Raw genomic sequence first — 54,487 nt, forward strand, 5'->3', positions numbered from 1 at the left:
CGCGCGGGTACAAGGCCGGCGCCAGTCCGGCCCGTGGCAGATGGACCCACGGCCCCATCGCGCTAGAATCCGTCCACCACCGCCTACGCGTGCCCGGCAAGGATGTCCGCATGCAGTATCAGGTTTCTGAGGTCCCTGGCCGCGATGCCTCCCGTCTACGGGTGGCGGCATGAAGAACTCGCGCCATTTTTCCATCAGTGCATTGAAGCTGCCCAGGAGCCGTGGCGGTGAAGTCGTGCGTGCGCGGCGGCACCTGCAGCAACGTGGCTGGCCCCGTCTGCAGATGGCCTTGATCGTTGCGTTGACTGGAGCCGCCGGGTTCCTTGCCTCGCATCTGCTGCGGCTGGCTGGCGTCGACGCAATGCTGTTGCGCTACCCGATGGCGGTACTGCTGGCCTACGGCGTGTTCCTGCTGCTGATGTGGATCTGGATCCGTTGGCGCTGGGACGACGTGCTGGATGGCCTGTCGTCGGAGGTGGGTGGAGGCAGCCCATCGGCACACGGCGGCGTCGCCGAATCACCGTGGAGCAGCGTCGGTGGCCGTTCTGGAGGTGGCGGCGCGTCAGCTTCGTGGAATGAGTCGGCGCAGGCCGGCGGCGGCGATGCCGGTGAGCTGCCGTTGACCGGCCTGGCCGAAGACGAAGCGGGCCTGCCGTTGCTGGTGATCCTCGGCATCGTCGCGCTGGTGGCGACCGTCCTGCTGGCGAGCATGTGGGTGGTGTGGTCGGCGCCGGTGCTGATGGCCGAATTGCTGGTGGACGCGGCCATTGCCAGTGGCCTGTACCGGCGCATGCAGGGCATGCAGGAGCAGGGATGGTGGCGGGTATGCGTGACGCACACGATCTGGCCGCTGCACGGCCTGCTGCTGTTCTTTGCTGTTGTTGGATGGCTCGCACAGGAACTGGCACCCGGCGCAGTCAGTCTGGCCCAGGCGTTCCGGGCGCTGTAGCGGCGCAAGTGGATGGCCGAGCTCGGCTTTTCGTTCCTGACCTACCCTGCGCTATGATCCGCGCCAAGGCCAAGGCATGTGGCCGGCTGTCAACCACCACGAATGAGGAAGAGCGCATGGATGTCGCTGCACGCAGGAACAGGACGTTGTTTCGTTGGATCATGGTGACGCTGCTGGCAGTACTGATGCCGTTTGCAGCACTGGCGGAGCCCGCAGCCGGGCAGGCCGATACCGCCGAAGCCGCTACCGCCGCGGAGGAGGCGCAATGCCGCGCCTGCAGCTATGAGCGTATCGGGCACAAGGTCGATATCGGGCTGGTTGCACTGGTGTCGCTGCTGGTGGTGGGCCTGCTGATCGCGGCGTCGCGGGAATGGGGCACCACCTCGCAGCGCTGGACCTGCCGCACGCTGTCCCTGCTGCTGGTGGGTGTCGGTGCGGCGTTGCTGTGGTGGGCTGGCAGCGTCGTCTACCTGGGCTACAACCCGTGGCAGGAAATGGCCGCCCCCGTCGATGGCTCGCTCACCTCGACACTGCTCACTACCTCACCGAAGTGGCTGGCGGCGCTGGTGTTGATTGGTTTCGCGCCCTCCATCTGGAAGCGCAGCGAACGCCTGCCGGCCTGGCGTATCGGCTGAACCTGGAACGACGGCGCCGGCTCACACCCGGCGCCGCCCGCGGTAATCAGTCAAAGCGCCAGCGCACGCCCGCATAGACGCCACGGCCTTCGCCTGGCGTCGAGCGCGCGACATCCTTGCCGGCGTCGTCGTAGCCCGGCGTGACCGTGGCCGCGTAGTGGCGGTTGCCGAGGTTGCGCATCTCCGCCCACGCCTGCCAGCGGCCACCGGGTGCGTCGTAGCCGATGCGGCTGCCGAAGATCACGTGGCTGTCGGCCCAGTAGCTGTTGGCGTAGTCCACTGCGATACGCGAGGCGTATTCGGTGTTCAGCGCGGCGTACAGACCGGACGCGTGATCGAAGCGCAGCTCGGCCTGGTAGCAGTGGCGCGGCAGGCCGGGCAGGCGGTTGCTGCCGAAGCGCGCGTCGTGGCGGTAACGGAAATCGCTGAAGGTGTACGCCTGGCGCAACGACAGGCGCCCCGGCGCGGCCTGCCACAGCGTGCTGTCCAATCCGGCTTCGATGCCGCGGTGCATGGTGGGGCTGGCGTTGTTCTCTGCGATGAACAGGTTCGGTACCGGTTGCAGCTCCACGCTCAGCAGCTCGTGGTTGACGTGCGCGTAGTAGCCGGTCAGTTCCCAGCGGCCCAGCGCCGCGTCGCCGCGCGCACCCAGTTCCAGCGTGGTGGCGGTCTGGTTCTGCATCGGTACCGGCGCGCGCTGGCGGCCGGTGGACGGGCCATTGCCCGCCCCGAAGTACTGGTTCGAACCCCAGATCATCGACCACGGATGCGGCGCTTCCACCGAGCGGCTCAGGTTGCCGAACCACTGCGTCTGCGCGCTGTGCTGCCAGGTGAAGCCCAGCCGCGGTGCGTAGTCCCAGTCGTGGTCGCGCAGGCGGCCGCCGCTGCTCGGCCAGGTCACCTGCACATCGCGACGGGTGTTGATCAGTGCCAGCCCGGTCTGCATGAGCAGGCGGTCACTCAAGGTGAGGGTGTTGCTGACGTGCAGCGTGCTGTCGGTGCCGTGGTGGCGGAAGTCACGCGTGCGCGTACCGGCGGCATAGCCGTTGCTGGCAAAGCGCAGCGATTCGCGCACGTCGGCATCCAGGTCGTGGGTGACGCGCAGGCCGACCGTGGTTTCACTGTCCAGCCCGAACAGCCGGTGGCGGTGGCGATAGTCCAGCGTGGCGTTGAGGTTTGCGTAGTCCAGCTGCTGGCGGTACAGGCTTTCGTTCAAGTCCATCGGGTACGTGTGATAGACCAGCCCGGCCTGCAATGAGGAGTCCTCATCGATCTGCAGCGTAGTGACATTGCCCACCCAGGTGCTGCCGGGTTGCGGGCGGCGCGCATCGATGGCCAGGTTGGCTGGATTGGCCGCATGCGGATCGTTGCGGATCTGGTCGCGGGTCAGGCGCCCGGGCGTTTCGTGGTTGGTTTCGCGATAGCGCACGAAGAAGCGCGTCTGCAGGTCGGGCGTGATCTGCCAGCCGATGTTCGCCATCGCACCTTTACCGTCGCCACGCGCATGGCGCTGGTAGCCGTGGAATTCGGTATCGGTGTAGGCCAGGAAGTAATCGACGTCGCCGCTGACACCGCCCCAGCTGAGACCGCGCTTCTGGTAGCCACGGCTGCCGGCCTCGTAACGCAATTGCACGCCAGCCGAATCACGGCCGTTGCGGCTGACGTAATCGATGGCACCGCCGAGTGCCAGCGCGCCACGTTCGAAACCATTGGCCCCGCGCAGCACCTCCACGCGCGACAGCCACAGCGGTTCCAGCAGTTCGTAGGGCGTGCCGCCCGGTCCGGTCAGCGGCAGGCCGTCGATCGCCACGGCGATGCCCGAGGCATGCGCGCCCGGCCCGCGATTGATGCCCGAGCCACGGATCGAGATCTTGGTGCCCTCGTTGCCCGGCGACTGCGCGCTGATACCCGGTTGGTAGGCCAGTACATCGGCACTGCTGGACAGTCGACTGTCGGCCTTGGCCACGTCGATGACGTTGCTGGCGCCAGGCACGCGGTTCAGCGCCTCGCGCGCCTGGGCACTGGCATCGGCGGCAGCGGTGACCCGTACGGCATCAAGGGTGGTGGCCTGCGGTGCGGCGACGGCAGTGGAAGCCAGGCCGAGGGAAACTGCCAGGAACAGCAGGGACGGGGTGGGGCGGTGAGACGGGAGCGACATGCGGGAATGCTGTAAACCACGAAAGTGGCGCGCAAGTTAACAGGTCGCGGACGGTACGTCACCCATCACCGGCGTATGGGGGCGGGTGCGCCTGTAGAGCCGAGCCCATGCTCGGCTATCGCGCGCAGCGCGGGTTTCCTTCGCTCGAAACGAAGAGCAGCCGAGCATGGGCTCGGCTCTACAGAAAGTTACGGCGAGGGCTTGGCCAGCGCTTTGGCCTTTGCATACAGCCGATCAGCCGCTTCTCTTTCGCCCAATGCCGCATGGCACTCAGCCAGGCTGTCCCACGCGTTGGCCGAATCCGGATACAGCTCGGCGTTGAGCGCGAACACTTTCAGTGCTTTGCTGGCACCCAGACTCTCGCGGATGGCATAGCCACTGGCGTTGATCGCACGTTCCAGCTCGCTGCCCGTCACCCGATTGTCATCGCGCAACCAGCTGCGTATCGCCTGGGCACCGCCAGCGTCATCATCCAGCGCATACGCGATCAGCCGCTCGGACAGCACCGCATGCGGAAACTCCTCGGGCGCGACCACCGCCATCGTGCTTTCCACCAGCGTGCTCGACCACACATTGCGCGCACTGCCATTGGTCAGGTACACGAATACCCAGTAGCCATTCGCCAGCGTGCCCTTGTAGGCCAGCCGCGCACGCACTCGGGTGCCGCCATCATGGCCGACCTGGGTGTAGCCGTCGCTGCGGGTGGTGTCCCAGCCGGTGGAGAAGAAATTTCTGCCGCCGCCGGTCAGCTTCTGCGGCTGCCACAGCGTTTCCAGCGTGGCCGTGCGCAGCAGCTTGCCGGTGGCCAGTGCCTGCAGGAAAAGGTTCATGTCACCCACGGTGGTCTGCAGATCGGCATGGCCCCAGCCGTAGTCCGGCCAGGGATCTTCATTGGCCGTCTGTAGTTGGCCGTCCTTGCCAATGTAAGGAACTGCCGCGAGCTGGGCCGGTACGCTGGCCACGCCCCAGGAGGTGCTGGCCATCTTCAGCGGCTGCAGGATGCGCTCGCGCGCGATGGCCGGGAAGGGTTTGCGATAGTGCGCTTCCAGCAACGCCGTCAGCACCAGGTAGTTGGCCTGGGTGTACTGCACGCGGCTGCCGGTGGCGAACTGCATCGGCGCGGCCGCGGCGACCTTCAGGGCCGCCGCAAGATCCGGCGCGACGCCACTGTAGCCCTTGCTCACCCAGCGGTTGTCGACCCGGTCGTAGTACTCGCCGATGCCCGAACTGTGGTTGAGGAAATCGCGCACCGGGATCGTCTTCCATGCGGCCGGCAGGTCCGGTACATAACGGCTGGCCGGTGCCTCAAGATCCACCTTGCCCTGGTCCACCAACTGCATCACCAGCGTGCTGGTCAGCAGCTTGGCCATCGACTGCGCAGTGAAAATGGAATCGACGGTGGCCGGCGCGTGGGTGGCCGGATCACGATCGCCGCTGGCGCCCTGGTAGAGCACCTGACCGTTGTGGGCGACCAGCACCGACTGGCCGGCAATGCCGTAGCGCTCGCGATTGGTCTGTAGCTGCGCGTCCAGCTGCGCGGTGAGCCCCCCTGGAACGTCACGGGCCGAAGCGGGCAGGGCGATGGCCAGGGCACAGAGCAATAGGACAGCAAGCGTGCGGTACATCGCGGTGTTCCGTCAGCGGCGATGGCGCATCTTGGTCACGGTGGAAGAGCAGGTCAAGCAGGTAGAGCCGAGCCGATGCTCGGCTGACTTTGGGCCAGACGTCGTGCACTCGGAAAAAATCGAGCCGAGCATGGGCTCGGCTCTACAGGTAGTTCCGGTAGCGCCGGGCCATGCCCGGCGGCAGTCGTGCAGGGATGCGATCAGCCGAGGATTCCCGGCAGATCCAGTCCCTTTTCCTTCGCGCAGTCGATCGCGATCTCATAACCCGCATCGGCATGGCGCATCACGCCAGTGGCCGGGTCGTTCCACAGCACGCGGCCAATCCGCTTCGCCGCCGCTTCGGTGCCATCGCAGACGATGACCATGCCGGCATGCTGCGAGAAGCCCATGCCGACGCCGCCACCGTGGTGCAGCGACACCCAGGTCGCGCCGCTGGCGGTATTGAGCAGGGCGTTCAACAGCGGCCAGTCGGACACTGCATCGGAACCATCGGCCATCGCCTCGGTTTCGCGGTTCGGCGACGCCACGCTGCCGCTGTCCAGGTGGTCGCGGCCGATCACCACCGGTGCCTTCAGTTCACCGTTGGCCACCATCTCGTTGAAGGCCAGGCCCAGACGATCGCGATCACCAAGGCCGACCCAGCAGATGCGCGCCGGCAGGCCCTGGAACTTGATCTTCTCGGCGGCCATGTCCAGCCAGCGGTGCAGGTGCGGGTTGTCCGGAATGAGTTCCTTCACCTTGGCATCGGTCTTGGCGATGTCTTCCGGGTCGCCACTCAGCGCCGCCCAGCGGAATGGGCCGATGCCACGGCAGAACAGCGGGCGGATGTAGGCCGGCACGAAACCGGGGAAGTCGAAGGCATTGGCCACGCCTTCTTCCAGCGCCATCTGCCGCAGGTTGTTGCCGTAGTCCACGGTGGGTACGCCCAACGCGTGGAAACCGAGCATGGCGCGGATGTGGTTGGCCATCGACGCGCGCGCGGCCTTCTCCACTTCCTTGGGGGCGGACACGCGCTTGTCGTCCCACTGCTCGACGGTCCAGCCCTGCGGCAGGTAGCCGTTCACCGGGTCGTGCGCGGAGGTCTGGTCGGTCAGCAGGTCCGGCTTCACGCCGCGGTTGAGCAGTTCGGCCAGCACGTCGGCAACGTTGCCGAGCAGGCCCACCGACTTCGGCGTTCCGGCCTTGCACGACTCCTCGATCAGGCGCAGCGCTTCGTCAAGATTGTCGGTCCAAGTGTCCAGATAGCCGGTGCGCAGGCGCATGTCGATGCTGCTCTTGCGGCACTCGACGGCCAGGCAGGAGGCGCCGGCCATCACGGCAGCCAGCGGCTGTGCACCGCCCATGCCGCCCAGGCCACCGGTGAACAGCCACTTCCCGGTCAGGTCGCCACCGAAATGCTGGCGGCCCATTTCCACGAAAGTCTCGTAGGTGCCCTGCACGATGCCCTGCGCGCCGATGTAGATCCAGCTGCCGGCGGTCATCTGGCCGTACATGGCCAGGCCCTTCTTATCCAGCTCGTTGAAGTGGTCCCAGTTGGCCCAGCGCGGAACCAGGTTGGAGTTGGCGATCAGCACGCGCGGCGCATCGGCATGGGTGCGGAACACGCCCACCGGCTTGCCCGACTGCACCAGCAGGGTCTGGTCGTCGTCCAAGCGCTTGAGCGTTTCGACGATGGCGTCGAAGCTCTCCCAGTCACGCGCGGCGCGGCCGATGCCGCCGTACACCACCAGTTCCTGCGGCCGCTCGGCCACGTCCGGGTGCAGGTTGTTCATCAGCATGCGCAGCGGCGCTTCGGTCAGCCAGCTCTTGGCGTTCAGCGTGGTGCCGGTCGGCGCGGCGATGGTGCGGGACGGGTCGTTGCGGGTCATGCGGCGCTCCGGTTCGTAGCGAATTCAAGGCAGGCATTGAGCACCTGCGCCAGGGTATGGCGCAGCGGTGCGGCGTGGTCGGGGTCGAGCGGGGTGGGCCAGCTGTGTTCGTCCACCTGATCCGGCAGGGGTTCGTGCATGTAGCCACGGCAGGCCAGCTCCATCTGCAGGCTGTGCACGCCGCCGGCGATGTTGCTGTAGTGGCGGGTGATCCAGCCACCCTTGAAGCGGCCGTTGCGCACCTGGCTCATGCCACTGATCTTCAGCAGGTTCTCCACCACGTCGCTCAAGGCGTTGTCGCAGGACGTGTCAGGTGCGCCGGACGGGCCAGCGGTGCCCAGGTTGAACTGCGGCAGCTCCCCGTCGAACAGATGCGGGATGTGTGAGCGGATCGAGTGCGCGTCGTACACCACCACGGTGCCGTGGCGTTCACGCAGACGCGTGATCTGCGAAGCCAGCGCATCGTGGTAAGGCAGGAAATACGTGTCGCGGCGACGGGCGATTTCTGCGTCGTCCGGTTCGCGCCCGGCGTGGTACAGCGGCTGGTTGTCGAAGGTGGTCAGCGGGCACAAGCCGGTGGTGTTCTGGCCCGGGTACAGCGACACGCCGCTGGGATCGCGGTTGAGGTCGATCACCGAACGTGAGATCGCCGAGCGCACTGTGGTCGCGCCCATGCCGCGCACGAAGTCGTACAACTCGTGCACCCACCAGTCGGCGTCGCGGCGTGCCAGCCACGGCGAGTGGTAGTCGCCGATCAGGTCGTGCGGCACCTCGCTGCCGGTATGCGGGAAGCTGACGATCAACGGGGCGTGGCCCTCGTGCACCGTCAACCATTCGGGATGCGTGTTCATGCCTGCGGTTCCACGGTCGGCAACAGGTCGGTCAGGCCACGTGCCAGCGCGCCGCTGTGCACCAGGTGGGTGGCGGTCACCATGTCCGGGTGGAAGTAGCGGTCTTCTTCCAGCGTCGGCACCTGGGCACGCAGGGTGGCGCGCACGTTCTCGAGCGCGGCGCTGGAGCGCAGCGGGGCATGGAAATCACAGCCCTGCGCGGCGGCCAGCAGCTCGATGCCGATCACGTTGGCGGCGTTCTCGGCCATCTGCATCAGGCGGCGTGCACCGTGCGCGGCCATCGACACGTGGTCCTCCTGGTTGGCCGAGGTGGGGATCGAATCGACGCTGGCCGGGTAGGCGCGCTGCTTGTTTTCCGAGACCAGCGCGGCGGCGGTCACCTGCGGAATCATGAAGCCGGAATTCAAACCCGGGCGCGGGGTCAGGAAGGCCGGCAGGCCGGACAGCGCCGGGTCCACCAGCATCGCCAGGCGGCGCTCGCTGATCGAGCCGATCTCGCACACCGCCATCGCCAGCATGTCAGCGGCGAAGGCCACCGGCTCGGCGTGGAAGTTGCCGCCAGACAGTGCTTCGCCGGTATCGGTGAATACCAGTGGATTGTCGGACACGCCATTGGCTTCGATTTCCAGCGTGGTCGCGGCCTGGCGCAGGATATCCAGCGCCGCGCCCATCACCTGCGGCTGGCAGCGCAGGCAGTACGGGTCCTGCACGCGCACGTCGTTGTCGCGGTGCGATTCGCGGATGTCCGAGCCCTGCATCAGCGTGCGGAGCGTGGCGGCGGTGGCGATCTGCCCGCGCTGGCCACGGATGGCATGGATGCGCGGATCGAACGGCGTGTCCGAACCCTTGGCCGCTTCCACCGACAACGCGCCGGTGACCAGTGCCGCCTGGAACACGGTTTCGATGTCGAACAGGCCGGCCAGCGCATAGGCGGTGGAGAACTGGGTGCCGTTGAGCAGCGCCAGGCCTTCCTTCGCGCCCAGTTCGATCGGCTGCAGGCCGGCACGCGCCAATGCGTCGGTTGCGGGCAGGCGTTCGTCACCGATGAACGCTTCGCCCACACCCAGCATCACGCTGGCCAGGTGCGAAAGCGGTGCCAGATCGCCGGAAGCACCCACCGAGCCCTGCGCCGGCACCACCGGCAGCACGCCCTTGACCAGCATCGCTTCCAGCAGCAGCAGCGTTTCCTCGCGGATGCCCGACGCACCCTGCGCCAGGCTGACCAGCTTCAGCGCCATCATCAACCGCACCACGCTGGCCGGCATCGGCTCGCCCACGCCGGCGGCATGCGAGAGCACGATGTTCCGCTGCAGGGTGGCCAGGTCTTCGCGCTCGATGCGCACGCTGGCCAGCTTGCCGAAGCCGGTGTTGATGCCATACACCGGCGCGCCCTTGGCGACGATGGCGGCCACCGCCGCAGCGCTGGCGCGCACCACCGGCAGCGCAGCCGGGTCCAGTGCAAGCGGCGCACCGCGATAGACCTGCCGCCACTGGGCGAGAGTGACATGGCCGGGGCGAAGAACCAGGGTGTTGCTCATGTGTTGCTCCAGGAGGCAGGCAGGTCGGGCTGACCGCGCACCACGCGCGCGTGCAGCGGGTTGAATCCAATGCGATAGACCAGATCGGCGGGGGCGTCGATGTCCCAGATCGCCAGGTCGCAGTCCATGCCGACAGCGAGTCGGCCGAAGCGCTCTCCATGGCCAAGCGCGCGCGCCGCTTCACGGGTGAAGCCGGCGATGCACTCGTCCACGGTCAGGCGGAACAGGGTGGCGCCCATGTTCATCGCCAGCAGCGGGCTGGTCAGTGGCGAAGTGCCCGGGTTGCTGTCGGTGGCCAGTGCCAGTGGCACGCCGGCCGCGCGCAATGCAGCGATCGGCGGCAGGGTGGTATCGCGGGTGAAATAGAAGGCGCCCGGCAGCAGCACGGCCACGGTGCCGGCGGCGGCCATCGCGGCGATGCCAGCGTCATCCAGATGTTCAATGTGGTCGGCGGAGAGCGCACCGAAGCCGGCCGCCAGTTCGGCACCGTGCTGGTTGCTCAGCTGTTCGGCATGGATCTTCACCGCCAGCCCGTTCGCACGCGCTGCCTCGAAGACCTGCCGTGCCTGCGCCGGGGAAAACGCGATGTTCTCGCAGAACACATCCACCGCTTCGGCCAGGCCTTCGGCAGCAATGGCCGGAATCATCACGCTGCACACCTCGTCGGTGTATTCCTGCGCTTCGCGGCCCGGCGGAATCGCGTGCGCGCCGAGGAAGGTGGTCACCACGTTGACCCGGCATTCCTCACCCAATGCACGCGCCACCTGCAGCTGCTTGCGTTCGTCGGGCAGGGTCAGGCCGTAGCCGGACTTGATCTCAAGGGTGGTCACGCCCTCGGCGCGCATTGCCAGCAGGCGCGGCCGGCTTTCGCGGGCCAGCTGTTCCGGTGTGGCGGCACGGGTGGCGCGCACGGTGGAGACGATGCCGCCGCCGGCACGGGCGATGTCGGCATAGCTGACGCCCTGCAGGCGCTGCTCGAATTCGTTGGCGCGGTTGCCGGCGTAGACCAGGTGGGTGTGGCAGTCGATCAGGCCCGGCGACATCCAGCGGCCCTCGCCGTCAATGCGGGTGGTCGGCTGCAGGTGGGCGTCGCTGCCGGCCGGGCCGACATGGACGATGCGGCCGTCGGCGCAGGCCAGCACGCCATCGCGGATGACACCCAGCCCCTCGCCATCAAGGGTGATCAGGTGGACGTTGGACCAGAGGGTTTCGACGTGCATGGCATCCACAATGCGGCTGTGCTTATATGTCTATACAATATAGGCGTCCATTTCGGGTTGTCCAGCCATGTCCGATTCGCGTTCCCTGCTCAGTTTCCATGCCGCCCACGCCTTGCTGGCCGAGGGCTGGGCCCGTGATGTCCGCCTGCAGGTTCAGGACGGCCGCATCACCGCGATCAGCACGGGGCAGGGCGCGCAGGACGGTGACACCCGCGTCGGCATTCTGGTGCCGGGCCTGCCCAACCTGCACAGCCACGCCTTCCAGCGCGGCATGGCCGGCCTGACCGAGATCGGCGGCGGTGACGGTGACAGCTTCTGGAGCTGGCGCGAACTGATGTACCGCTTCCTGGCCCATCTGCGCCCGGACGCGGTGCAGGCCATCGCCGCCCAGGCCTACATGGAAATGCTGGAAAGCGGCTTCACCCGCGTCGGCGAATTCCACTACCTGCACCACGATGCCGACGGCCGCGCCTATGCCAACCGCGCCGAGATGAGTGCGCGGATCGCGGCGGCGGCCGATCAGACCGGCATCGGCCTGACCCTGCTGCCGGTGTTCTATGCGCATGCCGATTTCGGCGGGGCAGCGCCGAATCCCGCTCAGCGTCGCCTGATCCACGATGTGGACGGCTTCGCGCAGTTGCTGGATGCCGCCAAGCCGGCATTGGCCGCGCTGCCCGATGCGGTGCTCGGCATCGCACCGCACAGCCTGCGCGCTGTCACGGGCGAGGAACTGGGTGCGTTGTTGCCGCTCACCGATGGCCCGGTGCACATCCATATCGCCGAGCAGATGCGTGAAGTCGAGGCCTGCCTGGCGTGGAGCGGCCAGCGCCCGGTGCAGTGGCTGTACGACCACGCACCGGTCGATGCGCGTTGGTGCCTGGTGCACGCCACCCACATCACCGACGACGAGCGTGCCGCCATCGTGGCCAGCGGTGCCGTGGCCGGGCTGTGCCCGATCACCGAGGCGAACCTGGGCGACGGCCTGTTCCCGATGCAGGCCTTTGCGCGCGAGGGCGGCCGTTTCGGTGTCGGCTCCGATTCCAACGTGTTGATCGATGCCGCCGAAGAACTGCGCCTGCTCGAATACGGCCAGCGGCTTACCTTGCGCGGGCGCAACGTGCTGGCCCCGGATGCCACCCGCAGTACCGGTCGTTTCCTGTTTGAAGGCGCACTGCACGGTGGTGCGCAGGCGCTGGGCGTGGCTGCTGGCCTGCAGGTCGGCGCCAGCGCCGATCTGGTTGAGCTGGACGCCGCGCACCCGGCGTTGCAGGCGCGGCAGGATGACGCATGGCTTGACAGCTGGGTGTTCGCCGCACGTAATGGCGCGCTGCGATCGGTCTGGCGGCATGGCCGCCAGTGCGTGGCCGAGGGCCGCCACCTGCAGCGCGAGGCGATCACCACCGCCTTCGCCGCCGCCCTGAAGGGCGTGCTGGGCTGATCGCCTCCGCCACCGGGACCCCATTACGTGAAGGCCAGCAAGTCCGCCACGCTCAACCAGCGTATCCGCAGCGATCTGGAAAGCCGCATCCTCAGCGGGGAGTGGGCGCCGGGCTTCCGTATTCCCTACGAGCACGAGCTGATGGAACAGTACGGCTGCTCGCGGATGACGGTGAACAAGGTGCTGACCGCGCTGGCCGAGAGCGGCATGATCGAGCGCCGCCGTCGTGCGGGTTCGTTCGTAGCGCGGCAGCCGCCGCACCTGGAGCAGGTGGCGCTGGAAATTCCCGATATCGCCATGGAGGTCGGCTCGCGCGGCCACCTGTACGGCTACCGGCTGCTGCAGCGCGAGCTGCGCCTGGCCGAAAGCAGCAATGCCGGCGAGGTGGAGCTGGCCGGCCAGCAGCAGCTGCTGGCGATGCGCTGCCTGCATCTGGCCGATGGCCGCCCGCTGGCACTGGAGCATCGCCTGATCAGCCCCGTCGGCGTGCCCGAGGTGCTGGAGGTCGATTTCAGCACCACCGCGCCTGGCAGCTGGCTGCTGCAGAACGTGTCGTGGACGCGCGCGCAGCACCGCATCAGTGCCTGGGGCGCGGACACCGCCAGCGCCCAGCTGCTGGACGTGAAGCCCGGCACCGCCTGCCTGGTGATCGAGCGCCTGACCTGGCGCGGCGAACAGCCGATCACCCGCGTGCGGCAGGTGTTCCTGGGGGATGCCTGGGACCTGGTGGCGCGCTTCGCGCCGGGCGCGCGATAGGGATTCCATCCACGCATGGCGTGGATCAACGGGTCTGGAACGGCTGTCGTCTTGAACTCTGTTGATGCGTGTGTACGATGTGTATCGTCCCTGCATGAAGAGCAGGGACCTCATCCGGGATCTGGAGGCGGCAGGTTGGACCTGTTGCAGGATTCGGGGATCCCATCATGTATTCGTGCACCCGCACCGGTCCCACATCATCACCGTGCCTCACCCCCAAAAGGATCTGGGCAAGGGTCTGGTGCTGGCGCTGCGGAAACTGGCAGGACTGACGTAGGAGGTCCCATGCGCTATCCAGTCTTGATTGAGGCCGGCGATGAACGCACCGCGTGGGGTGTCATCGTTCCCGATCTGCCGGGGTGCTTTTCGGCGGCCGACACGCTTGACGATGCACTCAGTGCGGCCGAGGAATCTGCGCTTGCCTGGATCGATGCGGCCCTGGATGAGGGGCGCTCGATTCCGAATCCTTCTGCGCCACAGAAGATCGTCGCCGAGGCTCCCAGTGGTACGGCCTGGATTCTTGCCTACATCTGCATTGATCCATCCCTGCTGGACGACACCATCGAGCGGGTCAACATCAGCCTGCCGCGTCGTATCTTGGCGAGGCTGGATGCGCAGGCCAGGGCGGCCGGCGAATCCCGCTCCAGTTACATTGCGCATCTCGCGGCGTTGGGCTGAGCAGGCGCCATGTAGAGCCGAGCCCATGCTCGGCTGCTGTTCGCGTGATGGGCGATGAGTCGGGGGATTCGTGCATCGGGATTCAGTAGATCCACGCCATGCGTGGATGCTCGCCCCCATCAATACGTGGCGCACTGCCGCCAGCGCACCGGCTCGTTCACGCCGGGGCGGGCATTGAGCTGGATGCGCACGTTGCGCAGGGCGGGGTAGTGCAGCACTTCCTCGCACACCTGGGGCCACACCGCTTCCAGTTCGCCGGTGCGGTTGATCGCCAGCGTCTGCCGGGTCAGCCAGACGCCGCTGGCGATGCCGGGCTTGCCGGCCAGGGCGCGGGCCAGGTCCGACTGGAAGCGCTCCAGCGTGGCGGCATCCGGATTGGGATTGCTGCGCGCGTCCGTTGCGGGTGCTGCAGCCGCTGGCGCAGCCGCCGGGGGTGCGGTGGCCGGGGTCTTTTCCAGAGCGGGCTCAACCGCAGGTGCCGGTGCAGCCGGCAGGGCCGTTGCCGGCGCAGGCGCAGCAGGCGGGACTTGCTCCACATGCAGGCCCTGCAGGCCGAGTCCCAGCAGCAGCCCCAGCGTTGCCGAACCCAGTGCGGCAATGGCGATCCGGCGAAGCGCTTCATGCCGGGCGCTGGCACGTACACGCGCTTCGATGTCGCCGGGCAGGTAAGGCTGCAGCAACGGCCACAGGCGGGGGCCATCAAGGACTTCCACCGCCTGCTTCTCGGCGGCGCCGCGGCCGTCGCGTTCGATCCGGCCCTCGGTCAGCAGCACGCCGCCCTTGGCGCCGGCCAGCCGCGCGGCGGCACCCAGCTCGTTCACTGCCGCGGTGCCGATGCGATAGGCCAGGCCGTGCTTGCAGGACACCAGCCACTGGTTGGGGCCGTCGCTGAGCAGGAAATCGCTGCTCGGCTCGCGGGATTCCTCGGCCGGGTCATTCAGTTCACGCAGGCCGCGCTGTTCCCGCAGCGCGCGCTTGACCAGCACCGAGAACTCGCGCCAATGCATGCCGGCCAGCGCCTGCAGGCCCAGTTGCATCTCCTTCTGCCGCCGCTTGATCCACCACAGATAGACAACGGCCAGGGAACAGGTAAGCAGGGCCGACAGCAGGGCCAGGATCCAAGGAAGCATGCAGGAGGTGCGCGGAAGGGGCGAATGCGGAAGACGACAGTGTAAAGGTCGCACTATCCGGCTGGGTCAGGACGTTCCTGACAGGAAGCGTGACGGAACGCTCAGATCGGCATATGGCAGGCACGAAAAACCCGCCAATCCTGAAGCCGTGAGGGGAGGGAACAAACGGCAGCCGAAGCGATTGGCGGGTTGCTCGCGATTGTCAATCAAAATTTATTGCATTGCAACAATCGATGTTCAGGGCACGCTGCCCGGCGACTGATGGCTGCCCGGTGCGGGGGCATCGGCGCCCGAGGCCGCACGGTTTTCCAGCTTGGCCAGCCGCGCGTGCAGGGCGTCGATACGGGCTTCCAGCGCGGTCACCTCGTCGGCAGTGGGCACGTGCAGGCGCTTGAGCACGCCCTGCACCTGGTCGTCGAAGGCCTTTTCGACCTTGTTCCAGGTACCGGAGGCCTTCTCGCGGGCCTCATCCAGTGAGGTTTCCACGTTGTCGCGCCAGCCCGGACCCTGTTCGCCATTGCGCTCACGGCGGCGGGCTTCCCAGGCTTCGCCTTCCTTCACCAGGCCATCGAAGAAGCGGCTGCCCTCGGCCTGTGCGCGGCCCAAGGCCCCCAGGCCAGCCAGCCAGACCTGCTGGGCCGAGTCGCTGAGCCTGCGCGAGAAGCGCTCGGCCTGGTCACCGAACGAGGCGTCGTCGTTGCGGCGGTCATCGTTTTCGTACTGGTTCATCGCACTTCCCGTGGGAGTTGGGCCTGGCCCGAGAGTAGCGCGCGTTGGCGTTGCACGGCCGTGACGGCCGCCGCCGGGGTTCAGCCCAGCTTTTCCTTCAGTACGCGCTGGATCTCGCCTTCCACCATGCCTTTCATCGCCGACAACAGGAAGCCCAGCTTGGCGGTCACGTGCACGGCGCCCGGCTGCAGCTCGATCGCACCATCCACGCCGCTGCCGGAAAAGTTCAGCACGTCGGCGGTCCAGGACGACTTCAGGCCGAAGCGCTCGGACAGCTTGGCGGCGACCTGTTCGATCGCGGCGCGTGCCTGTGCGTCGGGCAGGGCGTGGGCGTGGCGGACATCGATGGTGGACATGCAGGCTCCTGGCGCAGGGCGGGGATGATCTATGAGGGCGAGCATTGTGCGCATCGAGGGGCGTCGCGCCAAGCACTCATCGCAGGTTCTTCTTCGTTGGCGGCCAACCTGCTAGGCTGCGCCGCGTGCAGAACCTGCTTGTTCACTTCAGTCAACAACAACAGCCCGACCAGCCGCTGCGGCCCGGGGTGCAACGCATCGTGCGCCAGGCCAACGGCAGTGTGCGGCTCGGCGACGCCGGCCACGGCGCCCTGCTGCTGGCGCAGTTCTGCATGGACGATCGCGGCCTCTGGCTGCAGGTCGGCAACGGTATCCGTGGCATCCATGTGAATGGTCGACCAGTGCGCCGCATGGCCCTGCTGCGTGCAGGCGACGCGGTGTATGTGGACGGCGTGGAGATGGTGCTGCAGGGCGAGGTCGAGAGCCTGCTGCAGGCACCCGCGCCGAAGAACGATGACGGCAGCGACGAGCAGCAGCGCCTGCTGCGCGGTGTCGGCGGCCTGCATCATGGCCGCAGCTTCACCCTGTCGCGGGCCCGCCTGGTCGGTCGCGGCAGTGAGGCCGACATCGCCATCGACGACCCGGCCTTCGCCGAACAGCACGCCCGCGTGGAAGTGCACGGTGATCGTGTGTTGCTGCGCGACCTCGGCAGTGCCGACGGCACCCGGGTCAACGGCGTGGCCGTGCGCCACTGCTGGCTGCAGGCCGGCGATCAGGTGGTGTTCGATGGCCAACACCGTTTCGTGCTGGAAGTGCCGCATGATCCACGTCGGCGTCCGCTGCCGGCCGAGGACGAGTCCGGCGAGGACGCAGAACAAGCGCCGGTGCTGCCGGTGACACCGCGCAGGGTCCGGCGCTGGCCGTGGCTGCTGGCCAGTGCCTTGTTGCTGGCGGCAGTGCTCAGCCTGCTGCTCTGGTTCGGCGCGCGCTGATCCGCATCCGCCGGGTCCGCTCTGGTGGGTGCCGACCTTGGTCGGCACGTTCCTCAGGCGGGCATGACGCCTGACGGCGTACGCCGACCAAGGTCGGCGGCTACCGGAGCATTGCTGCTGGTAGATGGATTCCAATGAAACCAAATTTCCCTTGCGCCACAAGGCCGCAAGGCTGGTGCACTGCGGCATACTAGGGGTCTTGCCCCACAGGTGTGACATGACGCGCGCGTTCAACTTCAGTGCCGGCCCTGCAACCTTGCCGGAATCGGTCCTGCGCCAGGCGCAGGCGGAAATGCTGGACTGGCACGGCTCCGGTGCCTCCATCGTGGAAATGAGCCATCGCGGCGCGGAATTCATGTCCGTGGCTGCAGAGGCCGAGGCCGACCTGCGGCGCCTGCTCGACATCCCCGACGACTATGCGGTGCTGTTCCTGTCCGGTGGTGCCACCACCCAGCAGGCGCTGATCCCGCTCAACTTCGCCAGCCCCGGCCAGCGTGCCGACTACGTGGTCAGTGGCCACTGGGGCAAGACCGCGGTCAAGCAGGCCGGGGTCTACGTCGACGTCAACATCGCCGCCAGCAGCGAGGCCGATGGCTACCGCACGCTGCCGCCGCGCGCCGACTGGCAGCTTTCGCCCGGTGCGGCCTACGTGCACATCACCGCCAACGAGACCATCCACGGCGTCGAGTTCCGTGATGTACCCGACACCGGCAACGTCCCGCTGATCGCCGATTTCAGCTCGTCCATCGCCAGCGAACCGCTGGATGTGCGCCGCTACGGCGTGATCTACGCCGGCGCGCAGAAGAACCTCGGCCCGGTCGGCATCGCGGTGATGATCATCCGCCGCGACCTGCTCGAGCGCACTGGCCAGCCGCGCGCGGACATCTTCGACTACCGCTCGCACGTCGCCCGCGATTCGATGCTCAACACCCCGCCGACCTGGAACTGGTATCTGGCCGGCCTGGTGTTCAAGTGGATGCTGGCCGAGGGCGGCGTGACCGAGTTCGCCAAGCGCAATGCCGCCAAGGCCGCGCTGGTGTACGGCGCCATCGACGGCTCCGGCGGCTTCTACCGCAATGAGGTCGCACATGCGGCCCGTTCGCGGATGAACATCCCATTCTTCCTGCCCGATGCCGAACTCGACGCCCGCTTCGTGGCCGAAGCCAAGGCCGCCGGCCTGCTGGCGCTGAAGGGCCACAAGGTGGTCGGCGGTATCCGGGCCTCGCTGTACAACGCCATGCCGCTGGCCGGGGCCGAGGCGCTGGTCGCCTTCATGGCCGATTTCCAGCAGCGTCACGGTTGAGCAATGAATGGCGCGCACCGTCGGGTGCGTGCCCCGCAACAGGGAATTCCGATGGCAAGCAGCAAATCCAGCAAGAAGGCGCCGAAGAAGGCCGAACCGGCCAAGGACAGCGCCTCCACCAAGGCCAAGGGCAAGAGCACGTCCAAGGCCGCGTCGAACCCGGCGCCCACCCTGGCGCCGCTGGCGCTGGCCGATGTGCGCTCGAAGATCGACCAGATTGACCGCGACATCCAGAACCTGATCGCCGAGCGCGCGCGTTTCGCCCACCAGGTCGGCAAGGCCAAGGGCAAGCTGGCCGCCGCCGTGGACTACTACCGCCCCGAGCGCGAAGCGCAGGTGCTGCGCATGGTGGTGGACCGCAACGAAGGCCCGCTCAGCGACGAGCTGCTGGTGCACGTCTACCGCGAGATCATGTCGGCCTGCCTGGCCCAGCAGGAGCCGCTGAAGATCGGCTACCTCGGCCCGGAAGGCACCTTCAGCCAGCAGGCCGTGCTCAAGCACTTCGGTCGCTCCGCGCTGGGCCTGCCGATGGCCAGCATCGAGGAAGTGTTCCAGGAAGTGGAAGCGGGCAACGCCGATTTCGGCGTGGTGCCGGTGGAAAATTCGGGGCAGGGCACCATCCAGATCACCCTGGACATGTTCCTGACCTCGAACCTGAAGATCTGTGGCGAAGTGGAACTGCGCGTGCAGCAGTACCTGATGTCGCGCAGCGGCCGCATCGAGGACATCGAGCGCATCTACGCGCACCCGCAGTCGTTCATGCAGACCTCGGCGTGGCTGCGAGCCAACCTGCCGAAGGCCGAAAAGATTCCGGTGTCGAGCAATGCCGAGGGTGCACGCCGTGCGCGCAACGCCGACGACGCGGCGGCCATCGGCGGCGAGAGCGCCGGCCATGTGTACGGCCTGAAGAAGGTGGTCACCAAGCCCATCCAGAACGATGCCGACAACACCACCCGTTTCCTGGTGGTGGGCCGCAACATCTTCCCGACTTCCGGCCACGACCGTACCTCGGTGCTGGTGTTCATCCATGACAAGCCCGGTGCGCTGTTCGACGTGCTCAGCCCGTTCGCCCGCCACGGCATCAGCATGAACCGCATCGAGTCGCGCCCGTCGCACCACGGCAAGTGGGAATACGGCTTCTTCATCGACCTGGCCGGCCACATCGACGACGCGCCGATGCAGGCTGCCCTGGCCGAACTGGAAGCGCACTCGGCGCAGATCAAGGTGCTCGGCTCCTACCCGGTGGCCGTGCCCTGAGTGCTGCTGCGGCGGCAACAGCCGCCGCTCCCTGATGCATCGCCGGCACTGCCGGTGTTTACGGAATGATCGAACGATGAGCAACGCGCAACACTGGATTGCCCGCAAGGGCCAGCCGCTGCAGGGCAGCCTGACCATTCCCGGCGACAAGTCGGTCTCGCACCGCTCGGTGATGTTCGCTGCGCTGGCCGATGGCACCTCGCATATCGAAGGCTTCCTGGAAGGTGAAGACACCCGCGCCACCGCGCGCATCTTCAGCCAACTCGGCGTGCGCATCGAAACGCCCAGCCCGTCGCAGCGCATCGTGCATGGTGTCGGCATCGACGGCCTGCAGGCCCCCAGCGCACCGCTGGACTGCGGCAACGCCGGTACCGGCATGCGCCTGCTGGCCGGCCTGCTGGCAGGCCAGGCGTTCGGTTGCACGCTGATCGGCGATGAGTCGCTGTCGGGCCGCCCGATGCGCCGCGTCACCGGCCCGCTGTCGCAGATGGGCGCGAAGATCGACACCCAGGACGACGGCACGCCGCCGCTGCAGGTGCATGGCGGCCAGTCGCTGCACGGCATCGACTTCGCCTCGCCGGTGGCCAGCGCACAGATCAAGTCGGCGGTGCTGTTGGCCGGACTGTACGCGCAGGGCGAAACCCAGGTGACCGAACCGCATCCGACCCGTGACTACACCGAGCGCATGCTGTCGGCGTTCGGCGTGGATATCGAATTCTCGCCGGGCAAGGCGTGCCTGCGTGGCGGCCAGCGCCTGCGTGCCACGGACATCGTGGTGCCGGCCGACTTCTCGTCTGCGGCGTTCTATCTGGTGGCCGCCAGCATCATTCCCGGCTCCGAACTGCGCCTGAAGCAGGTTGGCCTGAACCCGCGTCGCACCGGCCTGCTGCACGCGCTGCGCCTGATGGGCGCGGACATCACCGAAGAGAATCCGGCCGAGCAGGGGGGTGAACCCGTTGCCGATCTGGTGGTGCGCTACGCCCCGCTGAAGGGCGCGCGCATTCCGGAAGCGCTGGTGCCGGACATGATCGACGAATTCCCCGCGCTGTTCGTGGCGGCCGCGGCCGCAGAAGGCCAGACCGTGGTGAGCGGTGCGGCCGAGCTGCGGGTGAAGGAATCCGACCGTCTTGCGGCGATGGCCACCGGCCTGCGCGCGCTGGGCATGCAGGTGGACGAAACCGAAGACGGTGCCACCCTGCACGGCGGCGTGCGCCTGGGCAGCGGCACCATCGAAAGCCACGGCGACCATCGCATTGCCATGGCGTTCGCCATTGCCGGCCAGATCAGTGACGGCGAAGTGCGCATCAACGATATCGCCAACGTCGCCACGTCGTTCCCGGATTTCGACGGCCTTGCGCGCAGCGCCGGTTTCAACCTGGCCTGACCGGCACCGCAACCGCCGGGCGTGGCCCGGCGCTACCGGACACGGTGTGGGTAGCGCCGGGCCATGCCCGGCGGATCGCATTCCGCGGTAGCTGCCGACCTTGGTCGGCACGTTCACATCACCCGGTAGGTGCCAACCTTGGTTGGCACGTTCACATCGCCCGGTAGGTGCCGACCTTGGCCGGCACGCTTTTCCGCATAAAAGGACGGAGGCCGAAGCCTCCGTCTAAACATCACGAACCCCTCGTCCGCGATCAACGCTGCTCGGTACGGAAATCCACCGGGACCCGCACCACGCTGGCGATGGCACGGCCTTCGTGCATCGCCGGCTGGAACTTCCAGTTCTGCACAGTGCTCAGCACTGCGCGGTCCAGATCGCGACTGCGCTCGCCGCTGCGCGAAACGATCGCGGCATTGGCGACGTTGCCGCGGGTATCGACACTCAGGCTGGCGATCACGCTGCCCTGCACGCCACTACGCAGCGCGGCGGCGGGGTAGGTGGGCATGCGGTTGCTGGCCAGCGGCCGGGCCTCACGATTGCGCACTACCGGGGCGGCCTTCCGCGAAGCAGTAGCGGGGGCTGCCTGGGGCGCGGCAGGGGCCGCTGCATCCGTCACCGCTGCCTCCTCGGGGGCGGGAAGCATGCGCTCACCAACTGGCGCCGGTGCCACGTCTTCCTGGTTCGAATGACGCAGCCAGAGCAGGGCGGCCGCAAACATCGCCACGATCAGCGCGATCCACATCCAGGGCGACGTGGGTTTGTGCTGCAGGTTGGAATCTTCCTGCAGATGCGGCGAATGAAGGTCTTCGTGGGTGGTGGCAGCCATCGCTAACTCCTTCCGTCAATGGACGACATGGGAAGTGTTGCGCGAGCCACGGACGAGAAGTGTCAGCGTTGCGTCAACGCCACCGGCAGGGTTCAGTTTGCCTGCCGGGAAGCGTTCAGTTACTGCGTCTTGAAGTCGAACGGCACTTCAATGCTGCCGGGGACGGCCTGGCCGTTGCTCTGCGCCGGAGTGAAGCGCCAGCGGCGCACGGCGTCTGTGGCGGCACGGTCGAGCTCGCGTGAACCGCTGCGCTGGATCACCGTGGCGTTGTTTGGATAGCCAGTGGCGTCCACGTCCACCCGCACCACCACGGTGCCGGTCTCGCCAGCGCGCAGCGCGGCAGCCGGGTAGGCGGGTGGCGGCGACTGGCCGGCAATCGGCATCGGCTGGCTGTTGCCGGTGGCCGCCGGCGCAGGGCCCGGTGCGGCCGGGGTTGCTTCAGCGATGGGGGCAGGCGGCGGTGGGGCCGTTTCGACCAGCTTTGGTGCTTCTTCCTCTACCGGGGCCGGCTTGGCATCGGGCATGTCGCTGGAACCGGCCGCAGCGGCCAACGGCTCCGGCAGGGGCTCGATCTGGGCGGTTTCCTGCGGGGTCTGCGCGGCAGGATCGGCGCGGAAGAACTCCTTGTCGCGACCGGTCAGCCAGACCAGCACGAACAGCAGCACGCCCACCCCGAAGGCGATACCGGCGATCTTCAGGGCATTGCGCGGGATATGCACAGTGAACGACTTGGCGGACGACGAGCGGGGTGCAGACATGGACCGGACCAGTACGGAATGGCTCGATTCTGCCACGGCGGGAATGAACCGGGCGGCAGAAATCCGTATAACAAGCGATAATCCCATCCCTGATACCCACCACGACACCTGCCATGCTTGATCCAGCCCTGCTCCGTCACCAGCCCGCCGACCTCGCCGAACGCCTGCGCACCAGCCGCGGCTTCGAGCTCGACGTGTCTGCCTTGGAGTCCCTGGAGGCCGATCGCAAGCGCATCCAGGTGCGGACCCAGGAGCTGCAGAGCCTGCGCAACAGCCGTTCCAAGGCCATCGGCCAGGCCAAGGCCAAGGGCGAGGACGTTTCGGCCATCATGGCCGAGGTTGCCGCCTTCGCCGACGAGCTGAAGGCCTCGGAAGTGGCGCTGGACGAGCTGCGCGAGAAGATCGAAGCGATCTCGATGGGCATTCCGAACCTGCCGGCCGATGACGTGCCGGCCGGTGCCGACGAGAACGACAACGTCGAGCAGGCGCGCTGGGGCACCCCGCGCCAGTTCGATTTCAAGGTGCTTGACCACGTCGAACTGGGCGCCCGCAACGGGTGGCTGGACGGCGAGACCGCGGCCAAGCTGTCCGGCTCGCGCTTCACGGTGCTGCGCGGCCCGATCGCGCGCCTGCACCGTGCGCTGGCCCAGTTCATGGTCGACCTGCACACCGGTGAGCACGGCTATGAGGAAACCAACGTGCCGCTGCTGGTCAACGCCGATTCGCTGCGCGGCACCAGCCAGCTGCCGAAGTTCGAGGACGACCTGTTCAAGACCGCCGTGGGCGACTCCACGCGTTACCTGATCCCGACCTCGGAAGTGCCGCTGACCAACATCGTGCGCGATGAGATCGTCGACGCCGAGCGCCTGCCGCTGCGCATGACTGCCCACTCGATGTGCTTCCGCGCCGAGGCCGGCAGTGGTGGCCGCGACGTGCGCGGCATGATCCGCCAGCACCAGTTCGAGAAGGTCGAGCTGGTGTCGATCAGCCGCCCGGAAGACAGCGATGCCGAGCACCAGCGCATGACCCGCTGTGCCGAAGTGGTGCTGGAAAAGCTGGGCCTGCCGTACCGGAAGGTGCTGCTGTGCACCGGCGACATGGGCTTCTCGGCCATCAAGACCTACGACCTGGAAGTCTGGCTGCCGTCGCAGCAGACCTACCGCGAGATCTCCTCGTGCTCGAACTGTGGTGACTTCCAGGCCCGTCGCATGCAGGCGCGCTGGCGCAACCCGGCCACCGGCAAGCCGGAACTGGCACACACCCTGAACGGCTCGGGCGTGGCGGTCGGCCGCGCGATGATCGCGGTGATGGAGAACTACCAGAACGCCGATGGCAGCATCACCGTGCCGGAAGCGCTGCGCCCGTACATGGGTGGGCTGGAAACCATCGCCTGACAACCGGCGCGTTGCGCCGCCGCCCGAGCATAGGCTCGGGCGCTACAGATCCATGTAGAGCCGAGCCTATGCTCGGCTGCTCCTGCCCATCGCCGGCCGCATTGATTGTGGGCGCTCGGCGCCGCCGCCGAGCATAGGCTCGGGCGCTACAGATCCATGTAGAGCCGAGCCTATGCTCGGCTGCTCCTGCCCATCGCCGGCCGCATTGATTGTGGGCGCTTGGCGCCGCCGCCCGAGCATAGGCTCGGGCGCTACAGATCCATGTAGAGCCGAGCCTATGCTCGGCTGCTCCTGCCCATCGCCGGCCGCATTGATTGTGGGCGCTCGGCGCCGCCGCCGAGCATGGGCTCGGCGCTACTGGGTTTCTGTTGCCCGCAGCTTCTCCAGGGGTACCCATCCCGGTTCGCCGGTCTCCGGCACGCACCACGCCCAACCATTGAGCGTGCGCAGCCCACGCAGCAACTGCCCGGGATCCACATCCAGTTCCCGCGCGCAGTAATCCTCCGTGGCAAACGCGTCACCCTGCGCATCGCGACCGATCACCGGTGCCGGCACGAATCCGGGCTGCTGCCCCTCGGCCTCGCACAGGAACCAGTCCTTCCAGCCCTCCGGGCCTTCATAGCGTTTGCCCACCGCCAGCGCCTGGCCGCGGCGCAGGGTGATCGGGTGTGGAAATTCGCTGCGGTGCGCAGTGGTCACGATGTAGTTCATGGCCCACTGTACCGTTTCCGCCGGGCATGGCCCGGCGCCACCTTCCGGATCCGATAGCGCCGGGCCATGCCCGGCGGGCGGGAATCGGTCCACAAAAAAACGGCCCCGCAGAGCGGGGCCGTCAGGGTGGGCCGGGATGGGGGAGGGGATCCCGGCCCGCGTTCAGCGCCTCGACGAGGAGAGAGCGGCGCCGAACGTTGGAACGCTTATGCAGCGGCGGCTTCAGCCGCTTCGTGCGACGGCAGAGCCGCCAGCGCGCCAGCGATGGCGTCTTCACGGTGCTGCGGCGAGTAGGCGATGCCCTCGGCACGCACGAACTCGATGTCGTTGATGCCCCAGAAGGCGAACGTCTGGCGCAGGAACGGCTCCTGGAAGTCGGCCGGAGAATCGGTGTAGATGCCGCCGCGGCTGCTGACCACGATCACGCGCTTGCCGCCGGCCAGGCCGACCGGGCCGTTCTCGGTGTACTTGAAGGTGCGCCCGGCCACGGCCACGCGGTCGATCCAGGCCTTCAGGGTGGACGGAATGCTGAAGTTGTACATCGGCGCGCCGATCACCACGATGTCCGCGGCAAGGAACTGCTCGAGCACCTGTTCAGCATCGGCGGCTTCGGCCGCGTCGGCCTTGGCCAGCGAGCTGCTGCGCAGATGCGGTACCGGATTGGCGTCAAGATCGCGATAATCGACCTGCAGGCCGTCGATCTGCTGCTTGAACCGGGCCACCACGGCGGCGGTCAGGTGGCGGGAGACGGAGTTCTCGCCAAGCACGCTGGCGTCGAGATGCAGAAGCTTCATGGCAGTCACCTATGTTCTGGAAGGAAGAAGCGGGTAGGCCCCGCCGACGGAGAGAACGATAGGTTGTTGCAAAGGCGGGATAAAGGTGATTGAATGCCACGTATTGTTCTAGATATGGAACTCGGGCATGCATGACCTGAATGATCTGTACTACTTTGCGATGGTGGTCGACCACGGTGGATTTGCCGCCGCCGAGCGCGCGCTGGGCATCCCCAAGTCGCGCCTGAGCCGCCGCATCAGCCAGCTGGAGACCGACCTGGGCGTGCGCCTGCTGCAGCGCTCCACGCGCCGCTTCGCAGTCACCGACGTCGGCACCAGTGTGCACCGCCACGCGCAGACGATGCTGGCCGAGGCGCAGGCCGCCCGCGAAGTGGTCGACCGCCTCAGCGCGGAACCGCGTGGCGTGGTGCGTGCCAGCGTACCGGTGTCGCTGGCGCAGATGCAGCTGCCCAAGCTGCTGCCCAAGTTCCTCGAGCAGTACCCGAAGGTGCGCCTGCAGCTGAACATCAGCAACCGCCGCGTGGACATCATCAATGAAGGCTACGACGTGGCCCTGCGCGTGCGTTCGCGCCTGGACGACGACGGCAGCCTGGTGATGCGCAGCTTCGGCCAGGTGCAGGAACTGCTGGTAGCCAGCCCTAAATACCTGGACCGCGCTGGCCGCCCGAAGGACCCGGAAGAGCTGACCCAGCACGTCACCCTCAGCATCAGCGAAGACGAGGCACGCCAGCGCTGGGAGCTGCATGGCCCGGAAGGCGAAGTGCGCCGGGTCGACCTGCAGCCACGCGTGGCCGGCTTCGACTTCCCGCTGCTGCAGAGCATGGTCAAGGACGGTTTCGGCATCACCATGCTGCCGGAAACCGTGTGCGCCGATGCCGTGCGCAATGGCGAGCTGGAAGTGGTGCTGCCGGACTGGTCGCTGCCGCAGGGCGTGTGCCACGCCGTGTTCGCCTCGCGCCGCGGCCTGTTGCCGGCGGTGCGCGTGTTCATCGACTTCCTGGCTGAGCACCTGCCGCCGCAGCTGGAGGCCTCGCGCCTGCATTGCGATGGAGCCTGTGAGAAGGCCAAGGAGCGCATCAAGGCCAGTGCACTGGGTGCGCTGGCGGTGGATGCGGGCTGAGAGAGCTGAATGGTAGCGCCGGGCCATGCCCGGCGTTGCTGTTTCCGGGGTCGATCACTTCCGCCCGAACAGCCGGCCCCAGAAACTGCGTTGAGGTGCCGGCATCGGCGTGGGGGTGATAGCCACCACCGGCGCTTCCAGTACTGCCATCAGCTCCGCGCTGCGCGGCTTCTTCAGGAAGTGCGCGTAGTCCAGATAGCTGGTCACTTTGCTCATGTGCAGGCGCTCCGGCATCGCCGGCAACGCGCCGCCCTGCAGCAGCACCCGCAACGCCTCCGGGCGGTCCTGCCGGATCGCCTCGAACACCGCGGTGCCGCCGCAGCCCGGTTCGATCTGATTGGCGCGCTGCGGCGCATCCTTCAACAGGTCGCGCAGCGCATCCGCGTCGTCCCGCTCCACGGCCTCCACCAGCCGCGCCAGCGCTTCCGCTTCTTCAGGTGGAAGGTTGTCGCGATAGGCCTGGTCGGCGATCTCGCGCTCGTCGCGCCCGTCACCGCCCTGGATGCACAAGAAATCGGTCACCAGGGCAACTGGAATGCCGGAGGTATCCAGCGCCCAGTAGCTCGGATACACCCCCCCCCCCCCGCCGGGGGGGAAAACGACCGGGCGGGGGGGGGTCCTCGCCCCACGGACGGTACTCGGCGCCTTCATCCAGACCGTCGTGGTCGATCAGCGCATCGGACCACGCGCTGTCTTCGTCGCCATTGGCCTGTTCGATCAGGGCCAGCAGTGCCTGCTGGGTGTCGGTGTCCATGAAACAGCCGATGCCGGCGTCGACCGGATAGCCGATGAAGCTGTCCTCATCCAGGCCGGTCAGGTCCTGCGTGGTCCAGCGCGCCATCTGCCAGTGCAGGGCAGATGCCGTGAGGGCTTCGCGGGGCTTGAACCAGACCACGGCCAGTGCCGGGCGGCCGCTGTGCACGATGATCTCGACCGGATGCCGGCCCAGCGGGGCGGTGTAGTCGGCCAGCGCCGGCGCCTCGGCCTGGACCAGAGGATCGCAGACCACCAGATGCCCGCTGCTGACCGGCAGGTGACCGGCGAACGTGCGGTGCAGGGCCACTGCGGCCAGCTGGGTGTCGTCCAGCAGGGTGGTGCGCAGGTTGGCCAGATCGAGGTGGGCCATGGGGGATCCGATTGCAGTGGAGGCCCCACCGTGCCGGATGCGAAGGGCGGGGGCAAGGGTGGTCTTGGGCAAATGGCCTTCACGTGCGAGAATACGCCGCTGCCCGGGCGACCGGGACCCGATTGGAGAGATGGCCGAGCGGTTTAAGGCACCGGTCTTGAAAACCGGCGAAGGGTTAAACCTTCCGTGGGTTCGAATCCCACTCTCTCCGCCAATCCTTAGTAAGTGTTTGTTTTTAAACGACATTTTTTAAGGTCTTGAAGGGCGGCTTGGGGCACAAATCGGGGCACAACTCCGATGCGATTACCAAGCTATCTCACTCGCTCTTCCACAGGTCGTTACCAGTTTCGCATGCGCGTTCCGACGGACATGCGCGGTATCGTCGGCAAACCTTTCGTCAAGCATCCCTTGGGCATCCAACTGCATAGCGCAAGAGTGGCTGCCTTGGCCATCGCGCAGCGTTATGCTCAAGCATTCGATGCCATCAGGGATGGGTGCATGACCAAGAAGGGACTCACGGTTGAGGATGTTCTGCGCAGCGTCGCGGAGAACGGCTCCCGGCGTTATGAAATTGACTTGCCGGGCTTCCGTCTTCGGACCACGGATGCGGCCGACCATGCTCGAGCAATGGAGGCGCTGGAAGAAATCGGCAAGTTCCACTTCCGTGATACGGGTGCAGTTCCGGCGGCGGCTGGGCCAAACCCGTTGGAATCAGCGGCGGCGCAGCCCCTGCCATCTGAGACCATCAGCCTGATCGATGCGAAGCGAATCTGGCAGGATAAAGTCGCCGCCGAGGACATCGAGGTCAAAACGGTCGGCATCAAACTGCTTCCCGTGACAGAGCTGATCGAGTTCTTGGGCGCCGAGCGCGAGCTGCACACCATCACGCGGCCTGAGATGGCCCGCTTCTACGACCATTTGGCCAAGCGCGGGTTAACGCGTTCTACGCTCAACAATCGCCAGAGCTACCTCGCAGGAAAGAGAGGATTCTTCACTTGGGCAATGGCTTCAGGCTACGTGCTCAAGGGAGACAATGTCGCCGCAGGTCACGTCAGCGTTTCGATGGCGGAGAAGCGCAAGCGCAGAAAATTTGGCTTCCAGGCCTTTACCTTGGATCAGGTTCATCAACTCTTCGCGCCTGATAGCTTCAAGCAGCTTTCAACGGGAGCGCGCTGGGCGGCTTTGTTGGGCCTGTATACGGGCGCCCGGGCAGGTGAGGTGGGGCAGCTGTTTACCCTGGACGTCAAGGAAGAGGAGGGAATCCCGTGCATACGGTTTACCGATGAGGGGGAGGATCAGCGATTGAAGACCGATGTTTCCAATCGGGTCGTCCCGTTGCATCCCGACCTGATCAAGCTTGGTTTCTTGGACTACGTCGCCGAACGAAGGGAGAGCGGGGACTGGCGATTGTTTCCGCAGGCTGACAGTAAGGCGAAGAATGGTGCGGGGAACTGGATATCGAAGGCGTTCAGCTACTACCTCCAAAAGCACAGTGGTGGGTGGTCGAAAGCGAAACGTGGTTTCCATAGTCTCCGAAAGACCGTGATTCAGGAGATGCAGGGCAGCGGTGTGGCCTCTGAGATGCGAGCCCAAATCGTCGGCCACGAATTGGACGACGAACACCACGCGACTTACAGCAGGCCCTTTACGGTGAGTGAGAAGCTCAACGGTGCCGGAGGAACGCCAGCTTTGGGTGTCCTAGATTACGGAATCGACCTGGAGGCGCTGCGCACCCTGCCGGCGCGCAAGGTCGGGCGGCGAAGCAGCAATGCTGCCGCGCGCTCTTCAAAGGTCGGCCGTAAGGGGAGCGAGCCGAACTAATGGCCCTTACTGCTGCTGATGCTTACCGCCGCGCCATCGATCGCTTTCTCGGCAAGCTCTCTGGCACCGAAAACGTGGGCCAGATGGAGAAGAAGATCGCAGACCATTTGCGCCTAGCGAAACAGCGGCCCAAGGTGGACGTGGCGTTGAGCTTCAATGAGGCCGCTGGGGTGTTGGCGATCAGCACGGCCCAATTGCAACACCTCTTGAAGGAACACTCCCCAAAAGGGACGCTGTTCACGGTGAAGGGAACTCGCAAGCGCTCGACCACCCTTGTTCCGTTGATGGCCTGGGCAGCCGAGCTCAAGGCTAAGGGCCTGTGGAAGCCGTTGAGCGAACGGGGCGTTGCGATCGACACCCTCCTAACTGCAGAACTGCCGTTTCTGGTGGCCAAAGGGTCCAAGGCTAAGCAGTTCTTCCTGGAGCCACTGACTGACCAACCCATCAGCGATGCGTTAATTCGCCAGCTCCAAGCATTGGGCGTGCAAATAGGGCTTGGGATTCGGGTCTGCACGCTGACCGAGGCCTTCGCCCAGCCTTGGCAAAACCCTGACGTCAAGCGCCAGTGGGTGGACGCATTCAACAACGCAGCCCAAGCCCAGGCCAGCCGTCTGCGGGACCTGGCTCAGCAGCTCGACGCCTCGCGAGCTGGGGTGATCGAACAAGCGCTGCACGAACGCCTGCAGCCGGCGCCTCCAAAGATGCCCGACAAGCGCAATGGGCGAATGTAACGGCTGCTAACGGATATTGGAGGCCTCCAATATCCGTATCGATGGAGGCTCTCAGTTCGGATGATTACTCCAACGCCTCGGTGGTCGGGGCGATGGAGCAAGCCGATGGGCCTCGATATGTATGCGGTCAAGACCCGCACTGATGTGCGAGATCGCACTCAAGAACTATTTTTCTACTGGCGAAAGCATCCGAACCTTCATGGTTGGATGTTCAAGTTGCACAGTGCTAGGACGGGGCAGGTTGATCCCTTCGATTTCAACCAAGTTCCCGTATTCCTTGGATTGGACGATCTTGATGCGTTGGAACAGGCTGTGCTGAACGATGATTTGCCTTATACCCAAGGCTTCTTCTTCGGTGAATCGGATCCCGATCGAGCTGAAGAAGATCTGGACTTCATTGCGCAGGCCCGCGCATTGATCAACGACGGTTGGGACGTGTTCTACAACTCTTGGTGGTAACCCGCCGCCAGCAGCGCCTCTCGGGCTGGTTCAAGCCCAACTCCCAAAACCCATTCTTCAACGCGGCAACGCAGCCGTGCTGACGGAGCCTTGCCTGGAGAATCCTCATGCAGCCCAAGTCCAACGTTCTGCCGTTCAACGCAGCAACCCGCTCCAAGCGCCTCGTAGCGGCTAAACCCACCCGGCTCACCTCCGTTTGCTACAAGGCAAGCGACAAGGCCCACACGAGCGTCGATTGGTATACCCCGCCTGCCATCGTCAGGGCGCTGGGGGGAAGGCGCGGCTTTGACCTCGATCCTTGCACGCCCGAAGACCCGTCGCGGCTGCCCGCACCCACGGCCAGCCGGATGATCCCGCCGAGCCAGGACGGCTTGGCTACGCCGTGGCCCAAGCAGGCATTCGTGTGGATGAATCCGCCTTACGGAAAAGGGATTGAGAAGTGGTTGAGCAAGCTGGCCAACCACCCCGGCGGCGGTATCGCCCTGGTGCCGGTCAACATGGAGACGGGATGGATGCACGACTGCGTGCTTTCCCACCCCAACGCGACGGCGATCCTGTTCACCCGTGGGAGGCTGAGGTTTGTGCGTCCCGACGGAACCACCGGCACGGCAGCGCCGTCGGGATCGTTGGTGGTGACTTACGGCAAGCGCGCCGCCGATCACCTTCAGCAAGCGCAGGCGAGCGGTGCGTTGCACGGGAAGTTCTTTGCCATCCAGCGGGTAGGGCAGGTGGCCACGGCGAACCAGGAGAGCTCCAATGGCTGATCGCTGGAACGTTGTTGTCTTGGGCCGCGCGACGGCCGAATTGGAAATCCGAATCGACGCGGACTCAGAGGCGGCAGCCTTGGAGATTCTGAACTCGATGGGAGTGGCTGACATTCATGCCGGTGGCTGGCGTACCGAGTTGGAGGAGATCTACGGCTTTGTGGAGGTCATCAGCCCCGATGGTTCCGAACGCGAAGATCTCAACTGGCCTTGTCCAACCATGCGCCACCACCTCAACTATTAGGAGGAGCCGATGGGAACTTACGAATTCGTCGTCCGGGGTGACTACTTGGTGAGCAAGGTGATTGAGGTCTTTGCCCAGACCCAGTCCGAGGCAATGGAGGCATTCGCGCGACTGTCCTTGGCGGAGTTGGATGCCATCGATTGGCACCATGGCGCCCTTACGATTGAAGAACACGTGGTGGTGACGGAGGTGGAAAGCGGGAGGGAGTTTCAGCATCCGTTCTTGACCGATCGCAAGCGCGAGCAACTGGAGTGTTTGGCCGAAAATGAGTAGGAACTTCCGGCTGCTGGTCTTCCACTAGCCAGCAGCGATCGAAGGCCAGCAGGAAGACCAGTAGTGCAAGGTCGTTGAATCCCAAGGGATTTCTGCGACTAAAAGTGCGCTGCTGGCTTGCTGGCTTTCGATTCAACTCCCCTGTGCAAATGCGTCCAAATCGCATGGAAAGTGTTGGTATCTCAAATTTCAAAACCGATTCTTTTTTGACCCAGCAGACCAGCGGAACGGTTTTCTATGAATGCAAAGCTTTTGGAATCAAGGGTTTGTAGCTGCTGGTCTTCCTGCTGGTCTTCTCTTTCTGCTGGCTAATGGAAGACCAGCAGGGAAGGGAAAGCCAGCAGAACAGGGCTTCCGGAAAAAGTGCGAGAGATTCCGCAGTTTTCGTGTTTAGTCAAAAACCGTGGGTTGCGGAAAGCTCCTGGAGTGGTTGAGTGGAAGTGTCCCCCATGTGGGACACACCAAACCTTTCACCTTCGGAGTTGCCACCGTGAACGCCGCCACCCATCCCTCGTCGCCGCCGACTTACAGCATCCGCGCCAGCGTGAAAAAGCACGTTCGGATCAAACGCCCCTTGGCCGAACGCCTTCGTCTCGCCGCGGCCGAAAACGAGATGACAGAGAGCGAGTTCATTCGCCGCGCCTTGGAAACCGCTCTCCCGCGCGCTGCCTGAGCAAGCCTGTCCCCCCACAACGACAAACCCCCACCGGCCAGGGCGAGGGTTTGAGAGGAGCCAACAACAATGTCTACAACCAATGTGTCCCCAAAAGGGAAGGCTGTCAACCCGACGACGGAAGAGCCAAGCAACATCGTGCCATTCGAAGCGTCGCGTTTCCTGGGTGCGGAAGCCTCCGCCCGCAAGGTCAACCTGGAGGCAGAGGAGCACAAGCAGCTCTACCGCCACTCGGTTGATCGAGAGGGCCAGCGCAAGCCACCGTCGCTCCCCATCCTGTTTGCCCGCCGCACCACCGAATGCGTCGATCGCTTGTGGGCGTGCCAAGCCACCAGCGGCACCGGCGAGATCGTACACCATTGGAACGGTACCTACTGGCAAGCGATCAGCGACGCGGAAGGTGTGGGTGTGGCATCCGATTGGATCGACCGCAACGCCGATTTCGCGGGCAGCCCCAAGCTCGCCAAGGACTGCTGGGACATGGCTTCCCTTCGGCTGCGCCAGAAAAACCCCATGCCAGCCCAAGCCAAGCGGGCCATCGTGCCGGTGGCAGACGGCTACGTGGAAATCCTTCCCGGCGGTTTCCATGTGCTCGCTCCTGATCCCGCCTTGGGCATGACCCACGCGGTCAGGGTGGCCTGTGGTGGCAGGCAGGGCCATGCATACAAGCCCCAGCCTTTGCCGGCTGACTCGCGATTCGCCAAGTTCCTCCGCCAAGCCCACGACGACCCGCGCGTCATCGACCTGCTCCAGGAGCAGTGCGGCATGACCCTGTTGCCGGGTGTCTACAGCCAGGCCGCCTGGTGGCACGGCGTCGCAGGTTCTGGCAAATCCACCCTGGCGGAAATCGTGGAAGCGATGCACCGTCAGGTGGCCCGCTGCAACCTTGAAACTTTGGGCGACCGCTTCAGCCTGGAACCCATGATTGGCGCCAGCCTGATCCTGGTGGACGAAGTGGAGTGCGAGAAGTGGGCCGAAGGTCGGTTCAAGACGATGGTCTCTGGCAATGGCATTGGCATCGACCGGAAGAACCAGAAGCAGCTGGCGAGCTACCATTCCACGGCCAAGTGGATCATCACGTCCAATTCGGCCCCCTTCATCCGCGACAAGAGCAACGGGGTGTGGCGCCGCCTCACCGTCGTGCACTGGAAGAAGGCGGTACCGGTCAACCAGCACGACCCTGATCTGGTCAAGAACATCCTGGCAGAGGAAGGCCAGCTTGTGCTGGACTGGATGCTCGAAGGCGCCCGACGCATCGTGGCCCGTGGTAGGGCGTTGTCCGACACCGACGCCGACATGCCCGAAGCCGTGCGCGCAGCGAAGCTGGCCGCCCGCCATGGCAGCGACCAGGTCATGGCTTGGGCTCAAGCCGAGCGCGTGGTGCGCATTGAGACGGATGAGTGCACGCTTTCCATGCGGCAGGTCTACGAGAACTACAAAAACTGGGGCTACCGACAAGGGCTGGCGGACATCGATCTCCTCACCGGTCGCCAGTTCTGGCGAGGCTTGAAAGAGATGGGCCTGGACGACGGCGCCCGCTCGAACCGTCGCATCAATGGCAAACAGGAAGAATGCGTGCGCCTGCGAATCAACGGAGCAGCCACCGTCGGCGAGGCCTGTGGCGATCTGCCGTTGAGATCATCGGCGACCGTGACAGCACTGCGCGTGGCGCAGGAGCGCTCTCAGTCTTTGGAGCCTTGGGAAACCGATGTGACGCCCACCCTCGAACAGCAAGGGGCTCGGCAGGAAGAGATGGAGCGTCGATTCGACCGCTTGAGCGCTCAGCAGCAGGCGGCTGAGATGGGAGCTCTCCATGCCGATGCGTTGAGGGAGGAGGCAGGGCGCACCAGAGCCAAGGCAATCCAACTCCAGCTGCAGGAACGTATCAATGAACTGGAGATTCGTGCGCTGTTCGGTGAGCCGTTGGCGGGCCGAGAAAGCAGCGAAACCCAAGGTGGCGGAAAGGTGGGAGATGGGGATGCGCGCCAACGGCGGTCGTAAAGGCGGGGCCAAATCCGTGTTCCCATCTTCCGTATCAGCTCTAGCCAATGGATTGGTCGGTGACGCTAACGGTCCAGCCCGGACTTGCCAAATCCGTATCCTGTCGCATGCTGAAACCATGACCCCTTCCGATGCCTTTGTAGACGACAGCATGGACCGCCAGGACTCCCTGGCGGCGTCCCCCCGTTTCACCGTGCAACGAACCCCCGAGGGCATCCGCGTGCAGCTCCAGGAGGGCGACGGGGGCCCCGGCACCGCTTTGACCATCGAACGGGCCTTGGCTTTGCTGGAGAACCTGTTGGAGCAGGGACGCGCCGTCACCATTCACGATTGAAGTTTCCAGCCTAACCCCCTTGGCGTTGCCGACAGGCGCCTTTCCTTGCCTTCCAGGAGAGCCTGCCCGTGTCCGATGCCACCCCCAACGAAAGCTTCCTTCAGCGTCATTCCCGCGACGTCGTCGAGCGCTTGATCCGCCAGATGGAGGAGGGCACCGGTCCCTTTCTCAAACCCTGGGACGCCCGCGTGGACCTCGGGTTGCCCATGAACCCCACGACTGGCAAGAGCTACCGGGGCGGAAACCTGCTCCACCTGTGGGCCCTTCAGAGCGCCTGGGACACCCAGGACAACCGGTGGATGACTTACAAGCAAGCCGCGGCCGTGGGCGCTCAGGTGCGCAAGGGCGAGAAGGCCAGCGTGATTGAGTATTGGGATTGGTCGCGGGTGGAGGAGGCCAAGAAGAGCGGGGACCCCGACCTCATCGCCAAGGCCCACCCCAAGGTCTTCTTCCCACGCGTGTTCAACGCGATGCAGATCGATGGGTTGCCGGCACTGGTCCTGCCAGCCGCGCGCCCAGAGCCCGACATTCACCAGGCCTGCGAAGCGGTGCTGAGAGACAGCGGAGCCGAGATCCACCACGACGGGGGCAACCAAGCGTTCTACCGTCCGATGACCGACAGCATCCACTTGCCCCAGCGCAACACCTTTCACTCGGCCAGCGGCTACTACGCCACCGCGTTGCACGAACTGGGCCACTGGACCGGCTTTCCCACCCGCCTCAACCGCGATCAGAAAGGGGCTTTTGGGAGCATCGACTACGCCAAGGAAGAACTGGTCGCGGAGGTGTCATCCATGCTGATGGGCGAACGCCTGGGCATTGGCCACGATCCCACCCAGCACGCGGCTTACGTGAAGTCGTGGATCCAAATCCTCCGGGACGATCCCCGGGAGCTCTTCCGAGCCGCGGCGGCGGCCGAGCGGGTGGTGGAGTTCCTGAAGGTGCCCGAGTTGGTTCGAGAGCCGCTCCAGAAGGTTGAGCAGCAGCGGCAGTCCGTGGCGGCCAATCTGCATGAGATCGAAAAACATGCCGCCAACGACCGGTCTCGATCGCGCTTCAAGGCAAGAGGGGCGCGCCTGAACTTGGCAGTTTGATTCGTGAACAAGCGACTGAACGCGCACCCGCCTGTCGGGAGGCAGCAGGGTGCGCGACAGTGGCTGACAAATTCTGGTTATTTATTCTTCGACAGCACGTCCATGCGCAGGAGCATCTGCTTGAGAACGTCGATGACGGAAACCTCGTCAGCATCCTTGGCCGGAGCCAGGGCAAGTGCCCAGTTGCGGACCGATGGGCTCAAGTCCTCTCCCAGTTCCACCACCAAGTCCTGAAGGTCGTCTAACGGCAGATAGGCCGTCGCAGCCAAGATATCATCGAGCTTTCCCGACAGGTCTTCTTCGTGTGCCTTCCGAAGTTCTCTCGCGGTGGCTCCGCGCTTTCTAAGCTCGGCGGCGTGCTCCACCTTGATCTCTTCAATCTTTGCTTTCGCTGATTTGCTCTTCTTGCGAACGGCGCCGCGAACAATGTCACGCACCAGCTTGGCGTCGTGCGTGTCTGTAAGGCTGGCAATGAGTGTGTCACTTTTAACGCGTGCCGGTCGGTAGACGCGGACCTTGCTGACCTCATCCCCCAGCACTCGCTGCGTCCACTTTTCCATCGTCTCCTTTGCCTTCTTTTGACCGGTTAGAGGCGACGGAACGTTCTTGAGGCGTGGTTTACCTTCGAAGTCCACCAGCAGGCCATAAGTCTTGAGGATGCGGTGGCTGTAGGTTGTGTCGGACATCCAATTTCCCCCTGTGAGTGATCCTGCAATTTTGCCAGTTCCGTAGACGGTTTGGCAGGTTGAGGGAGAGCGTTCCCACATCATCACAGGTTGAATGTCGATCAGGAACATTGCACGACAGGAGAGCTTGCCGGTTTCAGATTCCTTGCCAGACGCGGAGGGGCGAGAGAGAAAGGGGAAGAAATGGCCAGTCTGATCTACGTGCAGTAACAGAAATTCCGATCCGTGTGCTATCGAGCATGCGCGAACCCATCGTGCATCCCAACGTGTAGGCGCGGACTGCACCGCACTCCGCCGGCTGCTAGCCCTGCATGAACGGCCTCAGTGCGCTCGGGTTTGAGCGTCACGCCGCACTCTGGCTGCGCCAGCGGGGCATTGAGGTCAACGTGGCCTTTTGGTCCAAGGGCTTGAGCCACAAGTTGGTAAGAGCGGCCACCAAGGTTGCTAGCTTGGATGGCCACTTGCAGACATTGACGAAGCCTGCGCGACGTAGAGGGAAACCGCTTGTGGCAGTGGGCCAGGCAGAGCGGTTACTTCTTGGATGCCATGCGCTGGTAGAGCTTGTAGACGCCGAACATCGCCGCACCACCCGCAATTGGTGCAGCCGCGACCACCCCCAGTCCAGCAAGCATGCCACCGCCCACAACGCTCCCGACGGTTGCCAAGCCGGAGGTCACGGCGGCTGCACCGGCGGTCCCGGCCGCTGCACCACTGGTTACGCCGAGGATCGCAGAAGTTGCGCCAGCGACGGCTCCGCCGCCGGTCGAAATCGCGGCACCTGCGGCCGATGAACTCTTCTTCCTTGCCATACATTTCCCTGTTGGTTTTGAGTTGTGGGCAGAATCATCGCCTGAGCATCAATCTCTGTCCATATGCTTCATTTTGTCGCTTTTCCGTCAATTTAATGACGCGGACTGCAGTCTGTGTAACCGCGCTCCGAAGCCCCCCCCCTTGCGCATTCCCAGAATCGATCTATGCATAGGTGAACCTACTCACGAAATGGAGGTGCACCTTGAAACCCATCGTTCTGGCCCTTGCATTGGCGTTGTCTGCTCCGGCCGCCTTTGCCGCCGATTCCACCTCCGCTCGCCGTTACGGTTCGTCCGAGGCCCTATCCGTCCAGGACGCCCGACTGGGCGAGGTCCTGATGGTTCGCACGGTTCAACTGACGTCCGACCAGCGTCTGAACGCCGGCTCCGCCATCGGGGCGGCCGTTGGTTATGGGGCTGCTAACCAGGTCAAGAACCGGGAATACCGCAATGCAGCCCGGGTGACCGGTGGCGTCATCGGTGCGGCTGCCGGAACCGCGGTTCAAAAGGGCCTCAGCGGCCGGCGTGCGGTGGAGATCTACGTGCGCGATCTGTCCGATCGCCGCCAGCGCGTCCTCGCGGTGGTCCAAGACGCCGATGTGGATGTGCGCGAAGGTGATCGGGTCTTCTTGGTGGGGAAGGGTAAGAAGACCCGGGTGGTGCCGCTTGATGCTTCGCCGGTGCGCATTGGCGATTATTCGTGCGGAAGCCCTTGTGCCATTGGCATCAATGCCCGGTCGGACAACAACAGCGCTCGCGTGCGCGTGGGGCCGTAAGGATGCACAAAAGCGAACACGTTGGTGGAGGCGTGTATTGCGAAGGCACGGCTTGCGGGCTTCTGGTTGAGCTCATGAAGCGGCCATCCGTTGCCCACCGCCGCTCCGAAGTCGCCCGGATGGTCCGAGAGGGACACGGCCGCGCCGCCATCGCCCAAGCCCTGGGCGTTCCATCGCCCGTGGTGAGCGCCGATCTGGCCCACCTGGGGTTGCGTCAAAAGCCCCGGCGCCCACTGGCTGACCAACACGCTCTGGTGGTGCGCCTCCTGGAGCAGGGGAACAACGGCCCTGCAATTGCCAAGCGCCTGGGCGTGACCCGACAGGCAGTCCACGCTTACCTGCAGGCCCATGGCCTGCTCCCAACCCAGAGGAGGATCCCATGACCGTTATTCTGGTGGTCGTGCTGTTTGAGCTCGCCATGTTTGCGATCACCTTCGGAATCGCGTGGCTGTGCGCGTCCAAAGCCCGCAGCGCACGCAGGGGCTGGGAGGCGTTCCAAGCCGGCCAAGAGGACGCCCCATCCGTGGTTGCGTTGATGTGGCATTTGGCCGTGTTCTACGCGTGCTTGGCACTGCTGGCTTACCAGCTACAGCACGTGGTGAGCCAAGTCTGGTTGGATCCTTCCAACCTATACCTGTCATCCACGCTGGCTCTTGTCGTTTATTCGATCGCATGCGGGCTGCTTCACGGCAGCGGGCTGGCGCGGAGGCGGGCATGAGAACGAGTCACGGTCGGTTGCGCCCAGACCCCGTCGACGCCCGCCCACGCCACGATGGGCTGTTCCAAGGCGAAGACACAGGCGAAGAGATTCACGAAGAGCGTGACCCGTTGCTTCAAGCGCTTTACACCGAATCGCTCCATGCCCGCGGGGACGTGGACGCTGTCGATCGCTTGCTGGATGCCCACCGGGAGGCGTTTGGGGAGCCCGAGCAAGTCGCCTATGCCCGTCAGCAAGACGAACGCCATGATCGGACGTTGCCATTGCCGAGCGGTGGCCTGCCGTTGAGGCCGTCCACGGAGCGCTACCTAGAGGAGCATCGGTCATGGAACCCGCCGACCGCCAAAGAGGCCGCCATCGCACGTTCCAGGGGTCCCACCATGGTGCTCGAAGGGAAGGCATGGCGCGCTGAAGACGACGTTGCCGAGGTTACGGTGGAGGCTCCCAAGGACGACCCGTGGCAGCGGATGCGTTGAGTTCGTGTCTCAGCTGGAGAGACAGTTGGGCACCATCATTGCTGCTAGGAACACGGTGTTCCCTTCGGCTATCCTGCCCAGGGTATCCATCACTGGTATTGCTAACAACAGGGGGCGTTATGGCAAGCGTGACAGTAAGGACGCGGGATGAGCTGGAAGCGGCCAAGAATGCAAAGGCGCAGCAGATTGTGGTTGTGGGCAAGTTGGCAGACGACCTGAAGAAGACGCGCAAGTTCGCCAAGCTTGGTGCCGTCGGTGTTGCAGCAATCGTTGCTGCAGTTGGGCTCGCTCCAGTAACGGCTGGGCTCAGCACGCTCAGCCTGGGGGCGGTCGCGACAGTCACTGGAGTCGAGATCATCGGCATCATCACCGCCGCAAGCCTTGGTCTCTCTTTGATCCTCGCAATCTACAAAGGCTACGATGTGGAATACGAGGCTGGCGGAAAGGTCATTTTCAAGCGCAAGGAAGGAAAGTGATGCCCGGCTTCGTTCCAGGGGCGCCTTACCTTTTTGTTTGCGAGAAGTGCAGTCATCACTTTCAGCGGAAGATCAACTTGGGGCTCTTCTGTCCGGCATGCAAGTCGCTGTCCGTGAAGCCTCGTTTGGTCTGTAAGTAGTGCTCGTTGGCCGCCATAAAGTTGGCGGCCACTTCCAATGACCGGTCGAATCGGGTTTAACATCGCGGTCTCAGGTGCCCCGTAACCCTTTTGCTTCAAAGCGCTCCAGTATCGCCGTCACGGCTTCTGCGGCACGGTCCGGTGACGCATCTATGCGTTCCAAGCCCGTCATGGCGACGGGCAACGGCGCATTCGGATCGGTCGTGGCCACCACGGCCAGGACTCTTCCTCGGATGGTGTCTTCCACCGTGGTCCATTCGTCGGCGAGACGCTGGGGTTTATCGGTGAGAAGGACCACCATGACGGGGCCGGGTGTCAGCAGGCGGTTGGAGCGTCCCCGAAGTGCTGCGCTGTTGTGGACATGGATGGCCCGGCGGTGCCCATCTTCGGTCAGTTGGACCAGGACGCTGTGGCAGCTCGGCGCGCCCATCTCGTTGCAAACGATGTGGATGCGACCCTTGGCCCATTCCTGAAAGCCCACTGAGGAGGGCGCCAACTCATCGCTGGTAAAACAAGCCTCCACGAACCGTCGGCCTGCGAGGCTCAGTCCTTTCTCTTCGATCAGGCCCCAGCGTTCAAAGGTCTGGCGATTGATGCTGCTTTTCGACTGCAGTCCAAGGAATTCTTTTGGGTCCAGGTTACCCCCGCCGGTGCCAGGAAACACGTGGTGACGCTCGGTGATTAAAGCGCGTCGCAGAAGATCGACCTGGCCAAACGACAGGTCGCTCAGCGCCTTAATGAAGTGGCGCTTGAGATGGCCTGCGGTTTTGCCGGTAGCGATTGAACAGGCAAGGCGGCCATAGACGGTGGCCTTCTCGGCCTCGATGTCCATCTCCAATGCCCGCAGCATGGCCAGAAAATCTTCCGAGGTCATGGCCTCCGCGTTCTCGGGGAACACCTGACCCTCAAGCGCGGCACGGGTGAACTCCCGGTAGCGCTCCTCAGTGCGCTTGGCAAGCCAGGCGGCGATGAATTTTGGGCCCTTCGAAAGAAGGGCGAACGGACCGGAGATTTCCTCCAGGGGGGCAAGGTCAGGGTAGTCCATCGGGGTCTCGTGACGGTTTGCGGGTCCAGGTAGCTCATCCTCAAGCCTTCAAGCCCGTTCTTCAATCCTCCGGTTGAATTCCCCATTGGCAACGCGCGTGAGCTCGAACAGGTTGAGCGCTGGGAGCGCTGCAAGGCTAGTCTGCGCGCGAAGGTCGAGCATCCGTTCCGGGTGATCAAGCGGCAGTTCGGCTACACCAAGGTGCGCTATCTCGGCTTGATCAAGAACACGGCACAGGTGCTCACCCTGTTCGCGCTGTCCAACCTGTGGATGGTGCGCCGGAAGCTGTTGGCGGCACAGGGGTAACTCCGTCTTGAGGTGCCCGCAAGGGCACTTCGAGAGCGGAAAACATGGCAGTCCGCCGCGTCTGAAGGCCCAGGATGACTCCGGCGCTGAAAACCCACGACTCAGTGTGAATTGATCAGACCATCCCTATTTCTACTTTTGGCCGCTGCTAAAAATGGGGGGATTACCCGACGAGCTCCGCCAGGCCGCTTTTGACGAGCATTGGGACGACGAGACAAATTAAGATGAGTGGAAGGAGGACGCCCGCATCGACAGCGGCAAGACTACGAGGCCTTCCTGACGGCCGCGACCGAGTATCCGCTCCACTTCGCTGTTGCATGCGGCGATGCAGAATGGGCCGGTGACCTGCTCAAGGCTGGACGCACGCCTCAGGATCCCGATTTAGAAGGAACAACGCCCACGGATCTTCTGGGGCGGCCAGGTAATGATCAATCCGATCAGGTCATTCGTGCCCACAACCGATCCAAGCTTTTTGACGAGCTCCTTCCCGCTGCCAATGCTTGGAAGCCACCGGAAGGCGGATTTGGGGCCGACGCCAAACGTCAAGTCGGTGCGGCCATGAAAGCCCAGGGTGAGGAAAGGGAAGCCAGAAGCCTCGAATCCGACAACGGTTTTGACATGGAAAAAGAAAGGCGGCAAGAGCCGTCTTCTTCTATTTAATTCCCTTGCGAGGTTCTGATTTTCTGCTAATGGTGGGAGGTCAAAATACTATTGTGGAGGTGTGGGTTGAATATTTCGAATCTCAAAGACGTTCTTCTGAAGCAAATCGGGCTTACCAAAATCCCCGCTGATGTGAACGCAAGGGATGAAGATTGGCTGGATCAAACGCCACTTCATGATGCGCATCACCCGCGCGAAGTTCGGAGGCTGTTGGATGCTGGGGCTGACATCGAAGCGAGGGATGGCCTTGGAAATACGCCGCTTCATTCTGTGACAAGCGAGGGAGCCGTGATTGAACTGATCAAGGCCGGGGCAGACATCAATGCGCAGAATAACCAAGGGGAAACACCGCTTTTTAACGCGAGAGGGCAAGGGGATGCCAGGGCGTTGATTGCGGCCGGGGCAGACATTCATGCGCGCGATAACCGAGGGAAAACGCCCCTTTTCGGAGCGAGCGAAGGGGCTTTAAGGGAGCTCGTGAAGGCTGGCGCTGACATCAACGCTCGCGACACCCAAGGGAACACCCCGTTGTTTGGCGCACACAACGACAGTCTCAAAGCGTTGCTGAAGGCGGGAGCGGATGTCAGCGCGAGGAATAATGAAGGGCAAACCCCTCTCTTCCGAGCAACCGGGCAGACGGAGGCCCGCGCCTTGATTGCGGCCGGGGCAGACATCCTAGCCCGGGATAACCGAGGGCGAACCCCTCTCTTCGAGGCGAACACGGGCGCGCTTAAGGAACTTCTGAAAGCAGGCCTTGATCCCGCGGCGAGCGATGACCAGGGGAATCAACCGCTGCATATAGCCAGGGACCCCGAGGCGGTGGCCTTGCTCACCCGTGCAGGCGCAGACGTCATTGCACGGCGAATGGACGGCCAGGCGCCGATCCACCGTGCGATTTTTCCAGAGACGATTGAAGCGCTCGCCAAGGCAGGGGCGGATATGAACGCCCAAGACAACAACGGGAATACCTCTCTTCATGCGGGCCGCGATGCCACTGTCTGGAGTGCGCTGATTGAGGCGGGCGCAGATCCCCACATCCAAAACCAAAAGGGCGAAGCGCCGATCAACAGCGGCAAGCCATTTTTCAACGACTTGCGGGCTCAAGAGAGGGCCAAGCTCCTGGTCAGCCTGCTCCCGCCCGCCAACGCTTGGAAGCCACCGGAAGGCGGGTTTGGGGCCGATGCCAAACGCCAGGTTGGTGCGGCCATGAAGGCCCACGGGCAGGACAGCCAAACCCAGGAAGCCCCTCGCTTGCGAGCGCGCTTCTAAGCCCAAGGGAAAGGCGGCGAAAGCCGCCTTTTTCTTTTCTAGATCCCGTTGCGCAAACCAAACCTTTTGTTATGGGTAGTGCAACCCATTCATGAAAGGAGGCCTCATGCGCGTCTTGGTTCTTTCTCTGGCCCTTGTCGGCCTGCTCCCACTGACCGCCTCCGCCGCAGACACCACGCCCGCCCGTGGCTAATCCCGCGCCGGTGGAGAAAGCAAGTGAAGCGAGCCAACGACATTCGGGCCCAATACCAGCTGGCCATGGACGATGAGGGCATCCTCTTGGCCGCCTCGCACATCTTGGAGCGTCGCCTGCAGCGCCACGAGGCCATCACCGACCCCTCCAGTGCCAGCAACTACCTCACTGCCCGCTGCGCGCACCTGGATCACGAAGTGTTTGGCACGGTGTTCCTGGACGCCCGCCACCGCATCCTTGCCACCGAGCACCTCTTTCAAGGCACCATCGATGGGTGCGAAGTCCATCCCCGCATCGTCGCCAAGAAGGCGTTGGACCACAACGCCGCCGCGGTCATCTTCTTTCACAACCACCCCAGCGGAAACCCCGAGCCCAGCGTTGCCGACCGCGCCATCACCGACCGCCTCAAGCAGGCCCTTGCCCTTTTCGACATTCGAGTGCTGGATCACCTTGTGATCGCGGGCACCTCGCACGTGTCGATGGCTTCACGAGGGTGGGTGTGACCACCCCCTTTAAAGCAAAGACCTGCGGCGGAAGCCGCCGCCGACCGCTGCGCGCCGGCATCCAAAAGAGCAGGAGCGTGGATGGAAAGCAAAATCGCCTTTGGCGCGCAAAGGGGTGAGGTGAAAAATTGCGGCCTTCGCTTCGCACTTTTTGCTTTTAGTCAAAGATTTGTCCACGCCACCAGTGGACAAAATCATATGTCGATCTACCTTGAAGTCATGGGTAGGCAATGCCGCCGACCAAAACAAGAGGTGTCACATGAGCACGACCGTCGCATCCAACGAATTCACGATGATCCAACTAGGGATGAACCCAGATTTGTTGGAAGACTATGCAGAGGTTTCACTGGAGCCCGTGAGCTTTGAAGAAGAAGGCAGCCTCGGATGGGCGACCACGTGGAGCGCAGTTCATGCCGTGAAGCTGCACAACGGCGGGAAGATCCACGTCAATGGCCGATCCTTCCAAGTCACGCGAGCCAAGCCTAGTTACAAGCATTTGCTCAAGTGCTGGCAAGAAGAGCAGCGGAGGCGAAACGAAATTGCTCAATGGAGAGCAGCAAGGGCGGAAAAATATCGCTCGTTGGGATATTTAGAGTGATTGGCGGGGACGCGGCCACCGGGATGGGTAATGGGTCCCTCCGGATGAACGGACATTGGGGAGACGGAGAGCTCGGAAAGAGTGAGAGGGCGACCGTGCTTCATGGCATCCATTTCATCAGTCCCTCGGTGGGTGGCCCGCTGTTCAATACGGTGTGGCTTCCCACGCTTGCCGACTTGCGGGCGCTGCTCGCTGACGCCGAGCTCTGCAAGGCAGCCGAAATCGAGGTGAACGCGTATATTGAGACGTGCGTTGATCCGTTGCCCCCTGAGCTCGACGAGGTCATTTACCAGCCATCGATAAGAGAGATTTCGAGCCTGCCGGATGATTGCGGGATCGGCGTGGGCGTTTTTGTTACTGGCGCTTTTGCGTTCGTCCTTCAGCGCATGATTCAGGAGGCAATGGCTCAGCACCGGGCGCGTGAGCTGGATCGGGTATGGGAACAGTCAGCCACCGCAGGTGGCAAACGTCCCAGGCTCTGACGGCTGGCTCAATGCCCCCCCCCCCTTGCGCGTTTTCAGATTCGAGGTATCGGTAAGGGGATGGCCCTTTCTGGGGCTACTCATCCCCACTCAATCCCTCTCAAGGAGACGATACCCATGACACGCAAGACCTTCCTTCGCGCCCTTCTGCCCATCGCCCTGGCTTCGCTGGCAGTGCCCGCGTTCGCCGCCGACACCACCGCGGATCTGACGATTCAGGGCACCTTGACCAACACCTGCCAGCTGTCCGTGACCTCCATCGAAGGCATGGACTGGTCGGGCATCTCTGAAGCTGCCGCCCGCACCTCCGGGCTGAGCATCGTGTGCAACGCGGGCACGACTTACTCCATTTCGCCGGGCCAGGGGCAGAACTTCGGCCTGCTGTCCGGGTATGAGACCTACCGGGCTGTGACCAACGGCGCCGGGGCTTACATCCCCTACGGCTTCTTCAAGGACCCGCAGGGAAGCCAAGTCTGGGGGGATGACACCGACGCGTTCACCGGCGTTGGCGACGGCACCGTCCAAAGTTACAACTACGCGGTGCGCTTCCTGGCCCTCAAGCAGGCCGTGGGCGGCAACTACACCGACACGGTCACCGTCACCGCTACTTACAACTGATTCCCATCGGTTGTCCCGACGCCCCCGGCTTGCCCCGGGGGCTTTTTGTTGCTGCAAAGATGAGTAGGTATGGGTTGACGGAATGGTATTCCGATCTAGCTTGAATGGAGACACCCCCAAAGGAGACCCCATGACCCATTCCCAACGTTTTTTGGCCGTGGCCGCCGCGTCCTTGCTGTCCTTTTCGGCGTCCGCCGGTTCCATCTCCGTTGGCCCCACCACCCTGATGGCCGATACCTCGGCCAAGCACGTCGCCGTGACGCTGCACAACAGCGGGGACACCTCGGTGCGTTACCAGGTGAAAGCCGTGGGGTGGAATCAGGCCACGGGGCAGAACGTGTTTTCACCCACCACTGAGATCGTGGGGGCGCCTACCTTCGTGGACGTCCCGCCCCAATCCAAGCGCACCGCCCGGTTGATGCGGGTGGGCGCGCTGGGCGAGCGGCGCTACTACCGCGTGCTGCTGATGCAGCTCAAAGACCCCAACGCCCAGGGCGTCCAGTTGCTGGTCAACCAGGACTTGCCCGTGGCCTTTGAAGCCGCCAACGCGCCCGTCCCCCAGGTGACCGTCCAAGCGGTGCCCAATGGATACCGCTTGACGAATCACGGGCAGACCGCGGCCCGCGTGTCGTCCATTGGCCCGGCCGGTGGGAAGCCGTGGCGCGACGGTGCATTGGGTTGGACGCTACCGGGGGCCTCGATGACTTACGAGACCCAGCCTGGCCAGCGTGCCGAAGTGCTTTCGATCACCGTCAACGGCCAGCCCGTCACGGTCCCCGTGGGGCGGTGATCGATGCGTGGCCAAGCCTTGGCGTTGTTGTTGCTGGCTGCATCGTCGGCCAGCGCAGCGGTGCCCGACGGCGTGGCACCCGCGTTCCTGGTGCCGGTCATCGGCGGCAAGGCCAAGGCGGATCCGCTCACGTTCTGGCAGCAAGGCGGTCAGTGGTTCGCCGAGCCGGCCACGTGGCGCGAGGTCGGGCTCCAACTTCCCCCGGGTCAAACGGAGCCGATGAGTGCCCAAGCGTTGGGCGTGGGCTTTGTTGTGGACGAGGCCACCGCGACGGTCGCCCTGGATCTGCCGGCCGATCGGCTCAAGGCCCAACGCGTGGCCCGTGATCGCACCGAGCGCGGGCCCATCGCGCCGCCCGCTCCCGGGGTGCTGGTGAACTACAGCGTGGCAGGCATGGTGTCCGAGCAACAGCAGGCGCTCTCGCTGGGCCACGAGGTCCGCAAGGCGGGGCGTTGGGGCGTGATCAGCACCAGCGGGCAGGTCAACACCGACACGGCCGGCACCGGCTACGTTCGCGGCGTGACGCGCTGGCAGAAAGATGATCCCAACCGCTTGGTGACTTACCAGGCAGGCGATGTGTTCGCTGGTCCGTCGTCCTCGCTGGTCAACTTGGGCGGGGTGCGCGTGGCCAAGGACCCGCGGGCGTTGGACCCGTTGACGCCCACGTATCCGGTCCCGGTGCTCGGCGGCGTGGCGCTCGATCCGGCGACGGTCGAAGTCCTGGCCAACCGCGCCCGCGTGCTGCAAGGCCGGGTGGGGAAAGGCCCGTTCACCGCCGATGGCAGCGCCTTGGGCACCGGTGCGCAGCAAACCCAAGTGGTGGTGCGAGACCCTTACGGCCGCGAAACGGTGGTGAGCGATCAGCGTTTCTACGTCGCCCCCACGTTGCTTCGCCAAGGGCTCACCACTTGGGAGGTCGCGGCCGGCCGGGTGCGCCAAGGAGAGAGCGATTACGGGACGTTGGGCGCGACCGGGTCGGTGGCTCGGGGCCTCAACGACCGGTGGACCCTGCGCGGCACCGCCCAAACCTCAACGGACGGGAAGGCCAACGTGGCGTTGGGGGCCACGACGGCTCTTGGCACTTACGGCACGTTGGATCTGGAATTGGGCACTTCCACGCGAGGCGGCCAACGGCAGGCCGTGGCCTACGACTACCGCGGCCCGAGGTTTGGCGTGCGCCTGGAGCACGAGCGCCAGCAGGACTATTGGCGCCTGCGCGCCCCCGGTGCGGTGGAGGTGGAGCAGCGCACCCGGGGCTCGGTCTTCTGGCGGCCCACTCCCCAGTGGTCTCTCCGAGCAGGGTTCTCCGACGTGCGCACACCGCGCTTTCGCACCGCTTACGCCGACGCCGGGCTGACCTGGCGTGGCAACGGGCACACCGTGGCCGTCTCCGCTTTGCGCGATCTGGAGCGCAAGGAAACCCGGGTGGAGGTGGGCTACAGCTACGATTTCGGCCGGGGCAAGGGCGTGAGCGTTAGGGCCCGGCAAGCCCCCGATGCCACCGCCTGGGCCGTTCAAGGACGCGCCCGCCCCATGGTGTTGGGAACCCCGGTGGGCTTGTCCGCTTCGGTGGACGAGGGAGCGGCTGGCCAGACGGCCAGGGCCAACGCCAACTGGACCACCCGGGCAGGGTGGGCCCAAGTCAACGCCGAGCACGGGCCCAGTGGCATCTGGGCTTCCGGTTCGATGGCCGGTGCCGTCCACCTTGACCGCCAAGGCGTGACGTTCCTGGGTCCGGCCGAATCCTTCGCCGTGGTGGACGTGCCCGGCCAAGCCGGGGTGCCGGTGAGGGTGGGCGGCAGATTGGTAGGGAAGACCAACGCCCAGGGCCGCCTGGTGGTGGGCGAGGTGACCCCAATGGTGCCCACCGAGGTCCGCGTAGACGATCGGGCGCTGCCACTGGGCACCCAGTTGGCCGAGATCGAGCAAACCGCCACCGCTGGCCGCCAAGCCGGCATGCACCTCACCTTCCCAGTCCTGACCGAGACTGCACGAACCTTCCGCCTCACTGGCCCGGCCATCGAAGCGGGCACGGTGGCCAAGACGGCGACCGAGACCACCCAGGTGGGGTTCGACGGGGTGCTCTACCTGGAGCACCCGGAGCCGGGGCAGGTGGTCGAGGTGGCGGGGGTCTGCAGGGCCCGGTTGCCGGCAGACCTTGGCTCTGCGCAAACGGTGGTGTCGCTGGCCTGCCAGTGATCCTCCAACCCTTGGAAAACAAAGGTTTGAGCTGTCTCAGGCCTTGCGACACTGGCCCTGCATCCTTTGGCTGAACGATACTGTGGGCCTGTCTAAGGGGATCATTGGATGCCACTGCTTTCTTGGTTCAATCGCGATGCGGACCTTACTCGCGCCGCCTTGACGCCTTACCGGTTGCTGGAGCCGGTCGCCAAGCTTTCCTATGGGGACGAAGATTCCCCGAACATGCTCATCGAGGGGGACAACCTCGATGCGCTCAAGGCTCTGCTTCCTTACTATGCAGGTCAGGTGAAATGCATCTTTATCGATCCGCCCTACAACACCCAGTCGGCGGTCAGCGATCACTACGACGATAACATTGAACACTCTCAATGGTTGTCGATGATGTATCCCCGCCTTGAACTGTTGAAGGATCTCTTGGCCGAAGAGGGCTCCATTTGGATCACACTGGACGACAACGAAGCCCACTACTTCAAGGTCATAGCTGACGAAGTATTTCAGCGGAAAAACTTCATTGCGAATGTAATTTGGAACAAAATATATTCCCCGAAGAACTCGGCACGCCATTTCTCGGTAGATCATGACCACGTGTTCATTTACGCAAAGAATGCAGAAAAGTGGTTTCCGAATCCTATGCCGAGGACGGAAAAGCAGGATAAGGCATACACTAATAAAGATGGTGATCCTAGGGGGCCGTGGAAGGCAGGTGATCTTTCGGCACGTAATTTCTATGGTGCTGGCACCTATCCCATTACCACTCCATCGGGTCGAGTGATCCCGGGTCCGCCGAATGGTATGTATTGGCGAGTTTCGCAAGCCAAGCTGGCTGAGATGGATGCAGATAACCGGATCTGGTGGGGAAAGGGTGGGAATAATGTCCCGGCAATCAAAAGGTTTCTGTCTGAGGTAAAGCAAGGGCGCGTTCCGCAAACTATTTGGCCTTATGCTGAGGTCGGTCACACGCAGGACGCGAAAAAAGAAGTGGTTGCGCTATTTGGCGATGATCACTTTTCAACGCCCAAGCCAGAAGCGCTAATTCGGCGTGTTATGGAAATAGCGACGAAGCCCGGCGATCTAGTCCTGGATAGTTTTTTAGGTTCAGGCACCACGGCGGCAGTGGCCCACAAGATGGGCCGGCAGTGGATCGGCATTGAGATGGGTGAGCACGCACGCACTGCCAGCCGAGGCTTTTGAAGGTGGTGGACGGCGAACAAGGCGGAGTATCGAAAGAACTCAGCTGGGACGGGGGAGGTGGTTTCCGCTTCTACAAGTTGGGGGTTCCCGTGTTCGATGAGAGTGGTCACATCCGAGAGGGCATCCGCTTCGAACACTTGGCCGCACACGTGTGGTTTGCTGAGACCGGCGCCGCGCGCTCCACCCGTGCGCCCAAGACGGCATTCCTGGGCGAGCACCATGGTGTGGGCTACTACCTGCTGTTCAACGGAATCCTTGGCGACGAAAGCAAGGCCGGTGGCAACGTGCTGACCAAAAGGGTGTTGCGAGGACTGGAGCCGTTCGACGGACCCAAGGTGATTTACGGTGAGTCCTGCGACTTGCCGAAGGAGCAGCTGGAAGAGCTCCAGATCACCTTCAAACAGACTCCCTATGACATAAAGGCGCGTTGACGATGGCTCTCTCCCTGAAGGTGTATCAGCAGCGGGCCCTGTCCAGCCTTGCTCAGTTCTTGGAAGACGCACGGTTGAGTGGTCCCGAATCTGCGTTCGAGAGGAACGTGGATCCGGGTCTGGTCACGAACTACAAGCCCATGCCGGGAATGGAAGCCACCCCTTACGTGTGCCTGCGCATACCCACGGGTGGTGGAAAGACCGTGATGGGTGCGCACATCATTCAAGCGGCAGGGGATACTTACCTGGAACGGACGTATCCGCTGGTCATGTGGATGGTGCCCACCACCCAGATCAAGACCCAGACGCTGGAAGCGTTCAAGGATCCCCGTCACCCCTACCGCCAGGAGCTTGATGAGGCTTTCGGTGGCAAGGTGGCGGTGTTCGATGTCGAAGACTTCACTCACATTCGCCCCGCCGATCTGGGCACGAAGGTTTGCGTGGTGATTTCCACGATGGCTGCCCTTCGCGTGGAGAACCAGGACGGCCGCAAGGTCTACGAGCATCACGAGGACTTGGAGACACACTTCGCCGGAAGCGTGTCCGATCTGCCTTATCTGGAGCAGAACGCAGCGGGCAAGGCCATCGCCTCGTTCGCCAACCTGCTTAAGCTTCACGGCCCGTTGGTCATCACCGACGAGGCGCACAACGCCAACACCCCGCTGTCCTACGAGGTCTACCAACGTCTGGGTGCAAAGCTAGTGGTGGAGTTGACCGCCACGCCGGAAGCTAGCAAGAGCAACGTGCTGGTCAGCGTCAGTGCCTTCGAGCTGAAGGTGGCCAACATGATCAAGTTCCCAGTCGTGCTCAAGGAGCATGTGGGGCAATGGGAAGCGGCGGTAGGCAGCGCTGTAGCCCGTCGCAACGAGCTGGGCAAGACCGCGCTTAATGAGCAGCCGGACTACATCCGCCCCATCCTGCTGATCCAGGCTGAGAACGCCAAAGGAACGGCCACTGTGGAAGAGGTCAATCGGCACCTCATCGATATCGAGAAAGTCCCAGAGAATGCCATCGCCATCGCCACCGGCGACCAACGGGAAATCGACGGCGTCGACCTGTTCGCCAAGGACTGCCCCATCGAGGTCATCATCACCAAGCAGGCCCTCAAGGAGGGCTGGGACTGTTCGTTCGCCTACGTCTTCTGCTCGGTGGCCCAGGTCAAGAGCGACAAGGACATCCAGCAGCTGTTGGGCCGTGTGCTGCGGATGCCGTATGCCACCCGGCGCAAGCAGGAGGCCATGAACAAGGCCTACGCCCACGTCACCACCACCCACTTCAACGTGGCGGCGGCAGAGCTGACCAAGTCGCTCATTGACATTGGCTTCAATCCGTTGGAAGCCGTGGGCGCCGTCCAGCGTGAACCGACACCTGGGCCTGGCTTGGGCCTGCAAGGCGGAGCGAATCCTGTCCCCACACCGCCCAAGACGACCGTGGCGGTCAGCAAGCCACCGGACCTGACCAACGTGCCCGAGCGCGACCAAGGCAACGTGGTGTTCGTGCCCTACGGGGAAGGCAAGGGCGGAACGGTCGAGATCACGGGGGAGGTGGATGATTCCACGGTGGAGGCGATCACTCTGGCCGCCCCTGCAAAGGAACGCGAGGAAGTTGCGGCCACCATCGAGCGTCACCAGATCGCTTCCAAGGCCGTCAAGGCTCCCAGCCAGAACGGGGCCGTTTTCAGTGTTCCCCGCCTTTGCGTCATGGAGCAGGGCGAACTGGAGTTCATCGAAAGCGGCGCGGTGCCGCCCGGGTTCATGTGGGATCTGCTGGCTTACCCGCCGGATCTGTCCAGCCTCAAGTTCAACGCCGACAGCCAGACCTTCGAAGTCGATCTGGTGGATGAAAAGGTCACCTACACCAAGATCGACGACGACGTGAACACCTACCTTCCGGGCTTTGCCAAGGACCGGACCGAGGCGGACCTGGTGGGGTGGTTGGACCAGAAGATCCGCGACCCAGCCGTGAAGCAACCCGTGTTGCGGGAGTGGGTGCGCCGGGCCATCAGCGGTCTGTCCCAGGACCGGGGCTTCTCCCTATCGCAACTGCTCAATGGCCAGTTCGTCCTCCGGCGCAAGCTGAGTGAGCAGCTCCAGCTCGCCAAGGTCGAGGCACTGAAGGACGGCTTCCAGCAGGCCCTGTTCGGCGATGCCGCCGAGGTCGTGGTCAGCGACGAGCCCGACGCGATGTTCACCTACCCGGCGGACATGACCCTGTATCCGGCGCACTCCTACTACCAGGGCGGCACCTACCGGTTCCGCAAGCACTACTACCCCTTCGTGGGCGACCTTCAGTGGAAGACCGCTGGCGGTAAGGTGGGCGAGGAGTTCCTCTGCGCCCAGGCCATCGACCAGCTGGACGAGGTGGAGTTCTGGGTGCGCAACTTGGTGGATCGCAGCCAGTTCTGGATGCCCACGGCCAAGCAACGCACCTATCCGGACTTCGTCGCTCGTCTCAAGGACGGGCGCCTATTGGTTGTGGAATACAAGGGCGGGGACCGTTACTCATCCGACACCGAGAAGGAAAAGCGGATGGTGGGCGAGCTCTGGGCGACCAAGAGCAAGGGCAAGGGGATCTACCTAATGGCCCAGCTGAAGGACGAGAAGGGCAACAGCGTCACCGAGCAGTTGAAGGCGGCAATCGGGGCTTAAGCGGGGAGGCGATATGGAAAAGCCAGGACAAGTCCAGAAGGTCGTCAGGAAGACGGCCAGCAGTGGCAAGGTGGACTACGCACCACCAGTTGTGCTCAATGAGACCAGCAAGAGCAAGCTGCACGCCCTGGCTTGGTTCATTCCACATAGCGATGGTCGAACCACATTTTCGCTGAAGCTCGAAGGTTTCGTGAAGGCGAAGGATCAGCCTTGGATCGAGGACAAGGCCAAGACCCTCACGTTGTCGGAAACTTCGTCCCTCCAGCTGCTCAAATACCTACAGACACATCTGCCCCTTGCCGCTCAGTCGGAAACAGGTGAGTTCATCTTAATTCGGGTGGCCAACGGCGAGGCCAACCTGACGGGCCACGATCCTCAAGAACTGGTGGGTGCCCTGACAAAGGTCCTGTCGCAGTCGGAGTTGCTGGGCCATTTGTCCAGCACTGAACTCACGCATGAGTTGAGCACGGCGCTGCGTGGGTCAATCCGTCTGAGCGAGATGCGATCAGCCGTGGCCGAACTGCGCTCCAATCTGGGAAGCGGTGAGGCAGGGGAGCAGACCTATCAGGCCTGGTGTGAGAAGCACTGTTGGGCGTTCGGAAATGCCTATGTGGTCCGTGACGAAGTCAGGGCCATTTCGACTGGAGACAACCTTGACCTGTTGTTGCCGAACGTGATCGCCGGCTATCGGGACATCGTTGAGTTGAAACGGCCGGACAAAGAGGTTCTGCTCTACGACGCCGCTCACAAGAATTATTACTTTTCGGCAGACGTTTCCCGGGCCATCGGCCAATGCCACCGGTATCTGGACATCCTCCACCAAGCTGCGAAAGATGGGCTTCTAGACCACAAAGAGGTGGTGGCCTATCACCCCCGCGCCACGATTGTGATTGGCCGATCGCACGGATGGACCGACGAACAGCAGCGTGCACTTCATGGGCTCAATCGCCGTCTCCACGGCATCTCTGTAATGACCTACGACCATCTGCTGGCTCAAGGCGAGCGCCTTATTGAAATGATGAGCCCCGCAGAGGGTGCTGATGCGGAGTCGGCGGTTGAGGAGGACGATATCCCATGGTGATCATTCGCCGAATCGTCGGGACCTTTCCTAGAGCCTTGCGAAGCCACCCATGTCCAGTTTGAGTCCTCGCGAGAAACGGAAACTTGAAGATCTGTTCGGCATGAGCAGTGGTTACGTCCTCGATTTTTCGAACAATTCTTTTGCTCGGTTCTTCGAAGAGGAGGTTAATCGAGACATCTATGGCGGGGCATACAGTGGCAATGGCTCGTCCAAAGCCAACCACCTGCGCAGCTTCTGGACCAGAGAAGATGACTCGTTGGTGGGGCGGGTCATCCACGGACTGCTAGAGCACTGCCGGGACACCGGGCATTCGGCATTGGAGCGGCAGGCACTCTTCAGGGATTGCGAAGCCATTGCAGCGCGACTGGCGCAAGCCAAGCCGGTGGAGGACATCGAGGCCATCGATGGCGACACAGAAGACTTCCAGAAGGTGGCTAAAGCCGCCAGGGAGTGCTTCGA

General features: G+C 64.2%; 57 protein-coding genes, 1 tRNA gene and 1 pseudogene (1 of these 59 only partly in view). 41 read left to right on the plus strand and 18 right to left on the minus strand.

The genetic code is table 11. The features are described 5' to 3' along the window. The first annotated feature begins 169 nt into the window (after positions 1–169). Both ACZK0Z_RS08340 and ACZK0Z_RS08345 read left to right on the plus strand, forming a co-directional pair. Complete coding sequence (locus tag ACZK0Z_RS08340; RefSeq protein ID WP_197633274.1) at positions 170–949, plus strand: hypothetical protein; 780 nt, start codon at positions 170–172, stop codon at positions 947–949. 116 nt (positions 950–1,065) lie between these two features. After that, a complete protein-coding gene (locus ACZK0Z_RS08345) occupies positions 1,066–1,584 on the plus strand; it encodes a hypothetical protein (protein ID WP_197633275.1) in 519 nt (172 codons plus the stop codon). Between the two features lie 46 nt (positions 1,585–1,630). Here ACZK0Z_RS08345 and ACZK0Z_RS08350 read toward each other — a convergent pair whose 3' ends face one another. The 6 genes from ACZK0Z_RS08350 to hutI all read right to left on the minus strand — a co-directional run bounded on the left by ACZK0Z_RS08350 (position 1,631) and on the right by hutI (position 10,844). After that, positions 1,631–3,742 carry a TonB-dependent receptor domain-containing protein gene (locus ACZK0Z_RS08350; RefSeq protein WP_197633276.1) on the minus strand — a complete coding sequence of 704 codons (2,112 nt, stop codon included), beginning with the start codon at positions 3,740–3,742 and terminating at the stop codon, positions 1,631–1,633. Between the two features lie 188 nt (positions 3,743–3,930). Next, positions 3,931–5,367 (minus strand): serine hydrolase, encoded by a 1,437-nt coding sequence (locus tag ACZK0Z_RS08355; RefSeq protein ID WP_197633277.1) that lies wholly within the window; start codon positions 5,365–5,367, stop codon positions 3,931–3,933. Positions 5,368–5,567: 200 nt separating this feature from the next. Then, the gene (gene hutU, locus ACZK0Z_RS08360) at positions 5,568–7,235 is read right to left on the minus strand and encodes a urocanate hydratase (RefSeq protein ID WP_049427583.1); all 1,668 of its coding nucleotides are present in this window, start codon (positions 7,233–7,235) and stop codon (positions 5,568–5,570) included. Continuing rightward, entirely contained in the window at positions 7,232–8,086 is an 855-nt protein-coding gene (gene hutG / locus ACZK0Z_RS08365) for an N-formylglutamate deformylase (RefSeq protein WP_197633278.1), read from the minus strand. The genes hutU and hutG overlap by 4 nt, the downstream gene beginning before the upstream one ends. Next, on the minus strand, positions 8,083–9,624 hold the full coding sequence (gene hutH, locus ACZK0Z_RS08370) for a histidine ammonia-lyase (protein WP_197633279.1): 1,542 nt from the start codon (positions 9,622–9,624) through the stop codon (positions 8,083–8,085). Before hutH ends, hutG begins: the two co-directional genes overlap by 4 nt. Then, positions 9,621–10,844 (minus strand): imidazolonepropionase, encoded by a 1,224-nt coding sequence (gene hutI, locus ACZK0Z_RS08375; RefSeq protein ID WP_197633280.1) that lies wholly within the window; start codon positions 10,842–10,844, stop codon positions 9,621–9,623. Before hutI ends, hutH begins: the two co-directional genes overlap by 4 nt. A 67-nt stretch (positions 10,845–10,911) precedes the next feature. Here hutI and ACZK0Z_RS08380 point away from each other — a divergent pair, with 67 nt between their 5' ends. The 4 genes from ACZK0Z_RS08380 to ACZK0Z_RS08395 all read left to right on the plus strand — a co-directional run bounded on the left by ACZK0Z_RS08380 (position 10,912) and on the right by ACZK0Z_RS08395 (position 13,716). After that, positions 10,912–12,282, plus strand: coding sequence for a formimidoylglutamate deiminase (locus tag ACZK0Z_RS08380; protein WP_197633281.1), 1,371 nt, complete (start codon positions 10,912–10,914; stop codon positions 12,280–12,282). Positions 12,283–12,309: 27 nt separating this feature from the next. Continuing rightward, positions 12,310–13,038, plus strand: coding sequence for a histidine utilization repressor (gene hutC / locus ACZK0Z_RS08385; RefSeq protein ID WP_049427593.1), 729 nt, complete (start codon positions 12,310–12,312; stop codon positions 13,036–13,038). Positions 13,039–13,132: 94 nt separating this feature from the next. Beyond that, the gene (locus tag ACZK0Z_RS08390) at positions 13,133–13,315 is read left to right on the plus strand and encodes a type II toxin-antitoxin system HicA family toxin (protein ID WP_049427608.1); all 183 of its coding nucleotides are present in this window, start codon (positions 13,133–13,135) and stop codon (positions 13,313–13,315) included. An 8-nt stretch (positions 13,316–13,323) separates the two neighbouring features. Next, a complete protein-coding gene (locus ACZK0Z_RS08395) occupies positions 13,324–13,716 on the plus strand; it encodes a type II toxin-antitoxin system HicB family antitoxin (protein ID WP_197633282.1) in 393 nt (130 codons plus the stop codon). A gap of 119 nt (positions 13,717–13,835) precedes the next feature. Here ACZK0Z_RS08395 and ACZK0Z_RS08400 read toward each other — a convergent pair whose 3' ends face one another. From ACZK0Z_RS08400 to ACZK0Z_RS08410, 3 genes are all read right to left on the minus strand, one after another. Then, a complete protein-coding gene (locus ACZK0Z_RS08400; RefSeq protein ID WP_197633283.1) occupies positions 13,836–14,846 on the minus strand; it encodes a restriction endonuclease in 1,011 nt (336 codons plus the stop codon). A gap of 237 nt (positions 14,847–15,083) precedes the next feature. Beyond that, entirely contained in the window at positions 15,084–15,575 is a 492-nt protein-coding gene (locus ACZK0Z_RS08405; protein ID WP_197619785.1) for a phasin family protein, read from the minus strand. A gap of 80 nt (positions 15,576–15,655) precedes the next feature. Further along, positions 15,656–15,931: a polyhydroxyalkanoic acid system family protein gene (locus ACZK0Z_RS08410; RefSeq protein ID WP_197619786.1), complete on the minus strand. Its 276-nt coding sequence runs from the start codon at positions 15,929–15,931 to the stop codon at positions 15,656–15,658. A 125-nt stretch (positions 15,932–16,056) separates the two neighbouring features. Between ACZK0Z_RS08410 and ACZK0Z_RS08415 the strand changes: the two genes are divergently transcribed. From ACZK0Z_RS08415 to aroA, 4 genes are all read left to right on the plus strand, one after another. Then, positions 16,057–16,863: an FHA domain-containing protein gene (locus ACZK0Z_RS08415; RefSeq protein ID WP_197633284.1), complete on the plus strand. Its 807-nt coding sequence runs from the start codon at positions 16,057–16,059 to the stop codon at positions 16,861–16,863. Positions 16,864–17,080: 217 nt separating this feature from the next. After that, the gene (gene serC, locus ACZK0Z_RS08420) at positions 17,081–18,166 is read left to right on the plus strand and encodes a 3-phosphoserine/phosphohydroxythreonine transaminase (protein ID WP_197633285.1); all 1,086 of its coding nucleotides are present in this window, start codon (positions 17,081–17,083) and stop codon (positions 18,164–18,166) included. 51 nt (positions 18,167–18,217) lie between these two features. After that, entirely contained in the window at positions 18,218–19,423 is a 1,206-nt protein-coding gene (gene pheA / locus ACZK0Z_RS08425) for a prephenate dehydratase (protein ID WP_057503311.1), read from the plus strand. A 76-nt stretch (positions 19,424–19,499) separates the two neighbouring features. Next, entirely contained in the window at positions 19,500–20,807 is a 1,308-nt protein-coding gene (gene aroA, locus ACZK0Z_RS08430; RefSeq protein ID WP_336339826.1) for a 3-phosphoshikimate 1-carboxyvinyltransferase, read from the plus strand. A gap of 253 nt (positions 20,808–21,060) precedes the next feature. Here the strand turns inward: aroA and ACZK0Z_RS08435 are convergent, their stop codons facing one another. Beyond that, positions 21,061–21,633: an energy transducer TonB gene (locus ACZK0Z_RS08435; RefSeq protein WP_049430059.1), complete on the minus strand. Its 573-nt coding sequence runs from the start codon at positions 21,631–21,633 to the stop codon at positions 21,061–21,063. A 119-nt stretch (positions 21,634–21,752) separates the two neighbouring features. Then, a complete protein-coding gene (locus ACZK0Z_RS08440; protein WP_049430060.1) occupies positions 21,753–22,391 on the minus strand; it encodes an energy transducer TonB in 639 nt (212 codons plus the stop codon). 113 nt (positions 22,392–22,504) lie between these two features. Here ACZK0Z_RS08440 and serS point away from each other — a divergent pair, with 113 nt between their 5' ends. Beyond that, entirely contained in the window at positions 22,505–23,785 is a 1,281-nt protein-coding gene (gene serS / locus ACZK0Z_RS08445; RefSeq protein WP_049430061.1) for a serine--tRNA ligase, read from the plus strand. Positions 23,786–24,139: 354 nt separating this feature from the next. Here the strand turns inward: serS and ACZK0Z_RS08450 are convergent, their stop codons facing one another. Further along, positions 24,140–24,496 (minus strand): SH3 domain-containing protein, encoded by a 357-nt coding sequence (locus ACZK0Z_RS08450; protein ID WP_197619788.1) that lies wholly within the window; start codon positions 24,494–24,496, stop codon positions 24,140–24,142. 206 nt (positions 24,497–24,702) lie between these two features. Next, a complete protein-coding gene (locus tag ACZK0Z_RS08455) occupies positions 24,703–25,290 on the minus strand; it encodes an FMN-dependent NADH-azoreductase (RefSeq protein ID WP_106549068.1) in 588 nt (195 codons plus the stop codon). A 127-nt stretch (positions 25,291–25,417) separates the two neighbouring features. Here ACZK0Z_RS08455 and ACZK0Z_RS08460 point away from each other — a divergent pair, with 127 nt between their 5' ends. Then, a complete protein-coding gene (locus ACZK0Z_RS08460) occupies positions 25,418–26,410 on the plus strand; it encodes a LysR family transcriptional regulator (protein WP_049429058.1) in 993 nt (330 codons plus the stop codon). A 54-nt stretch (positions 26,411–26,464) separates the two neighbouring features. Here the strand turns inward: ACZK0Z_RS08460 and ACZK0Z_RS08465 are convergent, their stop codons facing one another. Together ACZK0Z_RS08465 and ACZK0Z_RS08470 are read right to left on the minus strand one after the other, a co-directional pair. Continuing rightward, complete coding sequence (locus tag ACZK0Z_RS08465) at positions 26,465–26,932, minus strand: hypothetical protein (protein WP_478449544.1); 468 nt, start codon at positions 26,930–26,932, stop codon at positions 26,465–26,467. Beyond that, a complete protein-coding gene (locus tag ACZK0Z_RS08470) occupies positions 26,901–27,536 on the minus strand; it encodes a DUF4241 domain-containing protein (protein ID WP_478449546.1) in 636 nt (211 codons plus the stop codon). The genes ACZK0Z_RS08465 and ACZK0Z_RS08470 overlap by 32 nt, the downstream gene beginning before the upstream one ends. Positions 27,537–27,660: 124 nt before the next feature. Here ACZK0Z_RS08470 and ACZK0Z_RS08475 point away from each other — a divergent pair. From ACZK0Z_RS08475 to ACZK0Z_RS08525, 11 genes are all read left to right on the plus strand, one after another. Next, a tRNA-Ser gene (locus tag ACZK0Z_RS08475) sits at positions 27,661–27,750 on the plus strand. Between the two features lie 137 nt (positions 27,751–27,887). Continuing rightward, a complete protein-coding gene (locus ACZK0Z_RS08480; RefSeq protein WP_065427812.1) occupies positions 27,888–29,357 on the plus strand; it encodes a site-specific integrase in 1,470 nt (489 codons plus the stop codon). Continuing rightward, positions 29,357–30,088 (plus strand): hypothetical protein, encoded by a 732-nt coding sequence (locus ACZK0Z_RS08485; protein WP_006375976.1) that lies wholly within the window; start codon positions 29,357–29,359, stop codon positions 30,086–30,088. Before ACZK0Z_RS08480 ends, ACZK0Z_RS08485 begins: the two co-directional genes overlap by 1 nt. 105 nt (positions 30,089–30,193) lie before the next feature. Then, positions 30,194–30,547: a hypothetical protein gene (locus tag ACZK0Z_RS08490; protein WP_012480712.1), complete on the plus strand. Its 354-nt coding sequence runs from the start codon at positions 30,194–30,196 to the stop codon at positions 30,545–30,547. 107 nt (positions 30,548–30,654) lie between these two features. Further along, positions 30,655–31,311 (plus strand): DNA N-6-adenine-methyltransferase, encoded by a 657-nt coding sequence (locus tag ACZK0Z_RS08495; RefSeq protein ID WP_049400621.1) that lies wholly within the window; start codon positions 30,655–30,657, stop codon positions 31,309–31,311. Continuing rightward, on the plus strand, positions 31,304–31,555 hold the full coding sequence (locus tag ACZK0Z_RS08500; RefSeq protein ID WP_006375905.1) for a hypothetical protein: 252 nt from the start codon (positions 31,304–31,306) through the stop codon (positions 31,553–31,555). Before ACZK0Z_RS08495 ends, ACZK0Z_RS08500 begins: the two co-directional genes overlap by 8 nt. Before the next feature lie 9 nt (positions 31,556–31,564). Then, a complete protein-coding gene (locus ACZK0Z_RS08505; protein WP_006375902.1) occupies positions 31,565–31,828 on the plus strand; it encodes a hypothetical protein in 264 nt (87 codons plus the stop codon). A gap of 490 nt (positions 31,829–32,318) precedes the next feature. Then, entirely contained in the window at positions 32,319–32,501 is a 183-nt protein-coding gene (locus ACZK0Z_RS08510) for a ribbon-helix-helix protein, CopG family (RefSeq protein WP_141098938.1), read from the plus strand. Between the two features lie 69 nt (positions 32,502–32,570). Beyond that, positions 32,571–34,502, plus strand: coding sequence for a DNA primase family protein (locus ACZK0Z_RS08515; RefSeq protein WP_006375901.1), 1,932 nt, complete (start codon positions 32,571–32,573; stop codon positions 34,500–34,502). A gap of 118 nt (positions 34,503–34,620) precedes the next feature. Beyond that, positions 34,621–34,836, plus strand: coding sequence for a hypothetical protein (locus tag ACZK0Z_RS08520; protein ID WP_024956732.1), 216 nt, complete (start codon positions 34,621–34,623; stop codon positions 34,834–34,836). 68 nt (positions 34,837–34,904) lie between these two features. Continuing rightward, the gene (locus tag ACZK0Z_RS08525; RefSeq protein WP_006375900.1) at positions 34,905–35,930 is read left to right on the plus strand and encodes an ArdC family protein; all 1,026 of its coding nucleotides are present in this window, start codon (positions 34,905–34,907) and stop codon (positions 35,928–35,930) included. A 77-nt stretch (positions 35,931–36,007) separates the two neighbouring features. Here the strand turns inward: ACZK0Z_RS08525 and ACZK0Z_RS08530 are convergent, their stop codons facing one another. Both ACZK0Z_RS08530 and ACZK0Z_RS08535 read right to left on the minus strand, forming a co-directional pair. Beyond that, on the minus strand, positions 36,008–36,727 hold the full coding sequence (locus ACZK0Z_RS08530) for a hypothetical protein (RefSeq protein WP_024956731.1): 720 nt from the start codon (positions 36,725–36,727) through the stop codon (positions 36,008–36,010). A gap of 419 nt (positions 36,728–37,146) precedes the next feature. After that, positions 37,147–37,425, minus strand: a complete 279-nt coding sequence (locus tag ACZK0Z_RS08535) for a hypothetical protein (RefSeq protein ID WP_006375898.1) — start codon at positions 37,423–37,425, stop codon at positions 37,147–37,149. 203 nt (positions 37,426–37,628) lie between these two features. Between ACZK0Z_RS08535 and ACZK0Z_RS08540 the strand changes: the two genes are divergently transcribed. The 4 genes from ACZK0Z_RS08540 to ACZK0Z_RS08555 all read left to right on the plus strand — a co-directional run bounded on the left by ACZK0Z_RS08540 (position 37,629) and on the right by ACZK0Z_RS08555 (position 39,871). After that, positions 37,629–38,201 (plus strand): outer membrane lipoprotein, encoded by a 573-nt coding sequence (locus ACZK0Z_RS08540; RefSeq protein ID WP_006375897.1) that lies wholly within the window; start codon positions 37,629–37,631, stop codon positions 38,199–38,201. A gap of 379 nt (positions 38,202–38,580) precedes the next feature. Beyond that, positions 38,581–38,919 (plus strand): hypothetical protein, encoded by a 339-nt coding sequence (locus ACZK0Z_RS08545; protein WP_032971199.1) that lies wholly within the window; start codon positions 38,581–38,583, stop codon positions 38,917–38,919. Continuing rightward, entirely contained in the window at positions 38,916–39,395 is a 480-nt protein-coding gene (locus ACZK0Z_RS08550; protein ID WP_049459047.1) for a hypothetical protein, read from the plus strand. Before ACZK0Z_RS08545 ends, ACZK0Z_RS08550 begins: the two co-directional genes overlap by 4 nt. A 119-nt stretch (positions 39,396–39,514) precedes the next feature. Beyond that, complete coding sequence (locus tag ACZK0Z_RS08555; RefSeq protein ID WP_006375896.1) at positions 39,515–39,871, plus strand: hypothetical protein; 357 nt, start codon at positions 39,515–39,517, stop codon at positions 39,869–39,871. A gap of 210 nt (positions 39,872–40,081) precedes the next feature. Here ACZK0Z_RS08555 and ACZK0Z_RS08560 read toward each other — a convergent pair whose 3' ends face one another. Continuing rightward, positions 40,082–41,056, minus strand: coding sequence for a hypothetical protein (locus ACZK0Z_RS08560; RefSeq protein ID WP_006375894.1), 975 nt, complete (start codon positions 41,054–41,056; stop codon positions 40,082–40,084). An 84-nt stretch (positions 41,057–41,140) separates the two neighbouring features. On the opposite strand from ACZK0Z_RS08560, the pseudogene ACZK0Z_RS08565 reads away from it, so the two are divergent. The 14 genes and pseudogenes from ACZK0Z_RS08565 to ACZK0Z_RS08630 all read left to right on the plus strand — a co-directional run. Next, positions 41,141–41,362: pseudogene (locus tag ACZK0Z_RS08565) on the plus strand (transposase); the annotation flags it as partial. Between the two features lie 228 nt (positions 41,363–41,590). Further along, positions 41,591–42,022: a hypothetical protein gene (locus tag ACZK0Z_RS08570; RefSeq protein WP_125892011.1), complete on the plus strand. Its 432-nt coding sequence runs from the start codon at positions 41,591–41,593 to the stop codon at positions 42,020–42,022. A gap of 66 nt (positions 42,023–42,088) precedes the next feature. Continuing rightward, positions 42,089–43,291, plus strand: a complete 1,203-nt coding sequence (locus ACZK0Z_RS08575) for an ankyrin repeat domain-containing protein (RefSeq protein WP_075677511.1) — start codon at positions 42,089–42,091, stop codon at positions 43,289–43,291. A gap of 216 nt (positions 43,292–43,507) precedes the next feature. Then, complete coding sequence (locus ACZK0Z_RS08580) at positions 43,508–43,987, plus strand: JAB domain-containing protein (protein WP_006375809.1); 480 nt, start codon at positions 43,508–43,510, stop codon at positions 43,985–43,987. A 259-nt stretch (positions 43,988–44,246) separates the two neighbouring features. Further along, complete coding sequence (locus ACZK0Z_RS08585) at positions 44,247–44,585, plus strand: hypothetical protein (protein WP_141651028.1); 339 nt, start codon at positions 44,247–44,249, stop codon at positions 44,583–44,585. Further along, positions 44,534–45,067, plus strand: a complete 534-nt coding sequence (locus tag ACZK0Z_RS08590; protein WP_032971186.1) for a hypothetical protein — start codon at positions 44,534–44,536, stop codon at positions 45,065–45,067. Before ACZK0Z_RS08585 ends, ACZK0Z_RS08590 begins: the two co-directional genes overlap by 52 nt. A 117-nt stretch (positions 45,068–45,184) precedes the next feature. Continuing rightward, positions 45,185–45,685 carry a Csu type fimbrial protein gene (locus tag ACZK0Z_RS08595; RefSeq protein WP_006375771.1) on the plus strand — a complete coding sequence of 167 codons (501 nt, stop codon included), beginning with the start codon at positions 45,185–45,187 and terminating at the stop codon, positions 45,683–45,685. Positions 45,686–45,815: 130 nt separating this feature from the next. After that, positions 45,816–46,475 (plus strand): fimbrial biogenesis chaperone, encoded by a 660-nt coding sequence (locus ACZK0Z_RS08600; protein ID WP_006375721.1) that lies wholly within the window; start codon positions 45,816–45,818, stop codon positions 46,473–46,475. 18 nt (positions 46,476–46,493) lie between these two features. Next, positions 46,494–48,674 (plus strand): fimbria/pilus outer membrane usher protein, encoded by a 2,181-nt coding sequence (locus ACZK0Z_RS08605; protein ID WP_164225609.1) that lies wholly within the window; start codon positions 46,494–46,496, stop codon positions 48,672–48,674. Between the two features lie 108 nt (positions 48,675–48,782). Next, entirely contained in the window at positions 48,783–49,868 is a 1,086-nt protein-coding gene (locus ACZK0Z_RS08610; protein WP_459004512.1) for a site-specific DNA-methyltransferase, read from the plus strand. Then, a complete protein-coding gene (locus ACZK0Z_RS08615) occupies positions 49,865–50,299 on the plus strand; it encodes a hypothetical protein (protein WP_459004514.1) in 435 nt (144 codons plus the stop codon). The genes ACZK0Z_RS08610 and ACZK0Z_RS08615 overlap by 4 nt, the downstream gene beginning before the upstream one ends. Before the next feature lie 2 nt (positions 50,300–50,301). Beyond that, positions 50,302–52,947 (plus strand): DEAD/DEAH box helicase, encoded by a 2,646-nt coding sequence (locus ACZK0Z_RS08620; RefSeq protein ID WP_006375715.1) that lies wholly within the window; start codon positions 50,302–50,304, stop codon positions 52,945–52,947. A gap of 13 nt (positions 52,948–52,960) precedes the next feature. Next, entirely contained in the window at positions 52,961–54,028 is a 1,068-nt protein-coding gene (locus tag ACZK0Z_RS08625) for a Shedu anti-phage system protein SduA domain-containing protein (RefSeq protein WP_006375713.1), read from the plus strand. A 49-nt stretch (positions 54,029–54,077) separates the two neighbouring features. Continuing rightward, positions 54,078–54,487 carry the 5' portion of an abortive infection family protein gene (locus ACZK0Z_RS08630; RefSeq protein ID WP_006375711.1) on the plus strand. It continues 403 nt past the right edge of the window, so only the first 410 of its 813 coding nucleotides appear in the window; the start codon lies at positions 54,078–54,080; its stop codon lies off the right edge, out of view.

It is taken from the genome of Stenotrophomonas sp. 116085_Sma (assembly GCF_056479585.1).

What these genes read in the sequence shown, in the direction of transcription:
- ACZK0Z_RS08340 (WP_197633274.1), top strand. Translation starts at nt 170, where the DNA reads ATGAAGAACTCGCGCCATTTTTCCATCAGTGCATTGAAGCTGCCCAGG.
- ACZK0Z_RS08345 (WP_197633275.1), top strand. Translation starts at nt 1,066, where the DNA reads ATGGATGTCGCTGCACGCAGGAACAGGACGTTGTTTCGTTGGATCATG.
- ACZK0Z_RS08350 (WP_197633276.1), bottom strand. Translation starts at nt 3,742, where the DNA reads ATGTCGCTCCCGTCTCACCGCCCCACCCCGTCCCTGCTGTTCCTGGCA.
- ACZK0Z_RS08355 (WP_197633277.1), bottom strand. Translation starts at nt 5,367, where the DNA reads ATGTACCGCACGCTTGCTGTCCTATTGCTCTGTGCCCTGGCCATCGCC.
- hutU (WP_049427583.1), bottom strand. Translation starts at nt 7,235, where the DNA reads ATGACCCGCAACGACCCGTCCCGCACCATCGCCGCGCCGACCGGCACC.
- hutG (WP_197633278.1), bottom strand. Translation starts at nt 8,086, where the DNA reads ATGAACACGCATCCCGAATGGTTGACGGTGCACGAGGGCCACGCCCCG.
- hutH (WP_197633279.1), bottom strand. Translation starts at nt 9,624, where the DNA reads ATGAGCAACACCCTGGTTCTTCGCCCCGGCCATGTCACTCTCGCCCAG.
- hutI (WP_197633280.1), bottom strand. Translation starts at nt 10,844, where the DNA reads ATGCACGTCGAAACCCTCTGGTCCAACGTCCACCTGATCACCCTTGAT.
- ACZK0Z_RS08380 (WP_197633281.1), top strand. Translation starts at nt 10,912, where the DNA reads ATGTCCGATTCGCGTTCCCTGCTCAGTTTCCATGCCGCCCACGCCTTG.
- ACZK0Z_RS08390 (WP_049427608.1), top strand. Translation starts at nt 13,133, where the DNA reads ATGAAGAGCAGGGACCTCATCCGGGATCTGGAGGCGGCAGGTTGGACC.
- ACZK0Z_RS08395 (WP_197633282.1), top strand. Translation starts at nt 13,324, where the DNA reads ATGCGCTATCCAGTCTTGATTGAGGCCGGCGATGAACGCACCGCGTGG.
- ACZK0Z_RS08400 (WP_197633283.1), bottom strand. Translation starts at nt 14,846, where the DNA reads ATGCTTCCTTGGATCCTGGCCCTGCTGTCGGCCCTGCTTACCTGTTCC.
- ACZK0Z_RS08405 (WP_197619785.1), bottom strand. Translation starts at nt 15,575, where the DNA reads ATGAACCAGTACGAAAACGATGACCGCCGCAACGACGACGCCTCGTTC.
- ACZK0Z_RS08410 (WP_197619786.1), bottom strand. Translation starts at nt 15,931, where the DNA reads ATGTCCACCATCGATGTCCGCCACGCCCACGCCCTGCCCGACGCACAG.
- serC (WP_197633285.1), top strand. Translation starts at nt 17,081, where the DNA reads ATGACGCGCGCGTTCAACTTCAGTGCCGGCCCTGCAACCTTGCCGGAA.
- pheA (WP_057503311.1), top strand. Translation starts at nt 18,218, where the DNA reads ATGGCAAGCAGCAAATCCAGCAAGAAGGCGCCGAAGAAGGCCGAACCG.
- aroA (WP_336339826.1), top strand. Translation starts at nt 19,500, where the DNA reads ATGAGCAACGCGCAACACTGGATTGCCCGCAAGGGCCAGCCGCTGCAG.
- ACZK0Z_RS08435 (WP_049430059.1), bottom strand. Translation starts at nt 21,633, where the DNA reads ATGGCTGCCACCACCCACGAAGACCTTCATTCGCCGCATCTGCAGGAA.
- ACZK0Z_RS08440 (WP_049430060.1), bottom strand. Translation starts at nt 22,391, where the DNA reads ATGTCTGCACCCCGCTCGTCGTCCGCCAAGTCGTTCACTGTGCATATC.
- serS (WP_049430061.1), top strand. Translation starts at nt 22,505, where the DNA reads ATGCTTGATCCAGCCCTGCTCCGTCACCAGCCCGCCGACCTCGCCGAA.
- ACZK0Z_RS08450 (WP_197619788.1), bottom strand. Translation starts at nt 24,496, where the DNA reads ATGAACTACATCGTGACCACTGCGCACCGCAGCGAATTTCCACACCCG.
- ACZK0Z_RS08455 (WP_106549068.1), bottom strand. Translation starts at nt 25,290, where the DNA reads ATGAAGCTTCTGCATCTCGACGCCAGCGTGCTTGGCGAGAACTCCGTC.
- ACZK0Z_RS08460 (WP_049429058.1), top strand. Translation starts at nt 25,418, where the DNA reads ATGCATGACCTGAATGATCTGTACTACTTTGCGATGGTGGTCGACCAC.
- ACZK0Z_RS08470 (WP_478449546.1), bottom strand. Translation starts at nt 27,536, where the DNA reads ATGGCCCACCTCGATCTGGCCAACCTGCGCACCACCCTGCTGGACGAC.
- ACZK0Z_RS08480 (WP_065427812.1), top strand. Translation starts at nt 27,888, where the DNA reads ATGCGCGTTCCGACGGACATGCGCGGTATCGTCGGCAAACCTTTCGTC.
- ACZK0Z_RS08485 (WP_006375976.1), top strand. Translation starts at nt 29,357, where the DNA reads ATGGCCCTTACTGCTGCTGATGCTTACCGCCGCGCCATCGATCGCTTT.
- ACZK0Z_RS08490 (WP_012480712.1), top strand. Translation starts at nt 30,194, where the DNA reads ATGGGCCTCGATATGTATGCGGTCAAGACCCGCACTGATGTGCGAGAT.
- ACZK0Z_RS08495 (WP_049400621.1), top strand. Translation starts at nt 30,655, where the DNA reads ATGCAGCCCAAGTCCAACGTTCTGCCGTTCAACGCAGCAACCCGCTCC.
- ACZK0Z_RS08500 (WP_006375905.1), top strand. Translation starts at nt 31,304, where the DNA reads ATGGCTGATCGCTGGAACGTTGTTGTCTTGGGCCGCGCGACGGCCGAA.
- ACZK0Z_RS08505 (WP_006375902.1), top strand. Translation starts at nt 31,565, where the DNA reads ATGGGAACTTACGAATTCGTCGTCCGGGGTGACTACTTGGTGAGCAAG.
- ACZK0Z_RS08515 (WP_006375901.1), top strand. Translation starts at nt 32,571, where the DNA reads ATGTCTACAACCAATGTGTCCCCAAAAGGGAAGGCTGTCAACCCGACG.
- ACZK0Z_RS08520 (WP_024956732.1), top strand. Translation starts at nt 34,621, where the DNA reads ATGACCCCTTCCGATGCCTTTGTAGACGACAGCATGGACCGCCAGGAC.
- ACZK0Z_RS08530 (WP_024956731.1), bottom strand. Translation starts at nt 36,727, where the DNA reads ATGTTCCTGATCGACATTCAACCTGTGATGATGTGGGAACGCTCTCCC.
- ACZK0Z_RS08535 (WP_006375898.1), bottom strand. Translation starts at nt 37,425, where the DNA reads ATGGCAAGGAAGAAGAGTTCATCGGCCGCAGGTGCCGCGATTTCGACC.
- ACZK0Z_RS08545 (WP_032971199.1), top strand. Translation starts at nt 38,581, where the DNA reads ATGACCGTTATTCTGGTGGTCGTGCTGTTTGAGCTCGCCATGTTTGCG.
- ACZK0Z_RS08550 (WP_049459047.1), top strand. Translation starts at nt 38,916, where the DNA reads ATGAGAACGAGTCACGGTCGGTTGCGCCCAGACCCCGTCGACGCCCGC.
- ACZK0Z_RS08555 (WP_006375896.1), top strand. Translation starts at nt 39,515, where the DNA reads ATGGCAAGCGTGACAGTAAGGACGCGGGATGAGCTGGAAGCGGCCAAG.
- ACZK0Z_RS08560 (WP_006375894.1), bottom strand. Translation starts at nt 41,056, where the DNA reads ATGGACTACCCTGACCTTGCCCCCCTGGAGGAAATCTCCGGTCCGTTC.
- ACZK0Z_RS08585 (WP_141651028.1), top strand. Translation starts at nt 44,247, where the DNA reads ATGAGCACGACCGTCGCATCCAACGAATTCACGATGATCCAACTAGGG.
- ACZK0Z_RS08590 (WP_032971186.1), top strand. Translation starts at nt 44,534, where the DNA reads ATGGAGAGCAGCAAGGGCGGAAAAATATCGCTCGTTGGGATATTTAGA.
- ACZK0Z_RS08595 (WP_006375771.1), top strand. Translation starts at nt 45,185, where the DNA reads ATGACACGCAAGACCTTCCTTCGCGCCCTTCTGCCCATCGCCCTGGCT.
- ACZK0Z_RS08600 (WP_006375721.1), top strand. Translation starts at nt 45,816, where the DNA reads ATGACCCATTCCCAACGTTTTTTGGCCGTGGCCGCCGCGTCCTTGCTG.
- ACZK0Z_RS08610 (WP_459004512.1), top strand. Translation starts at nt 48,783, where the DNA reads ATGCCACTGCTTTCTTGGTTCAATCGCGATGCGGACCTTACTCGCGCC.
- ACZK0Z_RS08620 (WP_006375715.1), top strand. Translation starts at nt 50,302, where the DNA reads ATGGCTCTCTCCCTGAAGGTGTATCAGCAGCGGGCCCTGTCCAGCCTT.
- ACZK0Z_RS08625 (WP_006375713.1), top strand. Translation starts at nt 52,961, where the DNA reads ATGGAAAAGCCAGGACAAGTCCAGAAGGTCGTCAGGAAGACGGCCAGC.